At 62.3% G+C, this 56,960-nt stretch carries 53 protein-coding genes, 1 tRNA gene and 2 pseudogenes (1 of these 56 running past the window's edge); 28 read left to right on the top strand and 28 right to left on the bottom strand.

Annotated elements, in window-relative coordinates; all coding sequences use genetic code 11:
- The 3 genes from AB4097_RS14330 to AB4097_RS14320 form a co-directional block, all read left to right on the top strand.
- Positions 1-119: the 3' end of a phasin family protein gene (locus AB4097_RS14330; RefSeq protein ID WP_442040639.1), read on the top strand. It extends 376 nt beyond the left edge of the window; 119 of the gene's 495 nt are visible here — the last part of the coding sequence; the start codon falls outside the window, past its left edge; the stop codon is at positions 117-119.
- Between the two features lie 62 nt (positions 120-181).
- Positions 182-613, top strand: coding sequence for an NUDIX hydrolase (locus tag AB4097_RS14325; protein ID WP_442040637.1), 432 nt, complete (start codon positions 182-184; stop codon positions 611-613).
- Positions 614-906: 293 nt separating this feature from the next.
- Positions 907-1,614 (top strand): outer membrane protein, encoded by a 708-nt coding sequence (locus AB4097_RS14320; RefSeq protein WP_442040635.1) that lies wholly within the window; start codon positions 907-909, stop codon positions 1,612-1,614.
- A 78-nt stretch (positions 1,615-1,692) separates the two neighbouring features.
- Here the strand turns inward: AB4097_RS14320 and AB4097_RS14315 are convergent, their stop codons facing one another.
- The gene (locus AB4097_RS14315; RefSeq protein WP_442040633.1) at positions 1,693-1,920 is read right to left on the bottom strand and encodes a hypothetical protein; all 228 of its coding nucleotides are present in this window, start codon (positions 1,918-1,920) and stop codon (positions 1,693-1,695) included.
- A 230-nt stretch (positions 1,921-2,150) separates the two neighbouring features.
- On the opposite strand from AB4097_RS14315, the gene AB4097_RS14310 reads away from it, so the two are divergent.
- On the top strand, positions 2,151-2,324 hold the full coding sequence (locus tag AB4097_RS14310; RefSeq protein ID WP_442040631.1) for a hypothetical protein: 174 nt from the start codon (positions 2,151-2,153) through the stop codon (positions 2,322-2,324).
- A gap of 119 nt (positions 2,325-2,443) precedes the next feature.
- On the top strand, positions 2,444-2,779 hold the full coding sequence (locus tag AB4097_RS14305) for a hypothetical protein (protein WP_442040629.1): 336 nt from the start codon (positions 2,444-2,446) through the stop codon (positions 2,777-2,779).
- An 87-nt stretch (positions 2,780-2,866) separates the two neighbouring features.
- Here the strand turns inward: AB4097_RS14305 and mmsB are convergent, their stop codons facing one another.
- The 8 genes from mmsB to ytfQ all read right to left on the bottom strand — a co-directional run bounded on the left by mmsB (position 2,867) and on the right by ytfQ (position 12,441).
- Positions 2,867-4,066: a multiple monosaccharide ABC transporter permease gene (mmsB, locus tag AB4097_RS14300; protein WP_442040627.1), complete on the bottom strand. Its 1,200-nt coding sequence runs from the start codon at positions 4,064-4,066 to the stop codon at positions 2,867-2,869.
- A 1-nt stretch (position 4,067) separates the two neighbouring features.
- The gene (mmsA, locus tag AB4097_RS14295) at positions 4,068-5,597 is read right to left on the bottom strand and encodes a multiple monosaccharide ABC transporter ATP-binding protein (protein WP_442040625.1); all 1,530 of its coding nucleotides are present in this window, start codon (positions 5,595-5,597) and stop codon (positions 4,068-4,070) included.
- Between the two features lie 197 nt (positions 5,598-5,794).
- Positions 5,795-6,895, bottom strand: coding sequence for a multiple monosaccharide ABC transporter substrate-binding protein (gene chvE, locus AB4097_RS14290; protein WP_442040623.1), 1,101 nt, complete (start codon positions 6,893-6,895; stop codon positions 5,795-5,797).
- Positions 6,896-7,154: 259 nt separating this feature from the next.
- Positions 7,155-7,928, bottom strand: a complete 774-nt coding sequence (locus AB4097_RS14285) for a FadR/GntR family transcriptional regulator (protein WP_442040621.1) — start codon at positions 7,926-7,928, stop codon at positions 7,155-7,157.
- 12 nt (positions 7,929-7,940) lie between these two features.
- On the bottom strand, positions 7,941-8,900 hold the full coding sequence (yjfF, locus tag AB4097_RS14280; RefSeq protein ID WP_442040619.1) for a galactofuranose ABC transporter, permease protein YjfF: 960 nt from the start codon (positions 8,898-8,900) through the stop codon (positions 7,941-7,943).
- The gene (gene ytfT / locus AB4097_RS14275; RefSeq protein WP_442040617.1) at positions 8,897-9,901 is read right to left on the bottom strand and encodes a galactofuranose ABC transporter, ATP-binding protein YtfT; all 1,005 of its coding nucleotides are present in this window, start codon (positions 9,899-9,901) and stop codon (positions 8,897-8,899) included. Before ytfT ends, yjfF begins: the two co-directional genes overlap by 4 nt.
- Positions 9,898-11,409, bottom strand: coding sequence for a galactofuranose ABC transporter, ATP-binding protein YtfR (gene ytfR, locus AB4097_RS14270; protein WP_442040615.1), 1,512 nt, complete (start codon positions 11,407-11,409; stop codon positions 9,898-9,900). Before ytfR ends, ytfT begins: the two co-directional genes overlap by 4 nt.
- Positions 11,410-11,478: 69 nt before the next feature.
- On the bottom strand, positions 11,479-12,441 hold the full coding sequence (ytfQ, locus tag AB4097_RS14265) for a galactofuranose ABC transporter, galactofuranose-binding protein YtfQ (RefSeq protein ID WP_442040613.1): 963 nt from the start codon (positions 12,439-12,441) through the stop codon (positions 11,479-11,481).
- A gap of 164 nt (positions 12,442-12,605) precedes the next feature.
- Here ytfQ and AB4097_RS14260 point away from each other — a divergent pair, with 164 nt between their 5' ends.
- From AB4097_RS14260 to AB4097_RS14250, 3 genes are all read left to right on the top strand, one after another.
- Complete coding sequence (locus tag AB4097_RS14260; RefSeq protein WP_442040611.1) at positions 12,606-14,339, top strand: IlvD/Edd family dehydratase; 1,734 nt, start codon at positions 12,606-12,608, stop codon at positions 14,337-14,339.
- 133 nt (positions 14,340-14,472) lie between these two features.
- Positions 14,473-15,411 carry a dihydrodipicolinate synthase family protein gene (locus AB4097_RS14255; RefSeq protein WP_442040609.1) on the top strand — a complete coding sequence of 313 codons (939 nt, stop codon included), beginning with the start codon at positions 14,473-14,475 and terminating at the stop codon, positions 15,409-15,411.
- Between the two features lie 148 nt (positions 15,412-15,559).
- Entirely contained in the window at positions 15,560-15,802 is a 243-nt protein-coding gene (locus AB4097_RS14250) for a hypothetical protein (protein WP_442040607.1), read from the top strand.
- A 239-nt stretch (positions 15,803-16,041) separates the two neighbouring features.
- Here the strand turns inward: AB4097_RS14250 and AB4097_RS14245 are convergent, their stop codons facing one another.
- From AB4097_RS14245 to AB4097_RS14230, 4 genes are all read right to left on the bottom strand, one after another.
- The gene (locus AB4097_RS14245) at positions 16,042-17,178 is read right to left on the bottom strand and encodes an alpha-hydroxy acid oxidase (protein WP_442040605.1); all 1,137 of its coding nucleotides are present in this window, start codon (positions 17,176-17,178) and stop codon (positions 16,042-16,044) included.
- Between the two features lie 127 nt (positions 17,179-17,305).
- Positions 17,306-17,659 carry a RidA family protein gene (locus tag AB4097_RS14240; protein ID WP_442040603.1) on the bottom strand — a complete coding sequence of 118 codons (354 nt, stop codon included), beginning with the start codon at positions 17,657-17,659 and terminating at the stop codon, positions 17,306-17,308.
- Between the two features lie 32 nt (positions 17,660-17,691).
- A complete protein-coding gene (locus AB4097_RS14235) occupies positions 17,692-18,798 on the bottom strand; it encodes an NAD(P)/FAD-dependent oxidoreductase (protein WP_442040601.1) in 1,107 nt (368 codons plus the stop codon).
- A gap of 122 nt (positions 18,799-18,920) precedes the next feature.
- Positions 18,921-20,531 carry an ABC transporter substrate-binding protein gene (locus AB4097_RS14230; protein WP_442040599.1) on the bottom strand — a complete coding sequence of 537 codons (1,611 nt, stop codon included), beginning with the start codon at positions 20,529-20,531 and terminating at the stop codon, positions 18,921-18,923.
- A gap of 243 nt (positions 20,532-20,774) precedes the next feature.
- On the opposite strand from AB4097_RS14230, the gene AB4097_RS14225 reads away from it, so the two are divergent.
- The gene (locus AB4097_RS14225; protein ID WP_442040597.1) at positions 20,775-21,692 is read left to right on the top strand and encodes a LysR substrate-binding domain-containing protein; all 918 of its coding nucleotides are present in this window, start codon (positions 20,775-20,777) and stop codon (positions 21,690-21,692) included.
- Between the two features lie 149 nt (positions 21,693-21,841).
- The gene (locus AB4097_RS14220) at positions 21,842-22,618 is read left to right on the top strand and encodes an HpcH/HpaI aldolase family protein (RefSeq protein ID WP_442040658.1); all 777 of its coding nucleotides are present in this window, start codon (positions 21,842-21,844) and stop codon (positions 22,616-22,618) included.
- A gap of 186 nt (positions 22,619-22,804) precedes the next feature.
- On the opposite strand, the gene AB4097_RS14215 is transcribed toward AB4097_RS14220, so the two are convergent.
- The 5 genes from AB4097_RS14215 to AB4097_RS14195 form a co-directional block, all read right to left on the bottom strand.
- The gene (locus AB4097_RS14215) at positions 22,805-23,203 is read right to left on the bottom strand and encodes a hypothetical protein (protein ID WP_442040595.1); all 399 of its coding nucleotides are present in this window, start codon (positions 23,201-23,203) and stop codon (positions 22,805-22,807) included.
- A gap of 109 nt (positions 23,204-23,312) precedes the next feature.
- Positions 23,313-26,255, bottom strand: a complete 2,943-nt coding sequence (locus AB4097_RS14210) for a PAS domain-containing protein (RefSeq protein ID WP_442040593.1) — start codon at positions 26,253-26,255, stop codon at positions 23,313-23,315.
- Positions 26,252-26,398, bottom strand: a complete 147-nt coding sequence (locus tag AB4097_RS14205; RefSeq protein ID WP_442040591.1) for a hypothetical protein — start codon at positions 26,396-26,398, stop codon at positions 26,252-26,254. Before AB4097_RS14205 ends, AB4097_RS14210 begins: the two co-directional genes overlap by 4 nt.
- A 164-nt stretch (positions 26,399-26,562) precedes the next feature.
- Entirely contained in the window at positions 26,563-27,603 is a 1,041-nt protein-coding gene (locus AB4097_RS14200; protein WP_442040656.1) for a sensor histidine kinase, read from the bottom strand.
- The gene (locus AB4097_RS14195; RefSeq protein WP_442040589.1) at positions 27,590-29,107 is read right to left on the bottom strand and encodes an ATPase domain-containing protein; all 1,518 of its coding nucleotides are present in this window, start codon (positions 29,105-29,107) and stop codon (positions 27,590-27,592) included. The genes AB4097_RS14200 and AB4097_RS14195 overlap by 14 nt, the downstream gene beginning before the upstream one ends.
- Positions 29,108-29,359: 252 nt before the next feature.
- Here AB4097_RS14195 and AB4097_RS14190 point away from each other — a divergent pair, with 252 nt between their 5' ends.
- Positions 29,360-30,169, top strand: coding sequence for a Crp/Fnr family transcriptional regulator (locus tag AB4097_RS14190; protein ID WP_442040587.1), 810 nt, complete (start codon positions 29,360-29,362; stop codon positions 30,167-30,169).
- A 179-nt stretch (positions 30,170-30,348) separates the two neighbouring features.
- On the opposite strand, the gene AB4097_RS14185 is transcribed toward AB4097_RS14190, so the two are convergent.
- The 4 genes from AB4097_RS14185 to AB4097_RS14170 all read right to left on the bottom strand — a co-directional run bounded on the left by AB4097_RS14185 (position 30,349) and on the right by AB4097_RS14170 (position 33,619).
- On the bottom strand, positions 30,349-30,915 hold the full coding sequence (locus AB4097_RS14185; RefSeq protein ID WP_442040585.1) for a hypothetical protein: 567 nt from the start codon (positions 30,913-30,915) through the stop codon (positions 30,349-30,351).
- Between the two features lie 666 nt (positions 30,916-31,581).
- Positions 31,582-32,601 (bottom strand): molybdopterin-binding protein, encoded by a 1,020-nt coding sequence (locus AB4097_RS14180; protein ID WP_442040583.1) that lies wholly within the window; start codon positions 32,599-32,601, stop codon positions 31,582-31,584.
- Positions 32,598-33,290: an XdhC family protein gene (locus tag AB4097_RS14175; protein WP_442040581.1), complete on the bottom strand. Its 693-nt coding sequence runs from the start codon at positions 33,288-33,290 to the stop codon at positions 32,598-32,600. Before AB4097_RS14175 ends, AB4097_RS14180 begins: the two co-directional genes overlap by 4 nt.
- 5 nt (positions 33,291-33,295) lie before the next feature.
- Positions 33,296-33,619, bottom strand: a complete 324-nt coding sequence (locus AB4097_RS14170; RefSeq protein WP_442040579.1) for an XdhC family protein — start codon at positions 33,617-33,619, stop codon at positions 33,296-33,298.
- 219 nt (positions 33,620-33,838) lie between these two features.
- Here AB4097_RS14170 and AB4097_RS14165 point away from each other — a divergent pair, with 219 nt between their 5' ends.
- The 7 genes from AB4097_RS14165 (at position 33,839) to AB4097_RS14135 (ending at position 41,070) form a co-directional block, all read left to right on the top strand.
- Positions 33,839-34,300, top strand: a complete 462-nt coding sequence (locus tag AB4097_RS14165; RefSeq protein ID WP_442040577.1) for an iron-sulfur cluster assembly scaffold protein — start codon at positions 33,839-33,841, stop codon at positions 34,298-34,300.
- Between the two features lie 100 nt (positions 34,301-34,400).
- Positions 34,401-34,862: an SRPBCC family protein gene (locus tag AB4097_RS14160; RefSeq protein ID WP_442040575.1), complete on the top strand. Its 462-nt coding sequence runs from the start codon at positions 34,401-34,403 to the stop codon at positions 34,860-34,862.
- 173 nt (positions 34,863-35,035) lie between these two features.
- A complete protein-coding gene (locus AB4097_RS14155) occupies positions 35,036-35,530 on the top strand; it encodes a (2Fe-2S)-binding protein (protein ID WP_442040573.1) in 495 nt (164 codons plus the stop codon).
- A 145-nt stretch (positions 35,531-35,675) separates the two neighbouring features.
- Positions 35,676-38,039 carry a xanthine dehydrogenase family protein molybdopterin-binding subunit gene (locus tag AB4097_RS14150; RefSeq protein WP_442040571.1) on the top strand — a complete coding sequence of 788 codons (2,364 nt, stop codon included), beginning with the start codon at positions 35,676-35,678 and terminating at the stop codon, positions 38,037-38,039.
- Between the two features lie 12 nt (positions 38,040-38,051).
- Entirely contained in the window at positions 38,052-38,858 is an 807-nt protein-coding gene (locus AB4097_RS14145) for an FAD binding domain-containing protein (RefSeq protein ID WP_442040569.1), read from the top strand.
- A gap of 80 nt (positions 38,859-38,938) precedes the next feature.
- Positions 38,939-39,853: an AAA family ATPase gene (locus tag AB4097_RS14140; RefSeq protein WP_442040567.1), complete on the top strand. Its 915-nt coding sequence runs from the start codon at positions 38,939-38,941 to the stop codon at positions 39,851-39,853.
- Entirely contained in the window at positions 39,850-41,070 is a 1,221-nt protein-coding gene (locus tag AB4097_RS14135; RefSeq protein WP_442040565.1) for a vWA domain-containing protein, read from the top strand. Before AB4097_RS14140 ends, AB4097_RS14135 begins: the two co-directional genes overlap by 4 nt.
- 204 nt (positions 41,071-41,274) lie before the next feature.
- On the opposite strand, the gene AB4097_RS14130 is transcribed toward AB4097_RS14135, so the two are convergent.
- Positions 41,275-41,359 (bottom strand) — tRNA-Leu (locus AB4097_RS14130).
- 208 nt (positions 41,360-41,567) lie between these two features.
- On the opposite strand from AB4097_RS14130, the gene AB4097_RS14125 reads away from it, so the two are divergent.
- Complete coding sequence (locus AB4097_RS14125; RefSeq protein ID WP_442040563.1) at positions 41,568-42,005, top strand: hypothetical protein; 438 nt, start codon at positions 41,568-41,570, stop codon at positions 42,003-42,005.
- 45 nt (positions 42,006-42,050) lie between these two features.
- Here the strand turns inward: AB4097_RS14125 and AB4097_RS14120 are convergent, their stop codons facing one another.
- Positions 42,051-42,296 (bottom strand): BrnA antitoxin family protein, encoded by a 246-nt coding sequence (locus tag AB4097_RS14120; protein WP_442040561.1) that lies wholly within the window; start codon positions 42,294-42,296, stop codon positions 42,051-42,053.
- A gap of 262 nt (positions 42,297-42,558) precedes the next feature.
- On the opposite strand from AB4097_RS14120, the gene hydA reads away from it, so the two are divergent.
- The 4 genes from hydA to AB4097_RS14100 are packed head-to-tail and all read left to right on the top strand — an operon-like array spanning position 42,559 to position 47,681.
- Positions 42,559-44,019, top strand: a complete 1,461-nt coding sequence (gene hydA, locus AB4097_RS14115; protein ID WP_442040559.1) for a dihydropyrimidinase — start codon at positions 42,559-42,561, stop codon at positions 44,017-44,019.
- Positions 44,020-44,063: 44 nt separating this feature from the next.
- Positions 44,064-45,512, top strand: coding sequence for an amidohydrolase family protein (locus tag AB4097_RS14110; RefSeq protein ID WP_442040557.1), 1,449 nt, complete (start codon positions 44,064-44,066; stop codon positions 45,510-45,512).
- Positions 45,513-45,519: 7 nt separating this feature from the next.
- Entirely contained in the window at positions 45,520-46,191 is a 672-nt protein-coding gene (locus AB4097_RS14105; RefSeq protein WP_442040555.1) for an aspartate/glutamate racemase family protein, read from the top strand.
- Between the two features lie 38 nt (positions 46,192-46,229).
- Complete coding sequence (locus tag AB4097_RS14100; RefSeq protein WP_442040553.1) at positions 46,230-47,681, top strand: amidohydrolase family protein; 1,452 nt, start codon at positions 46,230-46,232, stop codon at positions 47,679-47,681.
- A 92-nt stretch (positions 47,682-47,773) separates the two neighbouring features.
- Here AB4097_RS14100 and AB4097_RS14095 read toward each other — a convergent pair whose 3' ends face one another.
- Positions 47,774-49,411, bottom strand: coding sequence for an amidohydrolase (locus AB4097_RS14095; protein WP_442040551.1), 1,638 nt, complete (start codon positions 49,409-49,411; stop codon positions 47,774-47,776).
- A 191-nt stretch (positions 49,412-49,602) separates the two neighbouring features.
- Between AB4097_RS14095 and AB4097_RS14090 the strand changes: the two genes are divergently transcribed.
- The 3 genes from AB4097_RS14090 (at position 49,603) to AB4097_RS14080 (ending at position 52,995) form a co-directional block, all read left to right on the top strand.
- Positions 49,603-50,640, top strand: coding sequence for an amino acid ABC transporter substrate-binding protein (locus AB4097_RS14090; protein WP_442040549.1), 1,038 nt, complete (start codon positions 49,603-49,605; stop codon positions 50,638-50,640).
- A gap of 66 nt (positions 50,641-50,706) precedes the next feature.
- Positions 50,707-51,879 (top strand): amino acid ABC transporter permease, encoded by a 1,173-nt coding sequence (locus tag AB4097_RS14085; protein ID WP_442040547.1) that lies wholly within the window; start codon positions 50,707-50,709, stop codon positions 51,877-51,879.
- 3 nt (positions 51,880-51,882) lie between these two features.
- The gene (locus AB4097_RS14080) at positions 51,883-52,995 is read left to right on the top strand and encodes an amino acid ABC transporter permease (RefSeq protein WP_442040545.1); all 1,113 of its coding nucleotides are present in this window, start codon (positions 51,883-51,885) and stop codon (positions 52,993-52,995) included.
- A 142-nt stretch (positions 52,996-53,137) separates the two neighbouring features.
- On the opposite strand, the gene AB4097_RS14075 is transcribed toward AB4097_RS14080, so the two are convergent.
- Positions 53,138-54,433, bottom strand: coding sequence for an NAD(P)/FAD-dependent oxidoreductase (locus tag AB4097_RS14075; protein WP_442040543.1), 1,296 nt, complete (start codon positions 54,431-54,433; stop codon positions 53,138-53,140).
- Between the two features lie 135 nt (positions 54,434-54,568).
- A complete protein-coding gene (locus AB4097_RS14070) occupies positions 54,569-54,922 on the bottom strand; it encodes a hypothetical protein (RefSeq protein ID WP_442040541.1) in 354 nt (117 codons plus the stop codon).
- A gap of 111 nt (positions 54,923-55,033) precedes the next feature.
- Here AB4097_RS14070 and AB4097_RS14065 point away from each other — a divergent pair, with 111 nt between their 5' ends.
- Positions 55,034-55,462, top strand: coding sequence for an ABC transporter substrate-binding protein (locus AB4097_RS14065; RefSeq protein WP_442040539.1), 429 nt, complete (start codon positions 55,034-55,036; stop codon positions 55,460-55,462).
- 148 nt (positions 55,463-55,610) lie between these two features.
- A pseudogene (locus AB4097_RS14060) lies at positions 55,611-55,948 on the top strand (iron chelate uptake ABC transporter family permease subunit); the annotation flags it as partial.
- A gap of 255 nt (positions 55,949-56,203) precedes the next feature.
- On the opposite strand, the pseudogene AB4097_RS14055 reads toward AB4097_RS14060, so the two are convergent.
- A pseudogene (locus tag AB4097_RS14055) lies at positions 56,204-56,818 on the bottom strand (IS630 family transposase); the annotation flags it as partial.
- Positions 56,819-56,960: the final 142 nt, after the last annotated feature.

The raw sequence follows: 56,960 nt of genomic DNA, 5'->3' as shown, positions 1-56,960 counted from the left end.
CGCGCCAGGCTTACGAGACCGCCTCCGCCCAGTGGAAGGACATCGCCGAGACGACGGCACTCTGGTTCACGAAGAGCCTGGAGCCGCTGCAATCGGCGCTGCACCGTTCGGCCCGCTGAGCAGACTATCCTGCTGCAATTCCTTAGGCTAAAGGCTCGGCCACTCAGGCCGAGCCTTTTTCATGTCATCACCCGTTCCCGCCGTCATTGCCGTCGTCATCCGCGAAGACCGGACATTGCTTGTCCGCCGGGCCAATCCGCCCGATGCGGGGCTTTGGGGCTTTCCCGGCGGGAAGATCGAGTTCGGCGAGACGGTCATGAATGCTGCGACCCGGGAGCTTCTCGAAGAGACCGGCATCGAGGCTGAAGCCCAGGACATCATCACCACTCTCGATGTTCTCGTACGGGATTCTTCCGGCCTGGTGGAGCAGCACTACATCCTGATCGCCGTTCAGTGCCGCTGGCTATCGGGCGAGCCCGCTGCCGGCGACGATGCTCTCGAAGCTCGCTGGTTCGATCTTGCAGATCTTGATCCGCGCCGACTGGCCATGAGCGCCGATGTGGATGTGATCGCCCGAAGGGCTCACGCGGCCTCGAACCCGGGCCGTTCCTGATCGTGGCGCGACAACAAAAAGGCCCCGCCTGGAAAAGGCGAGGCCAAGTTCTGTCTCTTGCTTTGAGGCCTCGCGGCCAAACTTCACGCCGCGATCTGCGCATAATCGGACTCCGATCTCAAGACGAACGCAGGCACCATGGTTGATGACCAGTAAACATTCATCATTCATCAAGCATGTTTCGACTGATGACGCCCGAGCATATTGCAACAATCTCTCGCGATCCCTTATTAGATCCGTGACAGGCAATAAATGCCTATCCGATCTTTTGTTGCTAAGCACGGAATACAGTAATGCGTCACTCTGCTCTCGGACTTCTCGCTGCCACTGCGGCTCTCGCCATTGCGGCTTCGACGGCTCACGCGGCTGACCTGCCGAGCCGCTACTCTCCTGCTCCGGCCTATAATGCGCTCCCGATCTTCACCTGGACGGGCTTTTATGCCGGTCTGAATGCCGGCTATGGCTGGAACGTCGGCGACAGCCGTTTCTATGACCCGGCCTTCGGCACGATCAGGGGCAGCCGCGGCGGCGGCTTCGTGGGCGGCGCCCAGGCCGGTTACAATTACCAGTTCGGCATGTTCGTGGCCGGCGTGGAGACCGACCTTCAGTACGCCGCCGTCGGCAACAAGGGCGCATCCTACGGCACCACGTATTATGATGGTGACTCCGACGGCTTCTTCGGCACGATCCGCGCCCGCGCCGGCGTCGCCTTCGACCGCGCCCTCGTCTACGGCACGGGCGGCTTCGCCTACGGCGATGTCGGCGGCAACCGCGGCTACGATCCGGTGCTCGGCCATCATACCGGCGATGAGGTCAACTGGGGTTGGACGCTCGGCGGCGGCGTGGAATACGCCATCACCAACAACTTCACGGCCAAGGTCGAAGGCCTCTATGTCGATCTCGACACGAAGGACAACTATGTGCTCGGCGGCCGCGTGAACGTGAACCGCGATGCGGAATTCGGCGTGATCCGCGCAGGCCTGAACTACAAGTTCAACTGATCACATCGTACTCTCAAAAGTGAAGAAGGCCCGGTGCTGCCACCGGGCCTTCTTGCGTCATGAAGCAATGAAAAAGCATCAGGGATCGTTGACGCCTTTCGGCACCCTGAACGCACCCTGAGGAGTCTCGTCCCGCTTGAGCGCCAAAAGGCGCCGCGCGGCAATCCCACCGGGCTCGGGCGAATAGAGCCTGTTGTTGAGCACCTCGATCTGCCAGCGCTGCAATTCGAGCAGAGCCTGCAAGCCCCTCACCCGGGCCTGGAGAGCGAGAGCATCCTTCAAAGGGTCTGGTCCGCCAGTCGTCATGGGACCATCCCTGGCAATCTTGGGATGAATCATGTCTGAACGCGCAATGTGAGAGGCTGAACACTAACTAGCTTCAACGGCCAAGAAAACGTCCTCGGCGGCCTTGGGAAAGGAGCCCAAGCTAGACAATATTACGCCAGAAATATGACCCGTTCTCCTGTCCAGATTGTCGCGCAGGAACCCGGGGATATGTCAGGCAGTTGCACCTGCATAGCTTGCTGGAGATCATCATGCCTGAGCCACGTTACGAAATGGAGGCGGAAAAGATCCTCACCGCGTTGAAGACTGCGACGCCGGACGAGCATGCCTTGATGCAGAGCCGCCGCCTTCTGGCCGAAGCCTTGGAGCAAGCGGAGCAACGCGGGCGTCGGATCGCTGGGCATCAGAAGGAATCGAGCGGCTAAGGTTCTTCAGAGATCCCTAACGATGGACGTGCGACATTGACGGCGAGGAACGGCCCCTTGCGAGGGACGTTCCTTCTTCGTGTGTGCCAGGACACAGCGGAACGACCTTGGACATGGTGATGTCCGAGCGTTGGGAGAACCAATCAATGCGCTCTTCTTTGCTTGCGACCATGCTCGGCACCCTGGGTGTCTTCGCAGCCGGCTCTGCAGCTCTGTCGGCCGACACGCGCATTGCCTCCATGCCTTTCAGCGAATGTCTTTCGATCATCAACGAAGCCGCGCAGGACGTCGACGAGGAACCGGTCAAGCTTGTCAGCACGGACGACATGGTCACGGTTCGGATCAACGCGTCCGACGGTTTCGTTACCGTGTCTTGTGACAAGAGCGCCAGCAAGATGACCTTGACCAAGAGCCCGGTTCCCGAAGCGGCCGGCCTGACGGCAGACGCTCACTGACGCTTCACAGGTCCAAGCAGCTTGAAATGAAACGGCGAGCCGAAGCTCGCCGTTCTTGTGTCGGTAGGCTGGCGTGAGCGCCCGCCGTCACTTTTTCCTGTTGTAGACGTCGAGGGAGACGGCTGCGAGCAGCACGAGGCCCTTGATGACCTGCTGGTAGTCGATGCCGATGCCGAGGATCGACATGCCGTTGTTCATGACGCCCATCACGAAAGCGCCGATGACGGCGCCCGTCACCTTGCCGACGCCGCCGGTGGCCGACGCGCCGCCGATGAACACGGCCGCGATCACGTCGAGCTCGAAGCCGAGACCGGCCTTCGGGGTCGCGGTGTTGAGGCGCGCCGCGAAGATGAGACCCGCGAGACCCGCCAGCACGCCCATATTGACGAAGGTGAGGAAGGTCAGGCGCTCGGTCTTGATGCCCGACAGCTTGGCCGCCTTCTCGTTGCCGCCGAGCGCGTAGATGCGCCGGCCGATCGTGGTGCGATTCGTCACGAAAGCATAGAGCGCGATCAGCACGGCCATGATGACCAGCACGTTCGGCAGGCCGCGATAGGTCGCCATCAGGTAGCAGAACGCGATCACGAGAACGGCGAGCAGGCCGTTCTTGAAGGCGAACAGGCCGAAGGGTGCGGTCTCGACCGCGTGCTTCAGCTGGTTGGCGCGGCTGCGGAAGCTGAAATAGACCAGTGCGGCCACGCTGGCGACGCCGAGGAACAAGGCCGTGTAGTTGAAGCCCTCGCCACCGAAGACGTCCGGAAGGAAGCCGGAGCTCAGGCGCTGGAACACGACCGGGAACGGACCGACCGACATGCCGCCGAGAAGCGCCAGGGTCAGGCCCTTGAAGACGAGCATGCCCGCAAGCGTGACGATGAAGGAAGGGACCTTGAAATAGGCGACCCAATAGCCCTGCGCGGCGCCGATCATGCCGCCCACGATCAGGCACGCGATGGTGGTCGTCACGGGATCGAAGCCCCAGCGCACCATCATCATGGCAGCGAGGCCGCCGACGAAGCCCACGATGGAGCCGACCGAGAGGTCGATATGCCCGGCCACGATGACCAGCAGCATGCCCAGCGCCATGATGACGATGTAGCTGTTCTGGAGCACCAGGTTGGTGAGGTTGAGAGGCCGCAGCAGGGTTCCGTCGGTCACCACCTGGAAGAACAGCATGATGACCAGGAGCGACAGCAGCATGCCGTAGTCGCGGAAATGGGTTTTGACGAATTCCGTCCACGACGTCTTCTGCTGGGGAACCTGGATCTCGTCGGCGGTTCTTGTGTCCATCTCAGCGTCTCCCCGACTTAACGATGGCGTGCATGATCTTTTCCTGGGATGCCTCGGCACGATCGAGCTCGGCGATCAGGGAGCCTTCGTTCATGACATAGATCCGGTCGCACATGCCGAGCAGTTCCGGCATCTCCGATGATATCACGAGGACGCCCTTTCCGGCATCGGCCAGCCTGTTGATGATCGTATAGATTTCGTATTTCGCCCCGACATCGATGCCGCGGGTCGGCTCGTCCAGGATCAGGATCTCCGGATCGGAGAAGAGCCATTTGCTCAAAACCACCTTCTGCTGATTGCCGCCGGAGAGGTTCACCGTCTCCTGGAAGACGTTGGAGCACCGGATCCGCATCTGGCCCCGGTAATCGTTGGCGACCGCCAGCTCCCGGATGTCGTCGATGACGAGGTTCTTGGAGACGCCCTCGAGATTGGCGAGCGTCACGTTCTTGCGGATGTCCTCGGCCAGAACCAGGCCATAGGTCTTCCGGTCCTCGGTGGCATAGGCGATCCCGTTGGATACGGCCTTCTCGACCGTGCTCACGTCGATCTCCTTGCCGTGCAGGGTGACGCGGCCGGAGATGTTCTGGCCGTAGCTGCGCCCGAACAGGCTCATGGCGAACTCCGTCCGCCCTGCCCCCATCAGCCCGGCAATGCCGACGATCTCGCCACGCCGGATGTTCAGGTTGACGTTCTTGACCACCTGCACATGACTGTGGAGCGGGTGATAGGCCGACCAGTTCTCGACCTGGAAGATGGTCCCGCCGATCTTCGGCTCACGCTTGGGATAGCGATCCTCCATGGTGCGGCCCACCATGCCGCGGATGATGCGATCCTCGCTCACTGCTTCAGTCCGGCAATCCAGCGTCTCGACCGTGCCGCCGTCGCGCAGGACCGTGATGGAATCGGCAACCTTCGAAATCTCGTTCAGCTTGTGCGAGATCAGGATCGAGGAAATCCCCTGCTCCTTGAACTGGAGCAGCAGGTTCAGGAGCGCATCGCTGTCTTTCTCGTTTAGGCTCGCGGTCGGCTCGTCGAGGATGAGAAGCTTCACCTTCTTCGAGAGCGCCTTGGCGATCTCCACGAGCTGCTGCTTGCCGACGCCGAGATTGGTGATCAGCTCGTCGGGCGATTCCTTGAGGCCGACGAGCTTCAGCAGCTCCTTGGTCTTCGCGAACGCGACGGACCAGTCGATGACGCCGTACTGGGCCTGCTCGTTACCGAGGAAGATGTTTTCCGCGATCGACAGGAGCGGTACGAGCGCCAGCTCCTGGTGGATGATGATGATGCCGAGCTTCTCGCTGTCGGCGATTCCCGAGAAGCGCCGCTCCTCGCCTTCGTAATGGATCTCGCCGGAATAGGAGCCGTGCGGATAGACGCCGCTCAGAACCTTCATCAGGGTGGATTTGCCGGCGCCGTTCTCGCCCACCAGGGCGTGGATCTCGCCGGCCCTGACCGAGATGTTGACGTTGTCCAGCGCCTTCACGCCGGGAAACGTCTTGGTGATCCCCCGCATTTCAAGGATCGCATTCATCGCATGTCCTCAGGCAACAGGCCTCTAGCGCATCGTGCGGAAAAGTGGCTCCGGTTTTCCGCGCCGTACGATGCGCTCTTCAAAGAGTGTAGCATCGGATCCGATCCCAAAAGTGGGATCCACTTTTTGGGTCCGATGCTCTGAAATGAGCAAGGACCCTGCGCGGGTGCGCAGGGTCCATTCGTCGTCCGGACCAATTACTTGAACTGGTCTTCCTTGTAGTAGCCGCTGCCGACCAGAATTTCCTTCCAGTTCGAAGCATCGACGCTGACCGGCTTCAGCAGGTAGGCGGGAACGACCTTCACGCCGTTCTCGTAGGTCTTGGTGTCGTTGACTTCGGGCTGTTTGCCGGAGAGCACGGCGTCGACCATGTTGACCGTCACCTTGGCCAGCTCGCGGGTGTCCTTGAACACCGTCGAGGTCTGCTCTTTGGCGAGGATCGACTTGATCGAGGGCACTTCTGCGTCCTGGCCGGTGATGATCGGCATCGGCTGCTTCGGCGAGCCGTAGCCCACGCCCTTGAGCGACGAGATGATGCCGATGCTCAGGCCGTCATAGGGCGAGAGAACCGCATCGACGCGCTTGTCGGTGTAGAAGGCGGAGAGCAGGTTATCCATGCGGGCCTGGGCCACCGCGCCGTCCCAACGCAGGGTCGAGACCTTGTCCATGCCGGTCTGGCCGCTCTGCACCTTGAGCTTGCCGCTCTTGATGTAGGGGTCGAGCACGGACATGGCGCCGTTGTAGAAGAAGAAGGCATTGTTGTCGTCGGGGGAGCCGCCGAACAGCTCGATGTTGAACGGGCCCTTGCCTTCCTTGAGGCCGAGCGCCTTCTCGATATAGCCGCCCTGGAGCACGCCGACCTGGAAGTTGTCGAAGGTGGCGTAGTAGTCGACGTTCTTGGAATTGCGGATCAGGCGGTCATAGGCGATGACCTTGATGCCCTTGTCGGCGGCCTGCTGGAGCGCATCGGAGAGCGTCGTGCCGTCGATGGCCGCGATCACGAGCACCTTGGATCCCTTGGTGATCATGTTCTCGATCTGGGCCAGCTGGTTCGGGATGTCGTCTTCCGCATATTGCAGGTCGACGTTGTAGCCCTTCTCTTTGAGCACCTTGACCATGTTGTTGCCGTCGTCGATCCAGCGCGCGGACGACTTCGTCGGCATGGCCACGCCGACCGTGCCCTTGTCCTGCGCCTGCGCGGCGCCAAGGAGGCCAAAGGCTCCCAGAGCCACGGCCGCTATTGTGGTCGTGAATGTCTTCAAGGTCGTTCTCCCTCTCGTCCATGCCCGGAACGACATTCTCGCGCCCGGCGCATATTCACATTCTTCGTTCCAAGGTCCGAGTCGGTGCGGCTTTTCCGGCGCCGATCCGCCTGCCTTTTGGATCCATCATAACGGCAGAGCAGTCCTCGGGAACAGCCCCACCTCATGCCATCATGAGCGTGTGTTAGACCTCTCCTAACGGCCAATAAATCATACTATAATACTATTTTGTCCGGCAAGACTCCCGAGCGGCGATGATCCGCTTGCAGGCTGCCCTGGCGGATCGCCGGCGAGACTATTCCCCCGAGAAAGCATGAACCTGGACCGTCGCCAGCGCGCTCTCCGCATGCTTGATCCGGACCCGCTCCGCCGCTTGGAGGATCAGCTCCGACATGGCCTCGCTCGCAGCCACCGGACTCCCCTGCTCGATAGCATCGAATACCGCCTGATGCTGCCCCATCACTTCCCGGAAGCGGTCGTCGCTGGAGACCGGAGAGCTGATCGTGAACGATGTCGCCAGGGCGGCTCCGATGACGGAGCCGATCGATTGCAGGAAGGGGTTGGCAGATGCCTCGAGGATGGCCTGGTGAAACGCGAGATCGGCCTTCGTGAAGCCCTGCCGGCTGCTCTCGCATTGGTACATGGCCTGAAGCGCCCGGTGCATCTCCGTCAGCTGCTCCGGCGTCCGCCGTACCGCAGCGGTGGCGCAGGCCAGAGGCTCCAGCATCTGCCGGATTTCGAAGAGCCATCCGAGGAAGCGGGCATCGACACCGATTTCGAGATGCCATCCGAGGATGTCTGCATCGAACATGTTCCAGTTGTTGCGGTCGAGAACCTTCGTGCCGACCTTCGTCTTGGACTCGATCAGGCCCTTTGCCGCCAGGGTCTTCAGCGCCTCCCGGAGCGCCGTTCGAGAAACCCCGTAGAGCTCCATCAGCTCCGCATCGCCCGGCAGGGTGCTGCCGACGGGGAAACGGCCCTGCATGATGTTCTGACCGATCCCATGGGCAACGAGATCATGGGCTGATCGCGCTCTCGCAGGCCTCTGGACACCGTTCAGCAACACCATTCTCCCCTTCTTTTACCTTGTGCGAAGCGACGCCGCCGACAGGCCGCGCTGCAGCACGATGAATGCGAACAGCAGGGCCCCGATGGCGATCTTGGTCCACCACGAGCTCAAGGTCCCCTCGACCGTGATGTATGTCTGGATCAATCCCTGGATGAGCACGCCCACGAGGGTGCCGATGATCGTCCCGTAGCCTCCCGTGAGCAGGGTGCCGCCGATGACCACCGCCGCGATCGTGTCGAGCTCGACGCCGGTCGCGGCCAGGGAGTACCCGGCGGACGTATAGAAGGAAAAGACGATTCCGGCCAAGGCCGCCAGGAAACTCGACAGCATGTAGATGCGGATCGTCGTTCGCCCTACGGGCACGCCCATCAGTTCCGCCGAGGTCCGGTTGCCGCCGAGCGCATAGACATTGGCGCCGAAGCGCGTGAAATGCGCCAGGACGATGCCGACCGCGAAGGTCAGCAGCATCACCATGGCGATGAAGGTCACCCGCCCGCCTCCCGGCAGGCCGAAGGCGATGTCCGTGATCCGGCCATAGGCGGGCGCGTTGATCGGGATCGAATCCGTGGTGAGTACGAAGCACAGGCCGCGCGCCAGGAACATGCCCGCCAATGTGACGATGAAGGCGGGGATCTGGAAGGTGTGGATCAGGAGGCCCATGCCGGCCCCGAACAGAGCCGCGATGCCGAGGATGAGAATGAAGGCAATGTAGGGGTTGAGCCCGTATTTCTCGATGGAGACGGCGAGGAACACGCCCGTGAAGGCGATGACAGAGCCGACCGAGAGGTCGATGCCCCCGGACAGGATTACGAATGTCATGCCGACAGCCACGATGCCCAGGAAGGCATTGTCGGTCAGAAGATTACCGATCACGCGGGTCGAGGCGAAGCTCGGAAACTGCGCCAGGCAGATCAGGTAGCCGACGATGAAGACGGCGAGCGTGATGAGAACCGGAAGATGACGCCTGATCATGCTCTTGCCTTCCAGACGGAACGGACGGCGGACAATACGGGCGACTGGGCGAGAAGCACGGCGAGCACCACGATGGCCTTCACGATGAGGTTGTACTCGGGCGGATAGCCGCTCAGCAGGATGCCCGTGTTCATCGCCTGGATGATCAGTGCACCGACGACCGAGAGGCCGAGGCTGAAGCGCCCGCCGAACAGGGACGTGCCGCCGATCACGACGGCAAGGATGGCATCGAGTTCGAGCCAGAGCCCGGCATTGTTGGCATCGGCTCCCCGGATGTCCGCCGTCACGATCAAGCCGGCGATCGCCGCGCACAGGCCGCACCACATATAGACCGCGATGGTCACGACCTTCGTGCCGATGCCCGCATAGGCGCTGGAGCGAACATTGGCCCCAATGGATTCGATGAAGAGGCCGAGGGCCGTGTAGCGGACAATGAAATGCGTGATGATCAGCATCACGATGGCGATCACCACCGGCATCGGCAGCATCAGGAAGGAGCCGCCGCCGATGGCAGCGAACCCCTCGCTCACGAAGGTAATGATCTGCCCTTCGGTGATCAGCTGCGCGAAGCCACGCCCTGCCACCATCAGGATCAAGGTCGCCACGAAGGGCTGGATTTCAAGGACCGCGACGAGGAAGCCGTTCCAGAGGCCACACGCGAGACCGATGCCCGCAGCCGCCGCCAGCGCGACGGGCAGCGGATAGCCCTGCGCGGTCAATGTGGCGGCCATGGCGCCCGCGATCGCCATGACGGCTCCGACGGAGAGATCGATTCCCCGGGTCGCGATGACGAGCGTCATCCCCAAGGCCAGGATGGCGACCGGCGCGCCGCGGTTCAGGACGTCGATGAGGCTGCCGAAGAGCCGCCCGTCCTGCAGGCGCAGGGCAAAGAAGTCGCGGAAGACGAGCCAGTTGACGAGAAAGACGACGAGGAGCGCCGCGACCTGCGGAAGCCCCTTGGGAAGCGTGCGAGCGCTACTCGCCTGAATCATGCCGCTCATGAATGGCCCGCGATGGTTGTCATGATGGTATCGGCGCTCACCTCGGCTCCGGAGAGTTCGCGCACATGCCGTCGGTCGCGCAGAACGACGACCCGGTCGCTGTAAGAGGCGATCTCCTCCAGCTCCGACGAGATGACCAGAAGGGCAAGCCCGTCCTCGCACAAACGCTCGATCAGGCGGATGATTTCCGCATGCGCCCCCACGTCGATGCCGCGCGTCGGCTCGTCGAGGATGAGGAAGCGCGGCTCGGTGGCAAGCCAGCGGGCGAGCAGCGCCTTCTGCTGATTGCCGCCGGAGAGAAGCCCGATGGGCTTTTCCGCATCCGGCGTACGGATGTCGAGAAGCTTGATAAAGCGGTCGGCGATCTCTTCCTGCTTGCGCCTCGGGATCAGCCGCAGCCAGCCGCGCTGCGCCTGGAGCGCCAGGATGATGTTCTCGCGCACGGACAATTCCGCCACGACCCCTTCCGTCTTGCGATCCTCGGGCGTGAACCCGAACCGCAGCCGGGCCGCATCGCGCGGCGTGGCGATGCGCACGGGCCTGCCGTCGACGAAGGCCTGTCCGCTGTCGGCGCGCTCGATGCCGAAGACCAGTTTGGCCGTCTCCGTGCGGCCGGAACCGAGCAGGCCCGCGAGCCCCACCACCTCGCCGGGACGCACAGCCAGATCGAACGGCTCCAGGAGGCGGCGCCTGCCGTAATTCTTGAACGCGACGAGCGGCTCGCCCGTGACGGCTTTGCGCTGATTGCGGTGGAGCGCTTCCGCGGCAAGCTCGCGTCCCAGCATCATGGAAACGAGTTCGATGCGCGGCAGCTCCGCGATGGGGCGTGAGCCCACGAGGCGCCCGTTGCGCAGAACGGTGATCCGGTCGCAGACCGCATAGACCTGATCGAGGAAATGCGTGACGAACACGATGCCGATGCCGCGGCTCTTGAGATCCCTCAGGATCTTGAACAGCGTCTCGACCTCATGCGCGTCGAGACTGGCGGTCGGCTCATCGAGAATCAGCACCTTGGCCGAGAGATCGACCGCGCGGGCGATGGCGACGATCTGCTGCACGGCCACTGAGTAGGTGCTCAACGGATTGGCGACATCGATGTCGAGACCATAGCCTGCCAGCAGTTCTTGAGAGCGGCGGCGCATCTCGCCGGTGCGCACGAGGCCGAAGCGGTGCGGCTGGCGGCCGATGAAGAGGTTTTCCGCCACCGACAGGTTCGGCAGAAGATTGACTTCCTGATAGACCGTTCCGATGCCGAGCGAGAGCGCGTCCGCGGGATCCCGTGCATCGATCTCCTGACCGTCGAGCCGGATGGTGCCGCCGTCGCGCTTGAAGACGCCGGTCAGCACCTTGATCAGGGTCGACTTGCCGGCCCCGTTCTCGCCGAGCAGGCCGTGGATCTCGCCCGCATGCAGCGTGAAATCCACGTGGTCGAGCGCCTGCACACCCGGAAAGCCCTTCGTGAGGCCTCGGATCTCAAGAAGCTGAGGCTGCTCTGTCAACGATGGCATCGGTCCTCGCTGTCCCATAAACGAGGCAGCAGGCGATCCCTCGCCTGCTGCCCTGATCGCTTGACGATTTCAGTAGAGGTCCTTGCGCTTGTCGTATTCGGCCTTCGCCGTCTCGGGCGTGAAGACCTTGGATTCCGTCTGGATCCACTTCTTCGGCGCGGTGCCATCTTTCTTGAACGCCATGACGGCATCGAGCGCCGGGCCGGCCATGTTCGGCGTCAGCTCGACCGTGACGTTGGCCTCGCCGTCGGACATCGCCTTGAAGATATCCGGAACGCCGTCGATGGACACGATCTTGATGTCCTTGCCGGGCTTCAGGCCGGCTTCCTTGATGGCCTGAATGGCGCCGATCGCCATGTCGTCGTTATGCGCGTAGACGGCACAGATGTTCTTGCCGCCGCCTTCCGCCTTGATGAAGCTTTCCATCACTTCCTTACCCTTGGTGCGGGTAAAGTCGCCGGACTGCGTGCGGATGATCTTCATGCCGGGATTGGCGGCAACGACCTGATCGAAGCCCTTCTTGCGGTTGATCGCCGGGCTCGAGCCGACAGTGCCCTGCAGTTCCACCACGTTGCACTTGCCGCCGGTTTCCTTGGCGAGCCACTCGCCGGCCACCTTGCCTTCATACACGGTGTCGGACGTCACGGCCGTGAGGTAGAGCGACTCGTCCTTCGTATCGATGGAACGGTCGAGCAGCACGACCGGGATCTTGGCGTCCTTGGCCTCTTTGAGAACCGCGTCCCAGCCCGTCGATACGACCGGCGCGATGAAGATCGCATCCACGCCCTGCGCGATGAAGGAGCGCACGGCGCGGATCTGATTTTCCTGCTTCTGCTGCGCGTCGGAGATCTTCAGGTCGACACCGCGCTTCTCGGCCTCGATCTTCGAGACCTTGGTCTCGGCGGCACGCCAGCCGGATTCCGATCCGACCTGCGAGAATCCGATGGTCATTTTGTTCTGAGCGTAAGCGGCACCTGAGGACAGCATCAGCGCAGCCATGCCGATCGTCGTCAGAAGATGACGAGCCTTCATATGCATTCTCCCTAAAATTGTCGTTGCTCTTCGACTTTAGCAGCCTTATCAGCTGACTATTAGTACTATTATATGAATCAAATGGGGCGCCTATTCAACCAAAGTCGCGCTCCAAAGCACATCATTTCACAGAGCGATACAGAGTTTCAAAGGCACTGAGAGACATGACCGAAGAGAAGAAACGCCAGCTTCGCAGCCAGGCTTGGTTCGGCCGTCAGGACAAGATGGGATTCTATTACCGCTCTTTCCTGAAGAACAGCGGCTTCCCGCAGGATCAGTTCGAGGGCCGTCCGGTTATCGGCATTTGCAACACCTGGTCCGAGCTGACGCCCTGCAACGCGCATTTCCGCACCATTGCCGAACATGTGAAATACGGCGTGCTGGATGCGGGCGGCTTCCCTCTCGAATTCCCCGTCTCGTCGCTCGGCGAAGTGACCATGCGCCCGACCGCCATGCTGTTCCGCAATCTCGCGGCCATGGACGTGGAAGAGGCGATCCGCGCGCATCCTCTCGACGGCGTCGTGCTTCTCATGGGTTGCGACAAGACCACCCCTGCCCTCCTGATGGGCGCGGCCTCGGCGGACCTGCCCACCATCGGCGTGTCGGGCGGACCGCAGCTGCGCGGGGTCTATCGCGGCAAATATATCGGATCGGGCACCAACATCATCTCCATGAGCGAGCAGCTGCGCGCCGGAGAAGTGACCCTGCAGGAATTCCACGAGGCGGAGGGCGGCATGAACCGCTCGGCCGGCCACTGCATGACCATGGGCACCGGCTCCACCATGGCGTCCATGGTCGAGGCGCTCGGCGTCGGCCTGCCGGAGAACGCCGCCATTCCGGCCGCCGACGCGCGGCGCAACCACCTCGCCCGCATGGCCGGGCGGCGCATCGTCGAGATGGTGAACGAGGATCTCGTGCTGTCGAAGCTCATGACGCGCCAGGCCTTCGAGAACGCCATCCGGACGCTCGCGGCCATCGGCGGCTCGACCAACGCGGTCGTGCATCTTCTCGCCATCGCCGGGCGGTGCGGCGTCGACCTGACCCTCGACGATTTCGACCGGCTCGGACGCGACATTCACTGCCTCGTCGACCTCATGCCCTCGGGCCGCTTCCTGATGGAGGATTTCTATTATGCCGGCGGCCTGCCTGTCGTGCTGCGGACGCTGGGCGAGCGCGGCCTGCTGCACAAGGATGCACTCACCGTCAACGGCAAGCCGATCTGGGAGAACGTGAAAGATGCCCCGTGCTGGAACCGCGAGGTGATCACCACCTTCGAGGAGCCGTTCAAGCCGGAAGCCGGCATCGCGATCCTGAAGGGGAACCTTGCTCCCAACGGCGCGGTCATCAAGCCTTCCGCCGCCTCTCCCGAACTCATGCAGCACACGGGCCGCGCGGTCGTGTTCGAGACCATCGAGGAGCTGCATCATCGCATCGACGATGAGGATCTCGATATCGACGAGACCTGCATCATGGTGCTGAAGAACTGCGGCCCGAAGGGCTATCCGGGCATGGCCGAGGTCGGCAACATGCCGCTGCCGCAGAAGCTGCTCAAGAAAGGCGTGCGCGACATGATCCGCATTTCGGATGCGCGCATGTCCGGCACGGCCTACGGCACGGTGGTGCTGCACGTGGCGCCGGAAGCCGCCGCCGGCGGCCCGCTGGCGCTGGTGCAGAACGGCGACCTCATCACGCTCGATGTGGCGGCGCGCAGCCTCCATCTTCACGTCGAGGCCGAGGAGATGGAGCGCCGCCGCGCCGCCTGGGTTGCGCCCGCGCCGCATGCCGACCGCGGCTGGGCCAAGCTCTATATCGACCACGTTCTGCAGGCCGACAAAGGTGTCGATCTGGACTTTCTCGTCGGACGGACGGGATCGCCCGTTCCGCGCGACAACCACTGAACGTGATACAAACCGTATTGTGCGGCCCCACGGTCCGCATGATGCGCTAACTATGAGCAAAAGCATCGAATCGATCCCAAAAGCGCATTCCATTTTGGGTCCGATGCTAGAAACATTCTCGAAGGGAGAAATCATGTCCTTGTCCGGCACGACCGCCACGCGCCCCTATCGTGGCGTATATCCCGTAGCTCCGACCATCTTCCATGACGACGGCAGGCTCGATCTCGAAGGCCAGAAGCGCGCCATCGATTTCATGATCGATGCGGGCTCCGACGGCATCTGCATTCTCGCGAATTTCTCGGAACAATTCCTGCTGACCGATACCGAGCGTGACACGGTGATGACGACGGTGCTCGAGCACGTGGCCGGGCGGGTTCCGGTCATCGTCACCGCCAGCCATTTCTCGACCGAGATCTGCGCCGACCGCTGCCGGCGGGCCGAAGCCGCAGGCGCAGCCATGGTCATGCTCATGCCGCCCTTCTTCGGCGCGACGCTGCGCGTGTCGGAGGCCGGGATCTATGAATTCTTCCGCAGGGTTTCGGATGCGATCACCATCCCGATCATGATCCAGGACGCCCCGATGGCCGGCACCTTCCTGTCGGCCTCTTTCCTGGCCCGCATGGCCAAGGAGATCGCCAATGTGTCCTACTTCAAGATCGAGGTGCCCGGTACGGCGGTGAAGCTGCGTGAGCTGATCGCCCTCGGCGGGGATGCCATCGAAGGTCCCTGGGACGGCGAGGAGGCGATCACCCTCATGGCCGATCTCGATGCGGGCGCGACCGGCGCGATGACGGGCGGAGCCTATCCGGACGGCATCCGCCAGATCATCGATCCCTACATGGCCGGCAACAAGGAGGAGGCCGCCGCCGCTTACGAGCGCTGGCTTCCGCTGATCAACTATGAAAACCGGCAGGGCTGGCTGCTGGCAGCCAAGGTGCTGATGAAGGAAGGTGGCGTCATCCGATCCGACGCCGTGCGCCATCCGTTGCAGCCCCTGCATCCGGAAACCCGCAAAGGCCTCCTCGAAGTGGCCCGCCGACTCGATCCGATGGTGTTGCGCTGGGGCCGATAACTTCGCCGCGGCATCTCGCCGACCTTGGGCCGTAGTGGGGCGCCGCAGCCGGAAGGTCGCGGCGCTCTTCCCTTTTGGGCGCCTGCCCCATGATGGAAACCGGCCGCGCGGGACTTATATGAGAGGAAGGCCCTACGAGATCCTATCCATGCCCGAGACAGACAATCAGCCGGAAGACGAATTGGAAGAGCTGAACGGTACGAAGCGGATCAACTTCCGCGACTATCCGAGTTCCGGCCTCGTTGTCATCGCCGCCCTCAGCTCAGGCTTGGGGTGGATGCTGTTCAAATGGCTCGGCAAGAAGCGCAAGACCCGAAACGGAACCGCGACCGAAGGTGGAGCACCCCCGTCCGCCCGGCCGGAGGCAGGGTCGTCAACTCCTGAACCGTGATGCCTATCCCCAGAGACGTGCTGCAGCGCACCGCCTTCTGAGACACACGGGATTATCTTAGGGAACCATTTGGAGGTTCCTATGGCTCATTCAGCCGTTTCCTTCGTTCTCGGCATTATCGCCCCCGTGGCGCTGGTCAGCTGGCTGCTCGTGCTTCATTGATGGGGCCCATCGCTCCGCTGCCCGCTTTATCGCGAGCGCCGACCTCATTGACGCAACCCGCCTGATCCAACCGGATTCTAAAATTTCGAATCGAACGCTCTGTCGCTCTGTATCTGGTTAGGAACATGGAGAACGGCCTCGCTCAACTCCTGAACCCGGGAGCAGCCCAGATGGCCCAGTGTCGTCCAGAACTCGCGCTGCAGGAGTTCAAGGGTCCGCCGAACGCCGTACTCGCCATCGGCCGCAAGACCGAGCGCGATGAGGCGTCCGAGCGCGACCGCATCGGCGCCCAAGGCAAGCGCCGTGACGATATCGCTGCCCCGGCGGATGCCCGAGTCGAAGATGATCGGGACATCCCGCCCCACCGACTTCCGAATGGACGGCAGGACGTCCAGCGTCGCGGGTGTCCGGTCAACCGTGCGGCCGCCGTAGTTCGAAACATAAAGTCCGACTGCGCCGGCATCGAGCGCCGCATGGGCGTCCCTGACGCTTGTGACGCCTTTGAGGATGCACGGGAGAGGCGCGCGGGCGATGACGCGCGCGGCCTGCTGCCAGGTCCAGCGCGGCTTCGTGAATTCCAGCAATTCGACAAGAGCAGCCGGATCGGACCGTCCCGGCCCGAAATTGGCGGGACCGCCCTCACCTCGGATGGAAAAGCGGTCTTCCATCATGCGCTCCCGCCACTGCCTGATAGGGGAGTATGTAACGCAAATGTACTTGTAGCCGGCGGCCTTGGCCCGTTCCATGAGAGCGACGGCGGCGTCTTCATCACCGACGAACGTCATCTGGAATATCGATGCCACGGAAGAGGCAGCCGCAATGTCCTCGAGCGGGAAGGATGCGGCCACCGGAACCATCTGCTGAATGCCGGCTGCTTCAGCCGCGCGCCCGATGGCGAGATGTCCGTCAGGGTGGAATGCGGCCTCGCCCCCGAATGGAGCGATGAAAGCCGGAAAGCTCAGCTCAAGTCCTAGAATATTGGTTCTTGTATCTGGGTTGTCGATTCCGGCGAAGAGCGGCGTGATAAAGCGATAGCGGCCGAATGCTGCCGTATTGTCCTTGAGAGTGACCTCGTCACCGGTGCCGCACCAGAGGTAATTCCACTCGACCTCCGACAGATGCCTCTGGGCATCCCGGTGGATTCCACGCAGGGTCGTGTACTTTTCGTTGGTCGAGTAGCGATCGTCGATCCGTCTGGTCTTCGTCTCTGTCATCGTCGGCATCCCCGGGACCGTGCAGGAATGCGTTAGCAATCCCAGGTCAACAAACCTCTGGAGGAATGGCTGCGGGCAGAGAAATGCCCGCAGCCCGATGTCATCGCTGAATGAGCGACAGCACTTGCTATCGCGCGGCGGTGATGATCACCTCGATCAGGCGATTAGGGTCCCCAAGACTTGCAATGCCGATCGTGGCCCGCGACGGGAGAGCATCCTCGGGGATCCATTCGAGCCAAGCCTTGTTCATTTCCTCCTTCTGCGACATGTCGCTCAGGTAAATGCGGGCCGCGAGGATCTTCGTCTTGTCGGAACCGAGTTCGGCGAGAAACTTGTCGAGTTTGGCGCAGACCTCCCGGGTCTGATCCGCCATGCCCTGCGACAGGTCGTTGGCGGCATGCCCACCGAAATAGAGCACGCCGTTATGCTCCACGGCGCCGTGCATGATCTTGTGTTTCCTGTGACGGATGATTTCGGTCATTGGATGTCCTTTGATTTTAAATGAAACGTCGTTCACGCCGAGGTGGGAGAATAGGAAGCCGTGTCGGTATCCGGCTTCTCACCCATGCAAATCTGAGCCAGCAAGCGCCCTGCATAGGGACCGATGGTAAGGCCGGCTGCCCCAAGACCGTTGCCGATGACGAGACCATCCATCCCCGCAACACGCCCAAGGATCGGCTTGTAGCCGTCGCCTGCGGGCCGGAAGCCGATCCTTGTTTCAATGATCGTGCCTGATGCCAGTCCGGGCGCAATCGCAAGGCCCGCGTTGAGAACCTCAGCCTGGCCGCTGGCCGTGACCCGGTAATCGAACCCCGTATTGTCTTCCCGCGTTGCGCCGATCACGACTCGGGAATCGTCGAAAGCCAGCATGTAGTGGCTGGTCATCGGGAGGAGGACGGGCCACGAGCGTGTTTCGGTTCCCGGCAGGCGCAGGTGAACGATCTGGCCTCTCTGCGGACGGACAGGATGCTCCAATCCGAGCGGACGCAGGATTTGCGAGGCCCAGGCGCCCGCCGTGACGACAATCTCGTCCGCGTCAATCGCGCTCCCATCGCTGCGGATGCCACATGCCCTTCCGTCCCGCATTTCAAGCGATACGTGGTCATGCCGGAGCACGGCACCCGCCGCAACGGCCGCGCGGGTCATGGCTGCGGCGAGAAGCCTGCCATCGACGCGAGAGCCACCGGGAATGTAAATGCCGTCGAGATCCTCTCGCAACGGCGGGAACAGCCGCTTCGCTTCTGCCGCCGAAACGCGCTGCACATTCCCGGCCTCTGGCGCGTTTGCGATGCGGGACTGGATTCTCTGATCCGCCGCTTCCAGCTCCTTCCGATCTTCGGCCACGACGAGCGCACCGACGCGCCCATATCCGAGATCGGTTTCGCCACGCTGTGTCAGGCCTTCGACCAGTTCCGCGTAGTAGCGCGCTCCGGCGGCATAGAGAGCATACCACTCGGGATCGGTGACCTTCGTGGCCCAGGGGCATACGATCCCCGCCCCTGCCAGGGTCGCCTTGCCCTGATGAACCTCGTCAATTATTTCGACTTCAATGCCGCTCATGGCAAGATGATAGGCAACACTGGATCCGAGAATCCCTGCGCCGATCACGACGACACGCATCTTCAAGCTCCGCATGAAAGAAACAGCCTTGCGCCGAGCTTCGAACGCGGCCCAAAGGCAAGAAGGATCAAGGGGGAGGAACTCTTTCACCCTCCCCGCCCGGTTTTAAGCATCGGACCGTTCTAAGGCACCGTGACGCCCGAGAACCGGCTGGTCCCGAACACGGCCGGGACGAACCCCGAAACCGATTTGTTGACGGCCAGCAGCGCCGAGGAACTGCCGAACAGGATCGCGGGAACCTCGTCGTTGAAGACGACCTGAGCCTGCTTGTAGAGGTCGGTCCGCTGCTTCTGATCGGTAATCTGTCCGGCTCGGGCGATCAGATCATTGAACGAGGCGTTGCACCACGAGCCGATGTTCGACGGGCTCGGTTTGCCCTGCGAGTTGCAGGTGAAGTAGTTGTTCGGGATCTGGCTCGGATCCGGAAAATCCCAGATACCCCCGAACATCGCAGTCTTCGACTCGCCCATGCGTGCGCGCTTGACGTACTCGCCCCATTCGTAGGTCACGATTTCAGCCTTGACGCCGATCTTGGCCCAGTCGGCCTGGATCAGTTCCGCAGCGCGGCGGCCGTTCGGCATGTATGGGCGTGTGACCGGAAGCGCCCAGATCTGCGTTTCGAAACCGTTGGGATATCCAGCCTCCGCGAGCAGCGCCTTAGCCTTCTCGATATCGTATGCATGCCCCTTCAGGTCGGGATTGTGCCCCCAGAGAGACGCCGGGATGAGAGCTCCCGTCACCGCGCCGGTTCCCTCGAAGACGTTATCGACGAGTCCCTTCATGTTGATGGCATGAGCCAGTGCCTGCCGGACGCGCTTATCCTGGAACGGCTTCTCCTTGAAGTTGAAGGCGAGGAAGCCGGAGGACGCGACAGGTGTTTCAGCGAGGTTGAGCTTGGCGCTCGCCTTGATCACCTCCCGGTCGGCTGGACTGGGCGCATTGGCGATATGGCATTCGCCCGCTTGCGCACGCTGCAGGCGAACCGGCGCGTCCACCGTGATCGGCATGATCAGATCGTCGACCTTCGGCGTCCTGGCAGGATCTTTGATCTTCTCACCCCAGGTATCATGAAAGGCCTTGAACCGGACAGCCGCATTGGTCTGGTAGACCTGCATCTGGAACGGGCCTGTCCCGATCGGCTGCAGATCGAGTTGCTCAGGCGTGCCAGCCTTCAGCAGCTGATCGGCATACTCGGCGGAGAGGATAATCAGCGACTGGTGGGATAGGATCCCGATGAAGGGCGCCAGCGGCTCCTTCAGCGTGAACGCGACCGTGTGCTCGTCGATCTTCTTCACCGCCGTCAGAACATCCGCGAGCTTGGTGTTGAAGGTAATGTAGTTCCCGCCATTGACCTTAGCGTAGGGATGATCCGCCTTCATCATCCGTTCGAAGCTGAAGACCACATCATCCGCATTGAAGTCACGCGAGGGCTTGAACGTCTTGTTGGACTGCCATTTCACGCCCTGCCGCAGCTTGAACGTATAGGTCTTGCCATCCTCCGAAACAGACCAGCTCTCGGCCAGGCTCGGCTCGAGTTCCGAACTGCCAGCCTCGACCGAGACGAGTTGGTCGTAGATCTGGCCGGTCACGATGCTCGTCGTCGCATTGCTGGTCAGTTGCGGGTTGAAGGTTTCCGGACTTCCTTCGATGCAGACGACAAGGCTGCTGCTCAAAGCGGGTGACGCGGCGGATATCAGGATCGCCAATGCTCCCACGGAAAGTGCTGATTTCATCACGCTGAGTCCCCTTGGATATTGTTGCCGAAGACATGCCACGCCGAAGATGGCACATGAGACGAGCGTCCGATGTACGGCCTCAGATGAGGCCATCATCCATTCTCGTTAGCTCCACGACCGTATGGTGCCCGCAGTTCTTCGAAGGATTAGAGGAGTGCAGAACATGATTGTCAAATTGCTTTTCTGCCGTTCATTATAACCAGAATTCATAGTTGAACGAGAAATTTTGAGAACGTTGTAATGAATATCCGACAGATAGAAGCGTTTCATGCCTTCATGGAAACCGGTTCTGTGACGCATGCGGGGGAGAGGCTTGGCATCTCGCAGCCTGCCGTCAGCAAACTGCTGAAGGGCTTTGGTGAGAGCTGCGGATTCAAACTCTTCATGCGCAGCAACGGCCGGCTCGTTCCGACACTCGAGGCTCGCCTGGTTGCGGCGGAGGTGGAGAAGCTCATCGCCGGCACCGAACGCATCGAACGCGTGGCAGCAGCCGTACGTAACCGCGAATGGGGACAAGTCACCATCGCGGCGCTCCCGGCCTTGGCCTCGCGCTATCTGCCGCGAGCCCTTTCCCCTTTCCTGGCCGAGCAGCGCGATCTGCGTCTTACGCTTCAGAGTCGCGCGTCGCCGCGCATCGCGGAACTTGTCATGGCGCAACAGGTGGACATCGGCCTGAGCATCCTGCCGTTCGACCATCCGGACGTTACAGCCGAAGCTGTCATCCGGTTCGATCTCATGTGCTTTCTGCCGGCGCTGCACCCGTTGGCCAAGAAATCCACCATCGGTGTGGAAGACCTGCGGAACGAATCCTTCATCTCCCTGGAACGAGACGATTGTTCGCTGATGACGATCGATCGGGCCTTTCAGATGCGCGGCGTACAGAAACGCAATCGAATTGAAGTCCCCATGTCGGAGACTGCCTGCAGCTTCGTCGCGAATGGGATCGGGGTCTCCATCCTCCCACCGTTCGTCGGAATGGATTATCCATCAGATCAATTAGTCCGCCGCCCCCTTCTGCCGAAGACCTCGATGGATATCTGGCTTCTGACATCCAGTCGACGCCCGCTTTCTCTCGCAGCGCAACAGTTGACCGAGTTCATCCACGCGGCCTTGGCATCCTTTCAGCAGCCCGCGTCTGTGCCAGCCTCCGAACAATGATGCGCCGTTCGGAATTCAGCACTCCGGAAGTGGATGGTGGAGCGGGAGACATCATGGCTTTGACGAGAGGAATGCTCCAATGGGCCCTAGCCCTCAGAATTTTCATGTATAAGAGCCACAGCACAAGCCAAGCACAAGGGTGACCGATGGTGGACCTTCAACGCAATGCTTTCAAAGCCGCTCTCCAGAACCGGCAACTGCAGATCGGGCTCTGGAGCAGTCTCTGCAGCAATATCGTGGCGGAGATCATTGCTCATAGCGGCTTCGATTGGATTCTGCTCGACATGGAGCACTCCCCCAATGAAGTTCCCGGGATTCTGAACCAGCTTCAGGCCCTTTCTGGCGGCAGCGCCACTCCCATCGTACGTCCCGCCTGGAACGATCCTGTCCTCATCAAACGCATCCTCGATATCGGCGCGCCGGCTGTTCTGATTCCGTTCGTTCAAAACGCACGGGAAGCAGAGCAGGCCGTTGCCGCCTGTCGCTATCCTCCGGCAGGCATTCGCGGCATCACGTCGGTGAGCCGTCCCAGCGGGTATGGTCGCTTGCCGGCTTACCTCAAGCACGCAGACCGGGAAACATGCGTCCTGGTGCAGATCGAGACGGCGGCGGCTCTCGCAGAGCTGGAGGCGATTGCAGGCGTCGAGGGAGTTGATGGTGTGTTCATCGGCCCCGCCGATCTGTCCGCATCTTTGGGCCATATCGGAAACCCTCAGCACCCTGAGGTCCAGGCTGCCATTCAAGATGCCGTGCGGCGTCTCCAGGCCGTAGGGAAGCCTGCGGGCATTCTTGCGCCGCGCGAGGCGGATGCCCGCCGCTACATCGAATGGGGCTACGGGTTCGTTGCTGTCGGATCCGACTTGGGGCTTCTCGTTAAGAGCGCGGATGAGCTCGCAAGCAGCTTCAAGCCTGCCTCTTCGGAGTAGGTCTTTTCTGCGTAACGAGTGCCGAGAGTAGAGTGAGCGCTCTTAGCTGACCTGAGCGCTCTCCCCGATCCTGCCAGCCGGTTGATGCATCCATGATCCTGCGACACGATCATGGGCCGGTACCGCCTTCTGCAAGCGGGGCAGGGTCTGTCTCAGCCCTTTTTCGCCAACAGGATCAGAGCGGCCTCACTCGCTCTCATCCTGCACGCCATCGGTGTCAAACTGCATCTCGTAGGGTGTACGTGCCCGTTCGTAGGTGGCCTCGGCAACGTCGTTGGACTCAAGCATCTCTTCCGGTTCGGCATAGACAGGCCGCTTCGGCTCCTTGCAGAGGTCCGCACAAATGCTCCGAGTGGCCCGACGATCACGGGCTTCAATGCGCTTGTTGAACTTCTCTTGTCGCGCGAGCCAATCGCCGGGACGGTCGGCTTCACGCGCGCCAGCGAGGTTCGCCACGAGGAGGCCGGCGATTGCCAGTAAGAGTGATTTCATTCGCGCCATCATGCCGCCAGCGATCATAAGGCCGGGCAAGGAGCCCGACGTTGTTGGACCATCACTGTCACTAGAATGGAAAAGCTGAATCACAAACAGCTCTGGAGTCGGGGCCGAGTGACTACAAAGGATGAAGGCCCTGTAGCAGTTCGGCGACAGCCGCGCGCTTCGTGAGTCTCGAAGAGTGCCCGGACATGAGCCATCATCGCTGTTTGAAATACCGACTTCCGGTCAGACGTCTCAGGATCCGTGACAATTCCTCGGCTGCATAGGGCTTTTGCAACAGCTCGAAGCCGTGGCGCCCCTTCTCGGCCAGCACATGGCTGTAGCCCGAGGTCAGGACGACCGGCAGGTCCGGGTGCCGCCGTCGGATCTCCTGACCGAGCTCGATGCCACTCATGCCCGGCATGACCACATCGGAGAAAACGACATCGAAGTCGTCCCTTCCCTGCAGAAGCGCAAGGGCCTCGGTGGCATTGGCGGCCCAGGTAGTCTCATAGCCGAGATCCTGGAGGACCTGCGTCGAGAAACGCCCCACCTCGACATTATCCTCAACCACGAGCACCCGGCGGCCGCGCCCCTCCTCGGGAGCCGAACTCAACGGAATGTCGCGCGAGTGCCCGGCAGTGACGGTATCATCAATGCGGGGCAGATAAAGGGTGAAGGTGGTGCCGCGGCCAACCTCACTCTCAACTGACACATCGCCGCCTGATTGCTTGGCGAAGCCGTAGACTTGGGAGAGCCCCAGACCCGTTCCCTTGCCCACCTCCTTGGTGGTGAAGAACGGCTCGAAGATCCGGATGAGCTCGTCCGGCGCGATGCCAACGCCGGTATCCGTCAGGGAAACGGCTACGAACGGGCCCATCCCACCCCGATGCCCCCGGATCGCCGGCACTCCAGACACCTCGTCGACCCGTACGGTAAGTTTGCCCTCGCCGTTCATGGCGTCGCGCGCATTGACCACCATGTTGACCAGCGCCGTCTCGAATTGGCTCATGTCGGCTTCGATCAGGCATCGCTCGCCGGTGATCTCCACGACAATCCGAATGCGCGAGCCGACGACGGTGCGCAGCATATCGGTGATGGCGCGGATACGCTCGGACGCGTCGAACACTTCCGGCTTCAGAGCCTGTCGACGGGCAAAAGCCAGGAGCTGGCCCGTCAGCCGGGCGGCACGGTCGACGGTATCGGAAATCGCATCGACGTAGCGTCGCCGCCGCTCATCCGGCAGCCCAGGCTTGCGCAGCAGGTCGGTGGACGACTTGATGATCGTGAGCAGGTTGTTGAAATCGTGCGCCACGCCCCCTGTAAGCTGCCCCACCGCCTCCAGCTTCTGCGACTGGCGCAAGGCGTCCTGGGCTTGTGCCAAGGCTGCGGCGGCTTCCTTCTCGGCCGTCACATGACGCCCATAGGCATAAACCAGGTCGCCCTCGACGGAGGTGTGCCAGGAGATCCAGCGGGGGCTGCCGTCCTTGTGGCGGTAACGGTTCTCGAAATTGGTCAGGTCATGCGCAGCGGCCGCCTCGTCGAGGCCGTCCTGAGTCAGGGTGGCATCCTCGGGCCAGATGAACTCCAGGAAGCTGTGGCCGACCACCGCGTCCGGCTGGTGGCCGAGAATGGTTGTCCAGGCCGGATTGACGGCTCGAAAGATGCCGTCGGCACCCACGATCACGAGAAGGTCGCGCGAGTTGCGCCACACCCGATCATACTCCGCGCCGCGCTCCGCGACCTGCTGCTCCAGCGATGCGGCGAGCGCCTGCAACTCCTGCTCGGCCTCCAGCCGCGCCACCGCGGTCCGGGTGCGCTCGGCCACCTCGCGCACGAGGGCGAGTTCGTCATCACGCCATTCACGGGCCTTGGCGTGGTTCAGAAACAGCAGGGCGACGAGGTTTCCCCGCTCGGTTACCGGCATGTTGATGAAGGCCTGCGCGCTGATGCCCTTCAGCATGTCGGCCGTCGCGGCGGTCCGTGGGTCCAGGTCAGCATCGGCAATCACGGCAGTTTCGCCACGCTTGAGGTTCTCGATATACGAGCCGTAGTCACGGAAGTGCAGGACGCCTGCGATGGTCTTGATGCCTGGGGCATTCCAATCGCGAGCGATCGTGATGGTCTCGGCAACCTTGTCGACCGTGCCGTAGCCGGCCCGGCTCACCTCCAAGGTCCGGCCGAGAATCTCGGCTGCGGCGAACGAGAGCTCGTCAGGATCGACGATGTCCCGAATGCGCTCGCCGAGTTCGACGAGCGCCCGGCGGTGGGTCTCGGCACGAACCCGATCCGTGACGTCATACCCCTCGACGAAGATGCCGGTCACATCGCCGGCCGAATCGGTCAGAGGCTGGTAGACGAAGTCGACATACCGTTCGTCGGCAGGCCCACCTTGCGTCGCTTGAAAGGCGTATCTCGCAGCGGTGAGCCGCAGAGCCCTGCCGCTTCGATAGACCTCGTTCAGCAGATCGACATAGCCTTGCCCGGCAGCCTCCGGCAGCGCCTCGGCGATGGTCTTGCCGATGATGTCGCGATGGCCGATCACCTGCATATAGGCAGGATTGGCCAATCCGAACCGGTGCTCCGGCCCTTCCAGCAGGGCCACGAACCCGGGTGCCTGTTCGTACATTCGAGCCAGACGCTCCCGTTCGGCCTGGATGTGGCGGCCGGCCAGCACCTTGGCGGTCGTCTCCTGTGCAACGCAGAAGATGCCTCTGATCCGGTCGTCGTCGCCCCGCAGCGGAGTGTAGGAATAGCTGAACCAGCTCATGTCCCGGTCACGGCCGGCGAGCGCGAACGGCATGTCCTCGAACCACTGCGCCTCACCGGCGAGCACGGCCTCATTGATAGGACCCAGCGTCTCCCAGATCTCCGCCCAAATGATGGGTGCAGGCTGACCCAACGCGGCTGGGTGCTTGGTGCCGAGAATGGGGATGTAGCCGTCGTTGTAGAGCGAGATCTGCTCAGGTCCCCAGGCGACATAGGCCGGCTGGCGCGTTTGAAGCATGAGGCTGACAGCCGTCTTCAGAGCCTGCGGCCATGTCGCGGGAGGTCCAAGCGATGTGGCCGACCAGTCATGTGACCGGACCAGCACCCCCATCTCGCCGCCACCGGCCAGGAAACCGGGGCCGGCAGGAAATCCACGCTTACTGTCCATCATCCGCGAGCCTGCTCCAGCCTCCAGAGCAGGTTCCACCGAAGCCCTTCATTGGCGTCCAGAGACCGGCCGGAGGCGCCCTGAGCGCGGATGAACGGGATTAGTTCCGCCGTGAGGAAGACGTTAGGGGCCGGATCGGAGAGCATGAAGACAAATCCAGTGAGAGAAGGGATCTAGTAGGCCAGCATGGCCAATCAAGGGAATGCGAATGCGTCACATGGGGCGGCCGGTCCAAGCATCGCTCCCGCGGGCATGGGCGCGCTCCTGACGAATGGAAACCCGAGCCTCCCCGAAAACGTCTCGAGGAAACTCAGTATTCCGGCACAAGTCGTTCCTCGACGAGAGGAATATCCATGTGGCAGGACAGCCCCTCGCGATCATAGGCGATGTTGATCGTCGCGTGGCACTGATGGGTCAAAACCCGATGCAGCAGCGTGGAGCCGAAGCCTTTACGGCTGGGTTTCTCGACAGGCGGGCCACCGCGCTCCTGCCAGTTGATGTCCAGGCGACGCCCAGTCTCCAGATCCCGCACCATCCAAACGACGGTGATCTGCCCGCCTGGAACCGAGAGTGCTCCGTGTTTGGCGGCGTTCGTCGTCAGCTCATGCACGGCCATTCCGATCGGCACAGCCAAATCGGCCGAAAGCTCCACGGGCGGTCCGTCGAGGGTGATCCGCCGCTGCGCGCCATCGTCGTAATGGGACAGCTCATTCCTGAGCATCTCGATCAACGGTGCCGTCTGCCAATAATCCTCCGTGAGGAGGTTGTGCGTATTGGATAGGGACACGATCCGATCGGAGAACGAGTGGTAGAATTCGTCGACGGAACGCGTGGAGCGCGCCGTGGCCCCGAGCAGGCCCTGCACGGTTGCAAGGGTGTTTTTGACCCGATGATGCAGCTCACGGATCAGCAGGGCCTGACGCTCGTGCGTCTGCTGCCGCTCCTTGAGGTGGGCTTCCACCTCTCGCTGCCGCTGGCGCGCCCTTAGGGCCGACCGTACGGCGTTCACCAGGACGGCCGGGTGGAACGGGCGCTCCAGCACCGTCACATTCCCGAGCAACTCCGTCAGGTGCTCGACCGGCGATCCGCCGCGATGGGTCAGCAGGATGAACGGGAAATCGGACCAGGGGGGCTGTTGCTCTACCCAATCGGCCAGTTCCCGCCGGTCGGCGCTGAGCAGCGCCTCCTCCGTGATCACCCCGCAGGCAGCCACATCCAATCCCGAGACGAGCATATCAAGACTGGAGCATATTGTAGCTTTGATCCCAGCCTCGCCGAGAATGACCGCTGCCACCGTGCCGTCCCGCCCGTGTGGAGCGAGGATCAGGACAGATACCTCATCGGCCTGCATCATCGTCGGTCTCACGCTCCTCAAGAAGCGAGGTGCGCTGGCCCTCGAATGTCGGTACGCCTGTCAACACACCCCGGAACTGCTCCAGTGGTGGACCAACGCGCAAGCCCTGGCTGTCGATCCGGAACTCGCGAATTGTATCTTCGTGCGCGCCCGTGCGCCGTTTCACGACCGACAAAGCTCTTCGGATCCGCCCACCAGCCTCGAAAAAGCGAAGCAACACGACTGCATCGCTCAAGTAGGTCAGGTCGATCGGCGAGACCATTTGGCCGACCATGCCGTGCTGCGCCAGAACCAGGACCGTCACCACGCCTTGCTGGTTCAGATAGGTGAGCAACTCGTGCATCTGGAGCACGATGAAAGGCTGCTCGGGCATGGCATTCAGGTAACCGGTCAGGCTGTCGATCACCACGACCTTCGCACCGCCCTGCTCCACCGCATCCCGCACCCGGCCGGAGAACTCGCCGGGCGAGACATTGGCCGGATCGATCTGCTCGATGCGCAGCAGTCCGGATTCCACATGAGGCGTCAGGTCGAAACCGACGCCCTTTGCCCGTTGCATCAGGATGCCCGTTGTCTCGTCGAAACTCGCCAACAGGCCTGGTTCATCGCGCTCCAGGGCAGCCCAGAGATAGCCGAGCGCGAGCGTGGACTTGCCTGCGCCCGAGGGGCCGACGATCAGGGTGCTCGTCCCTCGACTCAGGCCTCCCCCGAGAAGGGTGTCGAGCTCGTCGATACTGCTGGGGATCGCCTCAAGGACGAATGGAGTGTGGTGGTCGGATGCCACCAGACGCGGGAAGATCCGCAGCCCGCCCCGCTGGATGACGAGATCATGGTATCCGCCTCGAAAGGCGGTGCCGCGCATCTTAGTGACACTGAGCCGGCGCCGTTCCGCCCCATAGCCCGGAACAACCTGTTCGAGACGGATGACCGCATGGCTGATCGAATGCAGGTTGAGATCGTCCTGCTCGGACGTGAGGTCGTCGAGCATCAGCACCGTGGCGTCGTTGAGCAGGAAGTAGCTCTTCAAGGCCAGCACCTGTCGCCGATACCGCAGGGAGCCCTGAGACAGGAGCCGGATCTCGGACAGCGAGTCAAACACGACCCGGCTCGGCTTCACCCGTTCTATCTCCGCCAATGCCATGCGGACCGTTTCGCCGAGTTCCAGGTCGGACGAGTAGACGAGGCTCTGATGCTGTTGCGGGTCAAGGCTCAGCTCCGGCGGCACCAGTTCGAAGATCTCAATGCCGTCGAGCGCCCAGCCATGACGGGAGGCGACGGACAGGAGCTCCCGCTTGCTCTCCGACAAGGTGATGTAGAGACAGCGTTCCCCCTGCTTTGCCCCCGCGAGGAGAAACTGCATCCCCAGCGTCGTCTTTCCGGAGCCGGGCCGCCCCTCGATGAGATGAGCGCGATTGGCGGCATACCCGCCGGCGAGAATATCGTCGAGGCCGGAGACCCCGGTCGGAATCGGGGCCGCATCGGAGTGCATCGGGAGCGTCATGGGAAATCTCAACGGGTCAGCGGTTTCGATCACGTCCGAGTCAAAGCCTCAGTCCCATGCTGATCGACAGATCCAGCGTCCGGTTCATCGATACGATGTAGCCTCCATGGTGAGGCGCTTGTGTGCCCTTGTAGACAGGAGTTGCAGTTATGTCTGTCCACATGTGCACACATGGCCAGCGTTATGTTCACAGGTGAACGCAAGTCGCTCTTGCGCGTTGGACATGCCGAAGGACTCGAGGAACGATACCCAATGCAGCCCGCCGCGATCCCATCGCGCATCAGGGAACAGATTGCCGGCAACAATCTCCTGAGCGCTCTCAGACCCGAGGATCTTGCCATATTGGCACCGTCGCTTCAGGAATGGGAGGGGGAAGCCGGAGCGAAGCTCTATCAGCCCGGGGATGAAGTCAGGTTCGTCTATTTCCCCTGCGGGCCCAGCCTGGTTTCTTTCGTGGTCGAGCTCGAGGATGGGCTCACGGTGGAAACGGCCCTGATCGGACGCGAAGGAGCGGTCGGCGGGATTGTGAGCCAGGGACGCCTTCCGGCCTATGCCCGTTCCGAAATCCAGTTTCCAGGTCCGTTCCTGCGCCTCTCGACCGCAGATCTTGAGGAGTTCGAAACCCGATCTCCGAGCCTGCGGCACCTGTTCGCCCGCTACGCGGATTGCATGCTGGCCCAGGTCTTCCAGTCAGTAGCGTGCAATGCGGTTCATACGATCGAGCAGCGCACGGTGAAATGGCTGCTGGCGGCGATCGACCGAACGGGCGATCATGACATTCCCCTCACCCAGGAGCAGTTGGCCAGCATGATGGGAGTCGGGAGAAGCTATGTCAGCCGGGTGATTCAGTCCTTGAAGCGCCGCCATCTGCTGGAGACGCGCAGAGGCGGCGTTCGAGTCCGCGATCTGGATCGTCTGGATAGCCTGTCGTGCGGCTGCAACAATTCCCTGCGCCGCCATTTCGATCAGGTGCTGGCAGGCGTCTATCCCACTGTCGAGGAGAGTTCGATTCAAAAAGCGCAAGCAGGCAGCAAACGCCCGGGCTCCCGGATGAAAGCCTGACGCCCCGCTGGTTAATGGCCCGGTCGAACCAAGCTACCTCGGCGATGGCACGGGTATCGTGAACTTGATCCAGATGTCCTGAGCAAATCAAGAAACCATGATGTGGAGAGCGCATCGTTCAGGCGGGCACGATGCACGAAGCGCCCGGACATGCCGGGCGCTTTCTCCTCGTGGAAGCCTCATCGCGAACGGGAGTCCTTTCGGCTCTTGGGCCTGTTCACGCTTCCTGTGGTCGAGATATCATTCGTGTTGGCCGCAAGCATGCCACCGGATTTCGCCGCATCCGTATTCCATGCAATGTTCTCTGCCGGGAGCAGATGGGCGACGAGCTTGCGGGTCTCACGGGACAGGTGCTTGCCTGCCTGGGCCAAGGGCTTGAAGTCGGCGAGCTTGTGCGAGCCTTCCGGCCGGCCAGTAAACACCCGCAACCCATCCGGAAACATTACCATGTCACCCGGACGCAAGGTGCTGTCAGCCAGAAGCGCCGGAACGGGATTAGCGATCTCACCGACCGGCTTGGGCTCGACGGGCTTCTTGATCTCCGGCTGCTCAAGAACGACAGGCTTCGGGCGCGGCCGGGCCTTTTGGTAGGGCCTTTCAAGCGCGGGATCGGGCTGGTACCCGAAGGATTGCGGCGTCGGTGCCGGTGCCGCAGGCTGGGTGAGTGCCTGGAGGAATGCGAAGATTCCTTGGGCTTGGGCGGGGACGCTTCCAACCACGACCGGGAGGATCAGAGCGAGAGCCAAAACGCATCGAGGTTTTGCCTGAATTGAAAGTGGCACTCTGAGCTTCAGCATCCCCGCCTCCTACGATGATGGAAGCAACGTGGCTAAGCTCCTCACGTTCCTGTTATTGGGTAACAAATGAAAAATAAACATAAGTTAGTGAAATCTGTAGAACGAACCGGAACGGTCTCCCCGAAAATGAGTTGAATTTCCACTCTCAAAAGTGAGACAGCGGATGGGTATAACGATGGACCTTGGAACAGAGGAAGACTGGCCGGAGGGCCATATCATCGTTGTGCCTCATGCATGGAGAGGCGATGGTCTCTGGAGCGACATGCAAGCCGAGGCTCAGGAGCGGATCGGCACGACATTATGCGAGATGTACGCCGAGTTTCTTCAGCAGCCGCTCCCTCCGGGTTTGCAGAAAGCGATCCTCTCACTCGAGACGGGATCGAAGGCACATTGACATCACTGCTAGGTCATCGGTGAAGATGAGACAGTGACGCGATGTGATGGCGGGATGGGTCAGCGGAGGATGATGCCCCTACCACCGCAACGTATTGACCTGCTGAAGACCGCGTTTAGGCGCTCTGTTCGTACTCCATCGCTTAAGCGTTTCTCCTGGAGCAGCAGCCGCAAATAAAGTGCGCTACTTTTGAGATCACTTGTGAAGCGGTGCCGCTTGGCTCATTCCTCGCTTACGCTTTGCCCACCTGCCCGTGGCTGCGGCCTGGAAACGATCTCCATGAGGAGTCCCCCGACCCCGAGGGACATGATGTCCGCCCGGGTCACCGGCACATCGGCCAGTAGGCGATGCAGGATCCAGTCGAAGCCATTCTCCTTTGGTGACCGAGCACAGCCGGGCGCTCCGATGATGGGCTTGCCGCCGAGGGAGCCTAACAGCAGCAGATTTCCCGGATCGACCGGCATGCCGAAATGCTCCACCCGTCCCTCGGCCATCTCGATAGCCAAGGGAATGACGTCGCGGCGGTCGGCGATGGCCGAGGCTCCGAAGACGACAATGAGCTCCGCCTGGCCATTCGCCTGGAGAGCCAGTTCCTCGGCCAGGGGAGCGGCTTCATGCGACACGCGGCAATCCTGCACGATCCGCGCCTGCGCCGGCTCCAGCCGTCTGCCGAGCACGGCAAGCGTCTTGTCGACGACGCTCGCCTTGAGGCCGGGAAGAAGCGTCGAGACGACCCCGACGTTACGCCGTCTGTAGGGCGCAATGCGCAGGGCACCGCCTCCGGCTCTCGCGATCCCCTTCTGCAGCAGGACCTCCGGGATGGCATAGGGAATGATCTTGACGGTGCCGACCATCTCTCCGGCGACGACAGGCTTGTAGGCCGGCAGAGTGGCGGCCGTCATGGTCTCGTCGACGGCGTTGAGGCCGTGAATCGCATCGACGTCGATGACGAGAACACCCGAGGTCGCGGCATAGAGATTGGAGCGCCCCGTGAAGGGCGCTTCGACGACGACGTTGCTTCCCGCAAGGACATGGGCGAGCCGGGAGGCCGCTTCGTCTTCGGCGATATCGCCGGGCTCGAAGCGAGCTGCGATGAGGGTCTCGACACCGGCCTGCTTCAGCCGTCCGGCGATCTCCGATGTGACGAGGGTTCCCTTCTTCACGACCGTTTCGCCGGCCTTGACGCTGTGAGCCGCCAAGGCCCCGACGGCCTCCTCGAGCGGAACCTGTCCGAACTTCACGTGGAGCGCCTCCGATCCTTGCGCAGGCTCGCGACGATTTCGGCCAGGATGGACACTGCGATCTCCGCAGGTGAAACCGCCCCGATATCGAGGCCTATAGGCGCATGAATCCGAGCGATGTCCGCCTCGGTGAACCCGGACGTGGTCAGGCGCTGAACGCGGCGCTCATGGGTTTTGCGGGAGCCCAGCGCACCGATGTAGAAACTCTCCGACCGCAGGGCGGCCGTGAGCGCCGGATTGTCGATCTTCGGGTCATGGGTGAGTGCGACGAGGGCCGTATACCGGTCGATCCCGAGGTCCGGCAACACGATGTCGGGCCATTCGGCCACGACCGGAACGTCCGGAAAGCGCTCGGGCGTCGCGAAGGCGGTGCGCGGATCGACGATGGTGACGTCGAGATCGAGGCCTTTGGCCATGGGCGCAAGAGCCTGGCTGATATGGACGGCCCCGATGACGATCACTTTCACCGGCGGCGCCTGCACGGTCAGGAAGGACCGGCGGCCATCCCGCTCGACAAAACCGCTCTTGCCCTGGCGCAAGGCGCCCAGAAGCTCTTGGGCCAGCGGGTCGCTTCCGGCCTCCTCCTCCCGGACGAGACGCTGCTCGCCCGACTCGACATCGGTCACGAGGATTGCGGCACGGCGGGCGGCGCGTTCCGCGTTCAGATCGGACAGGAGGCTCAGGCGCATGCTCTCTAATCCACCCGCTCGACATAGACGCTGATACGACCGCCGCAGGACAGGCCGACCTGCCAGGCGGTCTCGTCGGCGACGCCGAACTCGATAATGCGCGGCTTGCCGTCGGCAATCACGTCCAAAGCCTCCGTGATGACCGCTCCTTCGACGCAACCGCCGGACACGGACCCGAGGAAGTTCGTGTCCTCGTCGATGATCAGATGGCTGCCGACGGGCCGGGGCGCCGATCCCCAGGTCTCGACAACGGTCGCGATCGCGACGCCCCGGCCCTCACGCCTCCAGGTTTCTGCCGTCTTCAGGATATCCATATCGGTCGAGAGCATGCTTCTTCCCGGTGGTAAGCGTATCGGGCGGCCCTGCGGGTCCGTGCCCAAGGTGATCTAGAGTACCTTCCGAGACCGCCCATGATCGATAGTGCCACTTTCGATCCTCGGACCGCAACCGGCATGGAGGCCGGCATCTAACGTCTCATTGACAGACAAGGTGCCGCGGCGTCTCATCGGTCAAGAACGAGCACCTTCGTCGGATGGATCACGGCCAGGATGCTGAACGACATCTACAGCCGCCGCGTCCTGGAACTCGCGGCCGACATCCCGCTTCAGGGGACGCTGCCGGACGCCCATGGCAGTGCGAAGGCTCATTCGAAGCTATGCGGCTCGACGGTCACAGTTCATCTGAAACTCGAAGGGGACGTCGTCAGCGCCTTCGCCCACGAGGTGAAGGCCTGCGCCCTCGGCCAAGCTTCCTCCTCGATCATGGGGCGGCATGTGGTCGGCTCGACCGTCGATGAACTGCGGGCACTCCGGGAGGACATGCGGCGCATGCTGAAGGATGGCGAGCCTCCTCCTGCAGGCAAATGGGTCGAGCTGGCGCTCCTGCAGCCGGCGCGGGATCTGAAATCCCGTCATGCCTCCATCCTCCTGACCTTCGACGCCGTTATGGATGCGCTTGCCCAGGCCCAGGCGGCCGGGATGGAGCGGGCCATCAGCGCCCCCGGCCCCTGAGGACCGCATCTCGCGTGCATTGCAGCAACGTTTGGCAGATGGCGCGTGGCCCGATTTGCACTTACTCTGCGGTTGGACTGTGACACGAGGAGAACCGAGCATGGCAATGACGATGCAGGGTGAAGTCGAGCTTCCAGCCGATCGGGCAGCCGTGTGGGCAGCCCTCAACGATCCGGAGGTCCTGAAGGCGGCAATTCCCGGGTGCCAGGAGCTGGTGAAAATCAGCGACACGGAATTCCAGGCGACCGCCAAGGTATCGGTCGGGCCCGTCAAGGCGACCTTCAAGGGCGGTGTCACCCTCACCGATCTCGATCCGCCCAACGGCTACACCATCGGCGGCGAGGGTCAGGGGGGCGTGGCCGGCTGGGCCAAGGGCGGCGCGAAGGTGCGGCTCGAAGATATCGAGGGCGGAACGAAGCTGATCTACGATGTCGAGGCCAATGTGGGCGGCAAGATCGCCCAGCTCGGCGGGCGTCTCATCAACGGTGTCGCCAAGAAGTATGCCGACGAGTTCTTCGCGAACTTCGCCAGGATCCTCTCGCCCGCGACTTCCGATGCGTGATCATTCCGTGGGTCATTCTGCGCCATCTCCCGATACTTGACCGTTCAACCGGAGAAGGCCACACTCGGCTTCGATGGATCGCATTCATGCGGCCATCCAACAAGAATATCTGCCGATGCCTGAGACCACCTGAAGGTTGGCCGGGCTGCTGGCACCAGAGGAGGATACCACGCATGACCACCGTCTCCCTGACGGTGAACGGTCAATCCGTCACCGCAGACGTCGATCCCCGCACCCTGCTCGTTCAATTCCTGCGCGACAATCTTCGGCTTACCGGAACCCATGTGGGCTGCGACACCAGCCAATGCGGTGCCTGCGTCGTTCATCTGAACGGGCAGGCCGTGAAGTCCTGCACCGTTCTCACCGTTCAGGCGGATGCGAACGTCGTCACCACCATCGAGGGCATCGCTGAAGGAGGCGAGCTGCACCCGATGCAGGCGGCCTTCCGCGAGCATCACGGCCTACAATGCGGGTACTGCACGCCCGGCATGATCATGTCCGCCATCGATATCGTGAACCGCAAGGGCAACGCCCTCGACGAGCAGACCATTCGGGCCGAGCTTGAAGGCAACCTGTGCCGCTGCACGGGCTATCACAATATCGTCAAGGCCGTGGCCGCGGGCGCTCAGGGCATGGCCCAGGCACCCATGCGGCAGGCGGCGGAATAGACCGACAGGCTCACCGAAGACGCGACGCCCTCATCAACGGGTGGAAGCTGCGGGCGAGCCTCGAAGCAGGCGCCGTCTCTCCGACGTCAGTGACGAGGTCCCCCGCTCCCGCCTCATGAGGCCCATGAAGACAAGTGAGGACAGCATGACCGCAACAGGGATCGGCGCACCCGTCCGCCGGAAAGAGGATCAGCGTTTCGTCACCGGCCAGGGGCGCTACGTGGACGATTTCAACCGGCCTGGCCAAGCCTATGCCTACTTCCTCCGCTCGCCCCACGCGCATGCCGCGATCCGGTCCATCGACACGGGCCCGGCCATGATCATGCCGGGCGTAATCGCCGTGTTCACGGGAGAGGACCTTGCGGCCGACAAGATCGGCGGCCTCATCTGCGGCTGGATGATCCATTCCAAGGACGGCTCTCCGATGAAGGCCGGGCCTCATCCGGCCCTCGCGCAAGGCAAGGTGCGCTACGTGGGCGACCATGTGGCGGTGGTGATCGCCGAAACGCTCGCCCAGGCCAAGGACGCCGCCGAGGCCATCGTGGTCGACTACGACGTTCTCCCGGCCGTCGTCGACACGGCACGGGCCACCAAGGCCTCGGTCCATGTGCACGACGTCTCGCCCGACAATACTGTCTTCAACTGGCATCTCGGCAACAAGGATGAAACGGAAGCGGCCTTCGCGCGTGCCAAGCACGTCACCAAGATCGATCTCGTCAACAACCGGCTGGTGCCCAACGCCATCGAGCCCCGTGCGGCCGTCGGCGAGTACGACCTTGGGACTGACAATTACACCCTCTACACGACGAGCCAGAATCCTCACGTGGCCCGGCTCGTCCTGTCGGCCTTCATCGGCGTCGCGCCGGAGCACAAGCTGCGCGTCATCGCGCCGGATGTGGGCGGCGGGTTCGGCTCGAAGATCTTCATCTATGCCGAGGAAACGGTCTGCGTCTGGGCGGCCAAGAAGGTCAAGCGTCCGGTGAAGTGGACGTCCGACCGCTCGGAGGCCTTCCTGTCCGACGCGCACGGCCGCGACCACGTCACCCACGCGGAGATGGCGACCGACGAGAACGGCAAGATCATAGGCCTGCGGGTTCATACCACGGCCAATCTCGGCGCCTATCTCTCCACCTTCTCCTCGTCCGTGCCGACCTATCTCTATGCTCCGCTCCTGTCGGGCCAGTACGACATTCCGGCGATCTATTGCGAAGTGGATGCGGTCTACACGAACACCGCCCCCGTCGATGCCTATCGTGGCGCGGGACGGCCCGAAGCCACTTTCGTGGTCGAGCGGCTCGTCGAGACAACCGCCCGCGAACTGGGCCAGGATCCGGCCGAGTTCCGCCGCCGGAACTACATCACCCAGTTCCCGCATGCGACGCCGGTCATCATGACCTACGACACGGGCGATTATGCCGCCTCGCTCGACAAGGCACTGGAGATCGCCGATTACAAGAATTTCCAGCAGCGCAAGCAGGAGAGCGCTCGTCGCGGCAAGCTGCGGGGCATCGGGTTCTCGAGCTACATCGAGGCCTGTGGCATCGCTCCCTCGCAGGCTGTCGGGTCACTCGGCGCAGGCGTGGGCCTGTGGGAATCCGCCGAGGTGCGGGTCAACCCGACCGGCTCCGTCGAGGTGCTGACGGGCTCGCACAGCCATGGTCAAGGTCATGAAACCACCTTCGCCCAACTGGTCTCGGACCGGCTCGGCATTTCCATCGATCAGGTCAGCATCGTGCACGGCGACACCGACAAGGTGCAGTTCGGCATGGGCACCTACGGATCGCGCTCCGGCGCCGTCGGCATGTCGGCCATCGCCAAAGCCATCGACAAGGTGATCGCCAAAGGCAAGAAAGTCGCCGCCCATGTGCTCGAAGCGTCGGAAGGCGACATCGAGTTCAAGGATGGACGGTTCGGCGTGGCCGGCACCGACCGTTCGCTAGCCTTCGGCGAGGTGGCGCTGCAGGCCTACATCGCCCACAAGTTCTCGGGCCAGGATCTCGAGCCCGGCTTGAAGGAGGGAGCGTTCTACGATCCCACCAACTTCACCTTCCCGGCAGGCGTGCATATCTGCGAGGTGGAAATCGACCCTGATACGGGCGTGACCAGTATCCAACGTTGGACGGCGGTGGACGATTTCGGGGTGATCATCAACCCGATGATCGTCGAAGGCCAGGTCCACGGCGGCATCGCCCAGGGCGTCGGCCAAGCACTCCTCGAAGGGGCGTTCTACGACCAGAGTGGACAGCTGATCACGGCGAGCTTCAACGATTACTGCATGCCGCGCGCCATCGACCTGCCGTCGTTCCAGGTCGGGATGACGGTGACCCCCTGCCCTTCCAACCCGCTCGGGATCAAGGGCTGCGGAGAAGCCGGCGCCATCGCGGCCCCACCGGCCGTCATCAACGCGATCACCGATGCCCTCGGCCATGAGGACATCGCCATGCCGGCGACGCCTCAGGCGGTGTGGCGTGCGGCCCAAAAGGCCCGCATGCCCATGGCGGCGGAATAAGGGGAGGATGGAATGTACGCTTTCGAATACCACCGCCCGACGAGCATCAAGGAGGCTGCCAGCCTCATCGGTCAGGTCGAGGATGCCAAGTTCCTCGCCGGCGGTCACACGCTGTTGCCGACCATGAAGCTACGCCTCGCCGGCCCCGCCAACCTAATCGATCTCGGCCAGATTGCCGAACTGCGCGGCATCGAGCGCTCCGGCGACACGCTCACCATCGGCGCCATGACCAAGCACGCGGAGGTCGCCACCTCAGCTGAGGTGAAGGAGGCGATCCCGGCTCTGGCAGAACTCGCCGAACTCATCGGCGATCCGCATGTGCGTAACCGCGGCACCATCGGCGGCTCTGTCGCCAACAACGATCCTTCGGCGGATTATCCCGCCGCCTGCCTCGCCCTGAACGCGACGATCGTCACGAACCAGCGGAAAATCGCAGCGGACGATTTCTTTCAAGGAATCTTCACGACGGCGTTGGAAGAGGGAGAGATCATCACCCAGATCTCATTCCCTATTTCCTCGCAGGCAGCCTATGCCAAGTTCCGCAATCCAGCGTCGCGTTATGCGCTCGTCGGCGTGTTCGTGGCAAAGAATGCGGACGACGTGCGCGTCGCCGTGACAGGCGCGGGCTCGAACGGTGTGTTCCGCGCGAACGAAATGGAGCAGGCGCTGAACGGAAACTTCACCCCGGAGGCGCTCGCCGGCGTCACCGTGCCGGAGACCGAGATGAACAGCGACATTTATGCGGATGCCGCTTACCGGGCTCACCTCGTCGGCGTCATGGCGCGCAGGGCGGTTCAGGCGGCGGTCGCGCGCGGCTGAACCGCCACACAGAAAGAACGTTGACACGCATGATGCCCGGGCTCGCCCCGGGCATCATGCCCTCAGGAGCAGCAAAGCCCTTGGCCGAGAATCCCGGTTCCATCGACGACACTTTGGCCCTTCTGAAGAGCACCGGTTATGTGGCCGACCGGCCTCTCGCGACGGTGCTGTTTCTGGCTCTCAGGCTCGGTCGGCCGCTCTTTCTGGAAGGAGAAGCGGGCGTCGGCAAAACCGAGATCGCGAAGGTGCTCTCGTCCGCGCTCGGACGGCGCCTCATTCGCCTGCAGTGCTACGAGGGGCTCGATGTCGCCTCGGCGGTCTATGAGTGGAATTATGCCGGGCAGATGATGGCCATCCGGTTGGCCGAGGCCACCGGAGCGGTGGAGCGCGACAGCCTGGAGAACGATCTGTTCTCGGAGCGCTACCTGGTGAAGCGTCCGCTCCTGCAGGCTCTCGAGCCCGACACCGCCGGAGCACCTGTTCTCCTGATCGATGAACTCGACCGCACCGACGAGGCCTTCGAGGCCTTCCTTCTGGAGGTGCTGTCCGACTTCCAGGTCACCATACCGGAATTCGGCACGGTCAAGGCGCAGCATCCTCCGATCGTCATCATCACGTCGAATCGCACACGCGAGATTCACGACGCCCTCAAGCGCCGGTGTCTCTATCATTGGGTCGATTATCCGGATGCAGAGCGGGAACTCGCGATCCTCAGGAGTCGCATCCCGCAGGCTCCCGACCGGTTGTCCCAGGAGATCGTCGCCTTCGTTCAGTCGATCCGCAAGGAGGATCTGTTCAAGGCGCCAGGCGTGGCGGAAACCCTCGACTGGGCCTCGGCCCTCGTGGAACTCGATGCGATGGCGCTCGATCCGGTTTTGGTCTCCGACACGCTCGGCGTTCTGCTGAAGTACCAGGACGATATCCAGAAGATGCAGGGCAGTCGGGCGAAGGACATGCTGGATCGGGTTCAGAGCGTGTTGAGAACACCCACGTGACCGATCCGTTCATCGCTCAGGGTGAAGGGCGTCTCGCGGACAACATCGCCTATTTCGCGCGAGCCCTGCGGGCTGCGGGTCTGCCGGTCGGCCCCGGGACGGTTCTCGATGCCATCGCGGCTCTTGAGGCGGTGGGGATCGGCCCACGCGAGGACTTCTATTGGACGCTCCACGCCGTGTTCGTGAAGCGTAACGAGCACAGCATCCTGTTCGACCAGGCTTTCAGGATCTTCTGGCGACGGCGCGCGCTGATCGAGAAGCTGATCGCTCAGATGTCGCCGATTGCTCCAGGCGGAGCCAAGGAGGAGAAGACGCCGAAGGCCGGCGCCCTGCGCGTCGCCGAGGCCCTCGCCACGCCTCGGCAGGAGAAGCCGGATCCGGTCGAGAAGACGGAATTCTCCGCCCGCCTGACCGTGTCGGACCGGGAAGTTCTGAAGGCGAAGGATTTCGCCCAGATGTCTGCCGCAGAGATCGCCGTAGCCAAGCGCCTCATCGCCGGCATATCCTTGCCGGACGACGAGGTGACCACCCGTCGCTTCCTGTCCGATCCGCGAGGCCGCCGCATCGATCCGCGCCGAACCTTCCGGCGCTCGCTGCGCGGCGGAGGGGCCGTGATCGACCTGGCCTATCGCTCCCCTGCCGTGCGGCATGTGCCTTTGGTGGCGCTCATGGACATTTCCGGCTCCATGGCGGATTACTCTCGCGTCTTCCTGCACTTTCTCCATGCGATCGCCGAGAAGAGGCGACGCGTCCATTCCTTCGTTTTTGCAACCAGGCTCACCAACATCAGCCGTGAGTTGACGAGCCGCGACCCGGACGAAGCGCTCGCCCAGGCGTCGAAGCGCGTGCAGGACTGGGAGGGTGGAACGCGCATCGCTCATGCGCTGCATGCGTTCAACCGCCACTGGTCTCGCCGGGTGCTCGGCCAGGGCGCTATCGTGCTGCTCTTCACCGATGGGCTCGAGCGGGAGGTGACGCCGGAGCTGACCTTCGAGATGGATCGGCTCAAGCGTTCCTGCCGCCGCCTCATATGGCTCAATCCGCTCCTGCGTTTCGACGCCTTCGAGGCTCGCGCCTCCGGAATCCGCGCGATGCTGCCCCATGTCGACGAGTTCCGGCCCGTCCACAATCTGACGTCGATGGAAGACCTCTGCCGCACATTGTACGGCGACCTGTCCAAGCGAGCCGACCCGCGCCAATGGCTGCGGGCGTCCTGAAAGTGAGGCTTAAGACAGCACCTGGGTCGGGATGCTCTCTCGCCAGATCGAGCGATATCGATAATCCCGGTGCTAAAGCATCGAACGCAAAAGTGGGAACCGATTTTGCGTGTAAAGATGCGAGAAACAACGGCTTAGAGCATCGGGCGTGAGTTCGAATTCACGTCCAATGCTTAGGGAACCATCCCTCGACGTCCGAAGGATTGGTGCGGCCGAGAGGACTCGAACCTCCACGGGTCTCCCCGCTACCACCTCAAGGTAGTGCGTCTACCAATTCCGCCACGGCCGCGCCGGGCTCTGGTAACGTCTCGCAGGTTAACGAGCGGATAACGCGTTTCGGTTTCGCAATCCCATGTGAAGCGTGGCAGCACTGCATTCCATTCCGATCCGGACCTCGCAGGTTCTCCCCCCGTATCGACTCATCAGGTCCATAAAAAAGCCGTCGAACTCCTCGATGGCCTGCGCTCCACATCGACCATAACGGGGTTGCAAGCACCTTGAGCACCGGCATTATTGCGACTGCAATCGTCCTGATCATCGGCTATGTTATCGTATCCAGGGTTATCGGCTTGGCGTTTCGCCTCGTGGTTCCTCTGGTTCTGCTCATCATCCTGGGCGGAGCCGGCGTGTTCTCGAGCCTGATTCCAGAGCGCGCCCCAGACATGTCCTACGGCCAAGTCGAGCATCGCTCCGGGAGCGACATCGGTGATCTTCGCTTGCGCGACATCGCTGACATCGCCGTCGATACAGCACGCTCGGTGTTGCAGGGCAGCCTGGCTCTCTTGAATGGCGTCCGTGGCGACACCGAACCGGAACTGAGACGTGAGCCGCGCTGGCCTGATGACCAGCAGCACATCCGTCGGTATGAGTCCTACGACGACCGGTCTGACATTGCCGATCACCCTCGACAGAGCGAACCACGGCATCCGTGGTAAGAAGCCTTCTGTAATCCCTGTCGCACAGAAAGCGATTGATGAGCGTCAGTCGTCGGATTTTCCGGCGGCTTTGCGCAGGGCTGCGTTGATACGCTCCTGCCAGCCTGGTCCATCCCCCTGGAAATAGGCGAGCACGTCCTGGTCGATGCGCAGCGTGATGGTCTCTTTCACGCCGGGGATCGCAGCAGTCTTGGGAGGCCCTTCGACAGGCTTCGTCGTGACTTTCTTGAACGCCGCTTCGGCCGCCTTCATGGGGTCGGTCGGCCGACGTCCGCCCGGTGGTCTCGACATGTTACTCCTCCTGCGTTTGCGTCGTAGAGATCCGACAAGTGCATGGTAGCAGGTCCAGAGGAATTTGAACCCTGCCCATTCCAGATGAGCGTCGCCGCAGATCGACTGTCCCTCCAATCGATATCCGAACTTACCGCGGGAACGGCAAATTTAGTCTCCCGTCTCTGCCAACTTCTCCTTGCTGAGGTGTAATGCGTCTGCGTACAGTGAGGCCCATCAAAGAGAACAACAAACAATCCTGCAGGAACCTTGGGGGGACCGCTTGGCCGAATACGATCTGGTCATCAAAGGTGGACGCGTCGCGACCACCGAAGGCATCTCCACGATGGACGTGGCGATCCAGAATGGAACGATCGCCGCATTGGGCCGGGAGCTTCAGGCCCGTACCAGCATCGATGCCGCCGGCAAGCTTGTTCTGCCCGGCGGCGTGGATGCTCATTGTCATATCGAGCAGCTTTCCGGTGGCGGATTGATGAATGCCGACACCTTCGAGACGGCCACCCGCTCTGCGGCGTTCGGCGGAACGACCACGGTCATTTCCTTTGCCGCACAGCATCGCGGAGACAAGCTGCGCGACGTCGTGGAGAACTACACACGCCTCGCAGCGGCCGGTGCGGTGACGGATTATGCCTTCCACCTCTGGATCTCTGATCCGACACCTGAAACATTGGAGCAGGATCTGCCGCGGCTGATCGAGGCCGGCCACCGGTCCATCAAAATTTTCATGACGTATGACCGGGTGCGCCTCCTCGACGAGCAGGTCCTCGACGTGATGATGGTGGCACGCAAGCACGGCGCCCTGGTCTGCGCTCATGCCGAGAACCACGGCATGATCAAGTGGATGGCCGACAGGCTCATCAGCCGCGGATATGTCGAGCCGAAATTCCATGGCGTCAGTCATCCGCGGGTTTGCGAGATCGAGGCCTTCGAGCGTATTGTCCGCTTTTCCCAGCTTCTCGACCAGCCCGTCATGTTGTTTCACGTCTCGACCGCGGAAGGCGCCGCTGTCGTCCGGCGCGCGCGCGGTGAGGGCATCAAGGTCTTCGCGGAGACCTGTCCGCAATACCTGTTCCTGACAGCCCAGGATCTCGACCGTCCGGGCTTTGAGGGCGCGAAATGGATGTGCTCCCCTCCTCCGCGCACGACGTCGGACCAGGAAGCCCTGTGGCGTGGGCTTGATCTGGGGGACCTTCAGATCGTCTCTTCCGATCACGCGCCCTATCGATTTGATGAAAGCGGCAAACTGGCCGCCGGCGCAAACGCGGATTTCAAGCAGATCGCGAACGGGCTTCCAGGACTGGAGACCCGCCTGCCGCTGCTCTTCGACGCCATGGTGAGCCGTGGGCGTTCGAGCATCGAGAAATTCGTGGAGCTGACAGCTACCGCCCCGGCGAAGATCTACGGGCTCCATCCTTGCAAAGGCGCCATCGCAGTGGGAGCAGATGCAGACATCGCGATCTGGGATCCCGACCGGGAGGTCGTTCTCCACGACGACGACCTGCATGACAATGTCGGCTACAATCCCTTTGCGGACCGCAGGCTGAAAGGCTGGCCGGAAACCGTCCTGCGCCGCGGCGACACGATCATTACTGACGGACGGCTTCAGGCGGCTCCGGGATCGGGACAGCTGCAGCTGCGCGGCATCGCGCCCTCCATGCAGCCGACCGGCAGGCTCAGTCCCGAGTTTGATCCCGCCACCAATTTCGGCGCACAGCTTCTGTGATCTCGCCTCATCACCATCAACCCATCGCATCGGGTCGACCCATCATGACTGGCACAATCAAGGTTATTCGGAAAGCGGCCTGGGCCGTTGCATGGGACGAGAGCACCTCGCAGCACGTCTACATGCGCGATGCCGATATCGCCTTCTCGACCTCCGGCATCCTGTATGTCGGCCCAGCTTATCAGGACCATGCCGACGAAGAGATTGCCGGCGCGGGCATCATGGTGATGCCGGGCCTCGTCAACATTCACTGTCATTCCGGCGACGAGCCAATTGCCAAGGGTCTGTTCGAGGATGTCGGAACGGCCGTCCTCTGGGGCAATGCTCTTTATGAATATTCAGCCCTGATCGATGCCGACGCGGACGCCAAGGCCGCCTGCCAGACGGTGATGCTGAGCGACCTGATGCGCAGTGGCGTGACCACGCATCTCGATATCGCGTCGCCCTCCCCGAAATGGCTCTCCCTAGCGGCCGAAAGTGGATTGCGGGCCTATCTCGCACCCGGCTTCCGTGAAGCGCAGTGGCGCATGGCCGGGAGCCATCGCCTCGACTTCGATTGGAACAAGGCCCAAGGGCGGGAGCGATATGCCGAAGCTTTGGCTTTCGTCGACCAAGCCCGCGCGCATCCCAGCGGCCGCATCGATGGCGTGATCGCCCCGTCGCAGATCGAGACCTGTTCCGAGGAGCTGATCCAGGAAGCCGTCGCCGAGGCGCGCCGCCGCGGAATGCGCATCACCATCCATGCGGCCCAGACCATGGCCGAGCATGAGGAATTGCTGCGTCGTACGGGCGAGACCGCCCCGGCGTTTCTGGAGCGCCTCGGTGTCCTTGGACCGGACCTGATTCTGGGCCATTGCATCTTTCTCGATCACCATTCCTGGACAAGGCAGCGCAACCGCGATGACCTTGTACGGCTCGCCGGAAGCGGAACATCGGTCGCCCATTGCCCCGTCACCTTCGCGCGCAGCGGCATGACCCTGGAAAGCCTCGGTGCCTATCGTCGTGCGGGCGTCAACGTCGGGCTCGGCACCGACAGCTACCCGTTCAACATGCTGGAAGAGATGCGGGAGGCATTGATCTGCTCACGCATCTCCGGCCGCAGCGTTTTCGATCTCGATACGGGCGGCCTGTTCGCGGTTGCGACGACGGGCGGAGCGAGAGCCCTCGGCCGCGACGACATCGGCCGTCTGGCGGCCGGCGCCAAAGCGGATCTGGCATTGGTGGATTTGAGCCATCCGGCCATGCAACCGATTCACGATCCGTTGCGCAATCTGATCCATTGTGCTGCGGAGCGCGCCGTCCGCGACGTTTACGTGGATGGACAGGCTGTCCTGAAGAACCGCCGCGTCGTCAATCTCGACTATGAGGGCGCAGTGCGAGAACTGCAGGATGCGCAGAAGCGTGCCAGTCGAAGGGCTGAGCGGGACGATCCGCAGGGCCGTCCCCTATCCGTTCTCGCCCCCTATTCCCTGCCGCTTGCCCGCCAAGGATAAGACGATCATGGACTCGCCCGTTTATGTGATCAATCCGAACTCGTCCCAGACTGTCACGGCAGAGATCGACAAGGCCGTGGCTCCCCTGCGAAGTGCCGATGGACCGGACATCGTCTGCCTCTCCCTGGCCGAAGGACCGCCTGGCATCCAGTCTCAGCGTGACGTAGACGGTGTCGTCACGCCGATCCTGCGCAAGGCGGCCGACCTGGAGGCGGGCGCGGGCGCGTTCGTCATCGCGTGTTTTTCGGATCCGGGCCTCCACGCCCTTCGCGAGCAGAGCCACCGTCGCGTCTTCGGCATCGCCGAATGCGGCGTGCTGGCGGCACTCACCCTCGGCCAGCGTTTCGGTGTCATCGCGATCCTGCCCACATCCATTCCGAGGCATCTTCGTTATTTCGGCGCGATGGGCGTCATGGACCGATTCGCGGCCGATCTGCCGATCGGGCTCGGCGTTGCGGAACTCTCGGACGAAGATCGAACGTTGAATCGCATGGTCCAGGTCGGGCGGACGTTGAAGGACGTGCACGGATCCGACGTTCTGGTCATGGGATGCGCCGGCATGGCCCGATACCGTGCCGCCCTGGAAAGCGCAGTCGGCATTCCCGTCGTCGAGCCGACTCAGGCCGCCGTTGCCATGGCGGTCGGCCATGTCCGCCTCTCGCAGGCACTCGCATCCTGAACAGATCACGCATCTTCTCTGCCCCTTGGAGTCTGAAAATGACTAGCCCTGTCGTCAAGACGACCCTTTTCCGGAATTGCGACTGGATCGTAGCCTGGGACGAAGCCGTCCGATCCCATGTCTATCTCCGCAACGCGGATTTCGTGATCCGAGGCTCTGACATTGTCCATGTCGGCAAGGATTATTCCGGCCCTTTCGATGCCGAAGTCGACGCCGGTAGGATGATGATCATCCCGGGCTTCGTGGATGTCCACAGTCATCCCGGACACGAGCCAGGCTGGAAAGGTATGCTGGAGGAGCTGGGCAGCCCACGCCTGGGGCAGAGCTCGCTCTACGAGTTCATGCCGGTCTTCCAGATCGGTCCCGAATACACGCGCCCTGCCCTGCGCGTGGCAACCTCGGAACTCCTGAAAAGCGGCGTCACGACGATCTGCGATCTCGGTCGCCCCCGCACGACATGGGCCGATGAATATGCGGAGACCGGCATCCGTGCCGTGCTCTGGGGAATGTTTCGGTCCGGCCCGTGGAAGACTACCAACGGCCATTCGGTGGAGTACGACCTTGATCCGGCAACCGGGGACCGGCTGCTGCGCGAGGCCATCGAGATCGCCGATGCCGCCTCGAAGCACCCGAGTGGGCGCATCACGGGCTTCATCGGCCCGGCCCAGATCGATACCTGCACCGAGGGTCAGATCCGAGACGCGCTCGATGCGGCACGGGAGCGGGGCCAGCCGATCCAGATTCATGCGGCGCAGAGCATCGTGGAATTCCAGGAGATCATGCGCCGCTATGGCTGCACGCCCATCGAATGGCTGGACAAGATCGGAGCGCTGGGTCCCGACACGATCATCGGCCATTGCATCTTCCTGAACGACCATCCGTGGCTGCACTGGCCCCATGCCAACGACTTCGAGCGCCTGCGTGACAGCGGCGCCCAGGTGGCGCATTGCCCTGTGGTCTTCGCGCGCCGCGGTATCGCCCTGAACACGTTGACCCGCTATGTGAAGGCTGGCATCCGCTGCGGCATCGGGACGGACAGCTTCCCGCACAACATGCTCGATGAACTGCGTATGGCCTGTTATGCCGGCCGCATCGTGGGAGGCAGTTTCACGGCCGCCACGACCCACGATGCGTTCATGGCCGCCACGGCCATCGGTGCCGACATGATCCGCCGCCCCGATCTGGGACGCCTCGCGCCCGGCTGCAAAGCGGATTTCTCGGTTGTCGACATGAGCAATCCCTATATGCAGCCGGATTACGAGCCCGTTCGCAGCCTCGTCTATTCAGCCAATGACAGAGCCATCAAGGATGTCTACGTCGACGGCCGCCAAGTCGTGAAGGATGGCGAGGTTCTCGACTTCGACATCGGCGAAGATCTCGAAATGCTGCGCAACGGGCAGGCCGAAGCCATTGCGGCTGCGCCGCAACGGGACTGGGCTGGGCGCGGTCTCGAGGAGCTGAGCCCCAGGGTCTTTCCCGTTCGGGACTGATCTGCGTCGAGAGCAAAGTCCGAAAGACGAAAGGCCCCGAATGATTTCGAGGCCTTTTTCAATTCGAATGCCGTTGGTTCGGCCGATCGGATCTAGCGAGCCGTCTCCCCATACCGGTCGAACACGATTTCGCCGCCGCGAATCGTGAGATCGCACCGGGTATCATGCAGAATCTCTTCAGGGGACGCCGTCAGGAGATCGCGGGAAAAGACCGCAACATCAGCCGCAAGGCCGGGAACGAGACGACCCCATTCATGCTCGGCCTTGTTCACATAGGCGCCGAACTCCGTGAAGGCCATGATCGCCTGCTCGATGGATACCACCTCCCGCTCGTCCATGACCGTGCCATGAGCCGTCTTGCGGGTCAGCATGGAGAAGAAATTCGGGAAGGGATTGATGTCGCAAACCGGCGCATCGCTGCCGGCAGCGGGCTTGAAGCCGAGATCGATCCAGGTCCTGAGCGGATAGGAGGGCTTCGCCCGCCTCTCGCCGACCACTGAAACATAGAGATCGCCGAAATCGTAGATGAACACCGGCTGCGGCACGGGCTGAACACCCAGGCGCCTCATGCGGGCATTCTGGTCGGCTCTCGCATAGCCCGCATGCTCGATCCTGTGACGGCGGTCCGGGTCCGGCATCGCCTCGAGAGCGAGTTCGAAGGCATTGAGGGTCTGCTCGATGGCGGCATCGCCGATCGCATGTACGGCAAGCTGATACCCCTTTGCGTGATAATCATGCACGAGATCGTTCATCTCGTTGTCGTGCAGGAGCATCAGGCCGTTGGTCTCGGGCTCTCCGAGATAAGGCTCGCTCATGGCGGCGGTTCGCCCGCCCGCACTGCCGTCGGTGAAGATCTTCACGGGTCCCACGCGCAGCATGGAATCGCCCGCGCCCGTCACCACGCCGTCCGCATAGGCCTGCTCCACGATGCCCCCCGGCCCGCCAAGAAGGCATTGGGTCGTCCGAACGGGCAGCCGCTGGAGGCGCTGCGCCGTACGATAGGCGGCAACCTCGCGGTATCCTGCCCTCATGCCGACGCCTGCATCCATCACGCTGGTGATGCCGTAGGATAGGCATGCCTGGCCGGCATCGTCGATGGCCTGAACGAGTTCCTGGTCCGTCGGCTCCGGCAACACCGCCTTGAGGCGGTCGCGCCCGGTCTCGGCCAGCAGGCCGGTCAGCCGCCCGTCCCGCTGCTCGATGGCGCCTCCCTGGGGAACGGGCGTGATCTCGTCGATACCCGCCAGTTCCAGCGCCTTCGAGTTGCAGATCGTCACATGGCCGCAGGCCCGCACGATCGCGACCGGGTGATCGGGCGCCGCCGCGTCGAGTTCCTCCCGGAGTGGATGGCGCCTCACGTCGAGTTCGAATTGGTCGTATCCACGCCCCTGAATCCACTGCCCCGGCGGCGTGACGGCGGCGCGCTGCCGAACCTTGCCGAGCAAGGCCGCAAGTGTCGGCGTGGAGGATGCGCGCACGTCCACATGTCCCATGATCACGCCATAGGGAAGAAGATGCATGTGCGAGTCGCACAGTCCGGGGGTCGCGAGGCGGCCTCGCAAATCGATCACCCGGGTCGACGGTCCGATGAGGGGCTCCATGTCGGCTGCGGACCCGGCCGCGAGAACCTGCCCGGCCCATAGGGCGACGGCTTCGGTCACTTGCTCTGAAAATCCGCGAAAGACGCGGCCGTTTGTGAGGACGATATCGGCTTTGGGCAGGATGGGCATGGACCACTCGCGCGGCAAGGGCGGGTGCAGCTGACGCTGCAGTCGACGGCGGGCGAGTTTGCATACCTTTTAGTCGATCAGCAAGATCTCAAACGCCTTCCGCTAGGAAATTCTGTCCTTGAATCCTTGATTGTTTCGGGTCTAGCTTGACACACAGCGACCAAATAAGGCGCAGGAAAAGAGGGAGTACAATGATTCAATCGAAAACCATAGGCCGGTGGCTTGCACTCGGCCTCATCGCCGGTGTCACGGCTGTTACCGCCGCACCTGCATCGGCTCAATCGACCCTTGATACGGTCAAGAAGCGCGGCAAGATCCTGTGTGGCGTGTCCCCCGTCGCTCCCGGCTTCTCCTATGCCGACGACAAAGGCGTTCGGCGTGGCTTCGATGTCGACATCTGCCGTGCCGTGTCGGCCGCAATCTTCGCCGATCCCGACAAGGTCGAGTATGTTCCGCTGAACACCAATGTCCGCTTCCAGGCCGTTCAGTCCGGGGAAGTCGACATCCTCTCGCGCCAGAACACCTGGAGCTTCTCGCGTGACGCCTCACTTGGCCTCGATTTCGGGCCCGTGGTATTCTACGACGGCCAAGGCCTGATGGCTCCGGCAAAGCTCAATGTGAAGAGCGCCAGCGAACTCGCCGACGCGGCGATTTGTCTGCTGCCTGGAACGACGACCCTCCAAAACCTGGAGGATTACTTCCGGCCCAAGAACATCAAGTATGAATCCGTGGTGTTCGAGAACTCCGACGAATGGCGCAATGCGTTCTTCAACGGGCGCTGCGATGCCATCACGACGGATCGCTCGGATCTCGCTTCCGTGCGCGCAATCGCCAACGACCCGTCCCAATATGTCGTGCTGCCGGAGACCATCTCGAAGGAACCGCTTGCGCCGACGATTCGCCAGAACGATCCGAACTGGCGCGATATTCTGAACTGGTCGATCTATACCCTCATCGGTGCGGAGGAGAAGGGCGTCACCCAGGCGAATGTCGATGAGTATCTCAAGAGCGAGGATCCCGAGATTCAGCGTATGCTCGGCGTGAATGGCGACTTCGGAAAGATGCTCGGCCTCGACAACAAATGGGGCTACAACATCATCAAATCCCTCGGCAACTACGGCGAAGTTTTCGACCGCAACCTCGGTCCCAAGACCCGTCTCGGCCTGACGCGCGGACCGAACGAGCTCTGGACCAAGGGTGGCCTGCTTTACGCGCCGCCGTTCCGGTAGTCTGAGATCGACGGGTGGTCGCAGGGCCACCCGTTTCCCCCTCAGTTCTATCCGGAAAGGATTATCATGCGCGCCGATGCGGTGAGCGGGACAAGGCTCCTGTACAATCTGCGTTTTCGGGCGATCCTCTATCAGGTGATCGCCGTCGGAAGCATCGTCCTCCTGGGACTCTATCTGTTCTCGAACGTATCGCAGAAGCTGGCCGAGCAGAATATCGCGACGGGTTTCGGGTATCTGAGCCGCGAAGCGGGCTTCGTGATCAGCCAGACATTGATCGACTACAAGCCCACCGATACTTATGGGCGAGCCATCCTGGCCGGCATCGTCAACACGGTCTGGGTCTCGGCCTGGAGCGTCGTGCTCGCGACGATTATCGGGCTTATTGTCGGCATCGCCCGCCTTTCCCGCAACCCGCTGCTGGCGCTCCTGGCCTTTCTCTACGTGGAGGCTTTGCGAAACGTACCTCTGCTCCTCTATCTTTTCCTTTGGTATGCCCTGATCGTTACGAGCCTCCCAGCCGTGCGCGAAGCATGGGAGATTCTGCCCCATGTCTTCCTGAGCAACAGCGGCCTGACCGTGCCGTCCCTCCTATGGACCAGCGCCCATACGCTCGTTCTTCTGGCCCTTATTCTCGGAGGTGTTCTCGGCGTTTTCGTGCATCGCCGCGCGATGGCCCAGCGGATCAGCACAGGCAAGATGCGAACGACATGGCCTTGGGTGGCCTTGGCCCTTCTAGTCCCCCCGATGCTCGCGCTTCTGATCGTGCAGCCCGATCTGACGGTCAGCCTTCCGGAGAAGGGGCGCTTCCGTCTGACCGGAGGCGCACAGCTCAGGCCGGAATTTACCGCCCTGCTCGTAGGCCTTGCTCTTTCCGCTTCCGCGGGCATCGCGGAAATCGTGCGAAGCGGAATTCTCTCCGTCCGCAAAGGGCAGTGGGAGGCCGCTCGCGCGCTGGGCCTGCGCGATGGGTTGACCATGCGCCTCGTCATTCTTCCTCAGGCGATGCGCGTGATCATTCCGCCGCTGACCAGCAGCTATCTGAGTCTGTTCAAGAACTCGTCGCTTGCCATCGCGATCGGATATCCGGATCTCGTCATGGTCTCGAACACGACCATGAACCAGACCGGACAGGCGATCGAGGGCATTGCGATCTTCATGCTCGTCTATCTCGGCCTGTCGATCATGATTTCGCTGTTCATGAACTGGTACAACAGCCGCGTCGCGCTGAAGGAGCGCTAGGCCATGACGACCGCGACCGACATCGCCGAAGCCCAACTGAAGATGCCGGTTCGACGGGAGCCGGACATCGGGCGCCGTTTCCTTCGTCGCACGCTCAAGCCTCTCATCGGGACTCCTGTCAATGCGGTGATCACGCTGGCCTGCCTGTGGGTCCTATGGCTTGGAGCCAAGGGTGCCTATGGGTGGCTCGTGACCCGGGCGGTCACGGAAGGCGGGACCCAAGCCTGCAAGGTGGGGAACGGAGCCTGCTGGCCGTTCTATGAAGCGAAGCTGCGCTTCATGATCTTCGGGGTCTATCCCTATGACGAGCAGTGGCGCGTGCTGGTAGCCATGGTTCTGTTTCTGGGCGCCATGGGAATCACTATGATCCCGCGCTTCTGGAGCAGGAATCTTCTCGTGCTCTGGGGCGTCACGATCGTCGCGACGGCGATCCTGATTGGCGGCGGCGTGTTCGGCTTGTCCCATGTGCCGACGACGCAGTGGAGCGGGTTGCCTCTCTCCTTCTTGCTGTCAGCGATCGGCCTTGCCTTCGGCTTCCCCCTCGGCGTCGTTCTCGCCCTGGCCCGCTCCTCGACGCTCCCGGCGATCCGGGTGATCGCCATCATCTTCATCGAGGTGATCCGTGGCGTTCCGCTCATCAGCATCCTGTTCATGGCATCCGTGATGCTGCCGCTCTTCATGCCGAGCGGGATCACGGTAGACAAGCTGCTGCGGGCGCAGATCGCCATCATCATCTTTGCAGCTGCCTATATCGCGGAGGCGGTCCGTGGCGGATTGCAGGCCATTCCCCGAGGACAGCATGAAGCCGCCAGCGCGATGGGCCTGCATTACTGGCAAGCCATGCGCCTCGTCGTCCTGCCTCAAGCCCTGAAGATCGCAATCCCGCCGCTGGTGAACATTTCCATCGGCTTCTTCCAGGACACGACGCTCGTCACGATCATCGGCCTCCTGGACTTTCTGTCCACCGTTCGTACGGCCATGACGGATCCGAACTGGGTCGGCATTGCCGTTCTCGAAGGCTACGTCTTCGCAGCCTTCGTGTTCCTGGTGTTCTCCTACGGGATGGGAGCGTACAGCCGGTTCCTGGAGCGGCGCATGCGCCTCGGCCACGACTAGCGCATCGGACGGAAAAGTGGACCCGGTATTCGCTGACGCGGCCCTGCGGGTCCGCTCCATCCGATGCGCCAGCCAAGAGAAAAAGCATCGGATGGATCCCAAAAGTGCAAATCCACTTTTGGGTCCGATGCTGTAGAGCAGTTCAGGCGGCCCGTGCCGCCCGACGCTCTTTTGCAAGATCCAGTGCCTGATAGGTCCAGTACGTGAGCTGCGCCGCAGCGACCCCGAACGGCCCCCCATTCCAGGCGAGACTGAAAGGCTCGTAGAGGCGGTAGCGATCGCTCGTGCCGAGAATTCCTTCCGCGATCACACGCCCGCCGATGGCCGTCGTGTTCATGCCGCGCCCGCCGAAGCCGAACACATGCCAGACGCCCGGCTGAAGCTTTCCGATGAGAGGCATCAGATGACGGGCATAGGCCATGAGGCCCGACCAAGCCGTCTCCACACGCACGCCCGCGAGCTGAGGATAGGTGGAGACCATCGTATTCTGCATCATGTCCGCGAGACGTCGCGGCTCGGTCGTGCGCGTCGTAATCCGTCCTCCCCAGAGAAGCCGCGCGCCTTCGTCGACGATGCGATAGTAATCCCCCGCACGCCGGTTGTCGCTGATCGCCATCGGCGTGCGTACCGCCTGTGCGATGCGCTCCGGTGCCGATTCCGTCAGAAGAACATACGTTGAAATTGGCAGAATGCTGCGGCGCAAGCGGGGTACCAGATTGTCCGTATAACCACCCCCCGCTAGGACCACGTCACGCGCCCTGACGTCTCCACGTTCTGCCCTGACGACCTTCTCCGCACCGTCGAAATCGCAGCCGGTTACGCGCGAGCCTTCGAAAATTCTCCCCCCCAGGCCTTCGATCGCTTTTGCCAGAGACCGAGCATAATTGAGGGGGTGGAAGTGAAAGGAGGCCGGATCGTAAAGCGCCTGAAAGTACTTCGGTGAATTCAAAACGGCTCGTACGGCGTCGGTTTGCATCACCTCCACGGGGTAATCGAAGGTCTTCTTCAGCATCTCGCTCTGGCGCGCGAGGCCGTCGGGATCGTGATATCGGAGCACGCTCATCTTGCCATAGACACGCTTGTTCTCGGCCATGCCGAGCTCGGTGAGATTTCCTTCGACGATCCGCACGCCCTCGATCGAGAGCTGGTGCAGAGCTTTAGCCTGCTTGCTTCCAACCATGCGGGTAATGTTGGCATGGCTCGTCGCATAACCTGGACCGACGAAGCCTCCATTGCGCCCCGATGCTCCCCAGCCGACCCTCTCGGCTTCCAGAACCACGACCGATCGGCCTGCCCGGGCCAGTTCGAGAGCAGCCGTGAGACCTGCGAGCCCACCCCCGACGATGGCGACATCGGCCTCGACCGTCCCCGCGAGCGGAGGTCGTTGCGAAGCATCCGCGAGTGTGCGGGCATAGTAGGTGTCGCCATAGCCGGTCATGAAGGCCCCCAATCCAGGTGATCTTCGCAAAGCCTAGCGCATCCTGCAGAAAAGTGGACCCGATTTTCTCCCGTGAAGGGCAGCAAAACAACTTCTGCTTTCCGGCTGGATCCACGGCGGAACCGCTGTCAAATCCTATGGTCCGATCCTGTCCCGGTTCCCACACGCGAAACCTCTTCTGCGATTGCTCCAGAGTTCTTGCGCGATCCTCTGATGCCCTTCGAGGGTTTTCGCACTTTTGTTCATCGTGAGAAGTGCGACGGCTACGGTATAGGTAATAATGGCAACGGCACGCTCGTCCCAAACGGTACCCTCCCACACGCCGTGCCAATACTCGAGGCTTGTCATTCCCGTCAGAGCATGGGCTTTCGGCTCCGGCTGCGCCGGAACGAAGAGATCTTCCGCCGCACCGTCCGCAAGACGAAGAGATGTGCTTGAGCGGATAGGCGTCGCCTCGGCGACGTTGCGGCTCGCACCGAAAATCGTCATGCTGCGGCATCCGAGGATCGATCTCATGATCGACCCCAAGGACTTCATGGGCAGCGTGAAACGCAATGTTGAGACTCTCGGCAGGATCTTCGATAAACAGGCCAAAGCCAATTGGCCAAGCTCGAGACATCCATAGCCAATCTTCGCCAGGAGATCGCCAAAGCCGGCAAGGGCCTTCTGGTCCTCACGACGGTGGGCAAGATGAGCGCCTACGGACCCGGCTCGCGCTTCGGGATCCTCCATAGCGAATTCGGAATCGTGCCCGCAGTCGAGGGATTGGCCACGACCAATCACGGTCAGGCCGTGTCGGCGGAGTTCATCCTCAAGACCAATCCGGACTGGTTGTTCGTGATCGATCGGGACGTGGTGGTCGGCCGCGATGGCGGCGCGGCCAAGAAGGTGCTGGACAACGAACTCGTCGCCCAGACCACAGCCTTGAAGGACGACCAGGTCGTCTATCTCGATCCGGTCGAGTGGTATCTGTTTGGCGGGGGACTTACGGCCCTTCAGGCCGGTGTTGATCAGATTGCCAAGCTGTGACGAAGAAGTAAGCCGCATCCGGCCGATACGGTTCGACCGCGGGTCGCTCCCTGAGCGATCCGCCTTTTGCGTGTGGAACCCCAGGCCTGTCGAAGGCCCGCCTGAAGCTCGAGCACCCTTGAGACCCCTCCTCGCCCTGGCAGCCGCAATGATCCTGGCTCCGATCAGCCTATTGATCGGAGCGAGCGACCTGTCGCTTACGACCCTCCTCTCACCACAGGAGGGCAACCGTACCGTTCAGATCCTCGTGGTCTCGTGCATTCCTTGGACCATTGCCCTCATCCTGGCCGGCATGGCCCTGGCGGTGGCCGGGCTGATCATGCAGATGCTGACACAAAACCGCTTCGTCGAGCCGTCCACGGCCGGAACGCTCGAGTCGGCAAGATGCTGGTGGCCGCAGGTTTTGCCCTGGCCGGAACCGCCCTGTTCCTGCGCATCCTCCGCCTCGTGGCCATGCGCTCGGTCCTGACCGTGCCGCTGGTCGGCAGCACGATGAAGCTGCTGCGCCGGGCCGCAGACGATCTCGGCAAGACGATCGTCCTCGTCCTCCAAGACATCAACTTTGCATCCTGCTACTCGGATTACATCGTGGCCATGCGCGACGGAGCAATCATCGGGCATGGGACACCCGACGAGACGATGAAGTGCGACGTTATACGAGACGTCTATGACATGAATGTCACGGCACAGGAAATGGGAGGGAGATCGATCACATTCTATTACGTCTAGAGCAACGGTGGTTCAGACGAATCCATAACCGGCCGCGGTGAAGTAGTTGCGGCATTCCTCAGCCTCGACCCCATCGCAGATGTCGCCAATGGCCCGCCAGAGTGCGTCAAAGGTGCGGGCTTCGGCTTTGCGCAGGAGCGCTTTGATCTTGGCGAAGAGTTGCTCAATCGGGTTCATGTCTGGACTGTAGGGTGGCAGGAACAGAAACCAGGCGCCGCGTTGCTTCAGACAGTACGCGGCCTTATCGCTTTTATGCGCCGGCAGGTTGCCGAGGATCACCACGTCGCCCTTGGACAAGGTCGGGGCGAGTTGGGTCTCCACATAGGTCTCAAAGATCTGCCGGGTCATCGGCCCATCAATCACCCAGGGAGCTGTCAGCCCGGAGTAGCGGAGCCCCGCCACAAAGGTCTGGGTCAGCCAGTGGCCGAACGGCGCCTTGGCATACAGGCGCTGCCCCTTGGGACAGCGACCGCGCAGGCGCGTCATCTTGGTCGAGGTGCCGGTCTCATCGAGAAACACGAGCCGATGCGGCTCCTGCTGCATGCGCGGCTGGCGCTTGGTGTGCCAGTGCTCGCGCGCCTGGCGTACGTCGGCGCGTCCTTGTTCGCTGGCCCGCAGCGTTTTTTTCTAGGACGGCAAAGCTAGCTGGCAGACCTGCTGTTCGAGAGCCGCCAGGTAGGCAGCGGGATCGTGTCGAAAGCGGGTGCGCAGGGTTCGCGCGCGGCGGCCTCTCTCCAGACGCTGGCGCAAACTCCTCCAGTGCTCCCGG

Source organism: Microvirga sp. 2MCAF35, from assembly GCF_052115545.1.
Taxonomy (GTDB): Bacteria; Pseudomonadota; Alphaproteobacteria; order Rhizobiales; family Beijerinckiaceae; genus Microvirga.
This window is presented reverse-complemented; position numbering and strand designations above follow the sequence as displayed.

Bases quoted from the DNA above. Each gene is read 5' to 3' on its own strand.
- AB4097_RS14325 (WP_442040637.1), top strand. From the start codon at position 182: ATGTCATCACCCGTTCCCGCCGTCATTGCCGTCGTCATCCGCGAAGAC.
- AB4097_RS14320 (WP_442040635.1), top strand. From the start codon at position 907: ATGCGTCACTCTGCTCTCGGACTTCTCGCTGCCACTGCGGCTCTCGCC.
- AB4097_RS14315 (WP_442040633.1), bottom strand. From the start codon at position 1,920: ATGACGACTGGCGGACCAGACCCTTTGAAGGATGCTCTCGCTCTCCAG.
- AB4097_RS14310 (WP_442040631.1), top strand. From the start codon at position 2,151: ATGCCTGAGCCACGTTACGAAATGGAGGCGGAAAAGATCCTCACCGCG.
- AB4097_RS14305 (WP_442040629.1), top strand. From the start codon at position 2,444: ATGTCCGAGCGTTGGGAGAACCAATCAATGCGCTCTTCTTTGCTTGCG.
- mmsB (WP_442040627.1), bottom strand. From the start codon at position 4,066: ATGGACACAAGAACCGCCGACGAGATCCAGGTTCCCCAGCAGAAGACG.
- mmsA (WP_442040625.1), bottom strand. From the start codon at position 5,597: ATGAATGCGATCCTTGAAATGCGGGGGATCACCAAGACGTTTCCCGGC.
- chvE (WP_442040623.1), bottom strand. From the start codon at position 6,895: ATGTCGTTCCGGGCATGGACGAGAGGGAGAACGACCTTGAAGACATTC.
- AB4097_RS14285 (WP_442040621.1), bottom strand. From the start codon at position 7,928: ATGGTGTTGCTGAACGGTGTCCAGAGGCCTGCGAGAGCGCGATCAGCC.
- yjfF (WP_442040619.1), bottom strand. From the start codon at position 8,900: ATGATCAGGCGTCATCTTCCGGTTCTCATCACGCTCGCCGTCTTCATC.
- ytfT (WP_442040617.1), bottom strand. From the start codon at position 9,901: ATGAGCGGCATGATTCAGGCGAGTAGCGCTCGCACGCTTCCCAAGGGG.
- ytfR (WP_442040615.1), bottom strand. From the start codon at position 11,409: ATGCCATCGTTGACAGAGCAGCCTCAGCTTCTTGAGATCCGAGGCCTC.
- ytfQ (WP_442040613.1), bottom strand. From the start codon at position 12,441: ATGAAGGCTCGTCATCTTCTGACGACGATCGGCATGGCTGCGCTGATG.
- AB4097_RS14260 (WP_442040611.1), top strand. From the start codon at position 12,606: ATGACCGAAGAGAAGAAACGCCAGCTTCGCAGCCAGGCTTGGTTCGGC.
- AB4097_RS14255 (WP_442040609.1), top strand. From the start codon at position 14,473: ATGTCCTTGTCCGGCACGACCGCCACGCGCCCCTATCGTGGCGTATAT.
- AB4097_RS14250 (WP_442040607.1), top strand. From the start codon at position 15,560: ATGCCCGAGACAGACAATCAGCCGGAAGACGAATTGGAAGAGCTGAAC.
- AB4097_RS14245 (WP_442040605.1), bottom strand. From the start codon at position 17,178: ATGACAGAGACGAAGACCAGACGGATCGACGATCGCTACTCGACCAAC.
- AB4097_RS14240 (WP_442040603.1), bottom strand. From the start codon at position 17,659: ATGACCGAAATCATCCGTCACAGGAAACACAAGATCATGCACGGCGCC.
- AB4097_RS14235 (WP_442040601.1), bottom strand. From the start codon at position 18,798: ATGCGTGTCGTCGTGATCGGCGCAGGGATTCTCGGATCCAGTGTTGCC.
- AB4097_RS14230 (WP_442040599.1), bottom strand. From the start codon at position 20,531: ATGAAATCAGCACTTTCCGTGGGAGCATTGGCGATCCTGATATCCGCC.
- AB4097_RS14225 (WP_442040597.1), top strand. From the start codon at position 20,775: ATGAATATCCGACAGATAGAAGCGTTTCATGCCTTCATGGAAACCGGT.
- AB4097_RS14210 (WP_442040593.1), bottom strand. From the start codon at position 26,255: ATGATGGACAGTAAGCGTGGATTTCCTGCCGGCCCCGGTTTCCTGGCC.
- AB4097_RS14205 (WP_442040591.1), bottom strand. From the start codon at position 26,398: ATGCTCTCCGATCCGGCCCCTAACGTCTTCCTCACGGCGGAACTAATC.
- AB4097_RS14200 (WP_442040656.1), bottom strand. From the start codon at position 27,603: ATGCAGGCCGATGAGGTATCTGTCCTGATCCTCGCTCCACACGGGCGG.
- AB4097_RS14195 (WP_442040589.1), bottom strand. From the start codon at position 29,107: ATGACGCTCCCGATGCACTCCGATGCGGCCCCGATTCCGACCGGGGTC.
- AB4097_RS14190 (WP_442040587.1), top strand. From the start codon at position 29,360: ATGCAGCCCGCCGCGATCCCATCGCGCATCAGGGAACAGATTGCCGGC.
- AB4097_RS14175 (WP_442040581.1), bottom strand. From the start codon at position 33,290: ATGCGCCTGAGCCTCCTGTCCGATCTGAACGCGGAACGCGCCGCCCGC.
- AB4097_RS14170 (WP_442040579.1), bottom strand. From the start codon at position 33,619: ATGCTCTCGACCGATATGGATATCCTGAAGACGGCAGAAACCTGGAGG.
- AB4097_RS14165 (WP_442040577.1), top strand. From the start codon at position 33,839: ATGCTGAACGACATCTACAGCCGCCGCGTCCTGGAACTCGCGGCCGAC.
- AB4097_RS14160 (WP_442040575.1), top strand. From the start codon at position 34,401: ATGGCAATGACGATGCAGGGTGAAGTCGAGCTTCCAGCCGATCGGGCA.
- AB4097_RS14155 (WP_442040573.1), top strand. From the start codon at position 35,036: ATGACCACCGTCTCCCTGACGGTGAACGGTCAATCCGTCACCGCAGAC.
- AB4097_RS14150 (WP_442040571.1), top strand. From the start codon at position 35,676: ATGACCGCAACAGGGATCGGCGCACCCGTCCGCCGGAAAGAGGATCAG.
- AB4097_RS14145 (WP_442040569.1), top strand. From the start codon at position 38,052: ATGTACGCTTTCGAATACCACCGCCCGACGAGCATCAAGGAGGCTGCC.
- AB4097_RS14120 (WP_442040561.1), bottom strand. From the start codon at position 42,296: ATGTCGAGACCACCGGGCGGACGTCGGCCGACCGACCCCATGAAGGCG.
- AB4097_RS14110 (WP_442040557.1), top strand. From the start codon at position 44,064: ATGACTGGCACAATCAAGGTTATTCGGAAAGCGGCCTGGGCCGTTGCA.
- AB4097_RS14105 (WP_442040555.1), top strand. From the start codon at position 45,520: ATGGACTCGCCCGTTTATGTGATCAATCCGAACTCGTCCCAGACTGTC.
- AB4097_RS14100 (WP_442040553.1), top strand. From the start codon at position 46,230: ATGACTAGCCCTGTCGTCAAGACGACCCTTTTCCGGAATTGCGACTGG.
- AB4097_RS14095 (WP_442040551.1), bottom strand. From the start codon at position 49,411: ATGCCCATCCTGCCCAAAGCCGATATCGTCCTCACAAACGGCCGCGTC.
- AB4097_RS14090 (WP_442040549.1), top strand. From the start codon at position 49,603: ATGATTCAATCGAAAACCATAGGCCGGTGGCTTGCACTCGGCCTCATC.
- AB4097_RS14085 (WP_442040547.1), top strand. From the start codon at position 50,707: ATGCGCGCCGATGCGGTGAGCGGGACAAGGCTCCTGTACAATCTGCGT.
- AB4097_RS14080 (WP_442040545.1), top strand. From the start codon at position 51,883: ATGACGACCGCGACCGACATCGCCGAAGCCCAACTGAAGATGCCGGTT.
- AB4097_RS14075 (WP_442040543.1), bottom strand. From the start codon at position 54,433: ATGACCGGCTATGGCGACACCTACTATGCCCGCACACTCGCGGATGCT.
- AB4097_RS14070 (WP_442040541.1), bottom strand. From the start codon at position 54,922: ATGACGATTTTCGGTGCGAGCCGCAACGTCGCCGAGGCGACGCCTATC.